General features: G+C 61.2%; 52 protein-coding genes and 3 pseudogenes (1 of these 55 only partly in view). 33 read left to right on the forward strand and 22 right to left on the reverse strand.

The genetic code is table 11. The annotated features are described in order from the left end of the window. Nucleotides 1–193: RpiB/LacA/LacB family sugar-phosphate isomerase (locus tag A9K66_RS04495; RefSeq protein ID WP_197507441.1), on the forward strand; the 193-nt coding region annotated here is incomplete at its 5' end. A 211-nt stretch (nucleotides 194–404) separates the two neighbouring features. Here the strand turns inward: A9K66_RS04495 and A9K66_RS30975 are convergent. Both A9K66_RS30975 and A9K66_RS30980 read right to left on the reverse strand, forming a co-directional pair. Further along, nucleotides 405–605 carry a pyruvate kinase alpha/beta domain-containing protein gene (locus A9K66_RS30975; RefSeq protein ID WP_067320199.1) on the reverse strand — a complete coding sequence of 67 codons (201 nt, stop codon included), beginning with the start codon at nucleotides 603–605 and terminating at the stop codon, nucleotides 405–407. 53 nt (nucleotides 606–658) lie between these two features. Beyond that, nucleotides 659–877, reverse strand: a pseudogene (locus A9K66_RS30980) (pyruvate kinase); the annotation flags it as partial. A gap of 563 nt (nucleotides 878–1440) precedes the next feature. Here A9K66_RS30980 and A9K66_RS30985 point away from each other — a divergent pair. The 10 genes and pseudogenes from A9K66_RS30985 to A9K66_RS04545 all read left to right on the forward strand — a co-directional run. Continuing rightward, nucleotides 1441–1632 (forward strand): annotated as a pseudogene (locus tag A9K66_RS30985) (hypothetical protein); the annotation flags it as partial. A gap of 340 nt (nucleotides 1633–1972) precedes the next feature. Further along, entirely contained in the window at nucleotides 1973–3085 is a 1113-nt protein-coding gene (locus A9K66_RS04505) for a GNAT family N-acetyltransferase (protein ID WP_245307387.1), read from the forward strand. Between the two features lie 71 nt (nucleotides 3086–3156). Continuing rightward, a complete protein-coding gene (locus A9K66_RS04510; protein ID WP_082953693.1) occupies nucleotides 3157–3984 on the forward strand; it encodes a MurR/RpiR family transcriptional regulator in 828 nt (275 codons plus the stop codon). Then, nucleotides 3968–4879 (forward strand): N-acetylmannosamine kinase, encoded by a 912-nt coding sequence (locus tag A9K66_RS04515; protein ID WP_082953694.1) that lies wholly within the window; start codon nucleotides 3968–3970, stop codon nucleotides 4877–4879. The genes A9K66_RS04510 and A9K66_RS04515 overlap by 17 nt, the downstream gene beginning before the upstream one ends. 65 nt (nucleotides 4880–4944) lie before the next feature. After that, complete coding sequence (locus A9K66_RS04520; RefSeq protein WP_067320209.1) at nucleotides 4945–5661, forward strand: N-acetylmannosamine-6-phosphate 2-epimerase; 717 nt, start codon at nucleotides 4945–4947, stop codon at nucleotides 5659–5661. Next, nucleotides 5658–6674 (forward strand): Gfo/Idh/MocA family oxidoreductase, encoded by a 1017-nt coding sequence (locus A9K66_RS04525; RefSeq protein ID WP_067320212.1) that lies wholly within the window; start codon nucleotides 5658–5660, stop codon nucleotides 6672–6674. Before A9K66_RS04520 ends, A9K66_RS04525 begins: the two co-directional genes overlap by 4 nt. 63 nt (nucleotides 6675–6737) lie before the next feature. Further along, nucleotides 6738–8030 (forward strand): sugar ABC transporter substrate-binding protein, encoded by a 1293-nt coding sequence (locus tag A9K66_RS04530; protein ID WP_082953726.1) that lies wholly within the window; start codon nucleotides 6738–6740, stop codon nucleotides 8028–8030. Between the two features lie 69 nt (nucleotides 8031–8099). Continuing rightward, a complete protein-coding gene (locus tag A9K66_RS04535; protein WP_067320215.1) occupies nucleotides 8100–8981 on the forward strand; it encodes a sugar ABC transporter permease in 882 nt (293 codons plus the stop codon). Next, a complete protein-coding gene (locus A9K66_RS04540; protein WP_067320218.1) occupies nucleotides 8981–9793 on the forward strand; it encodes a carbohydrate ABC transporter permease in 813 nt (270 codons plus the stop codon). The genes A9K66_RS04535 and A9K66_RS04540 overlap by 1 nt, the downstream gene beginning before the upstream one ends. 7 nt (nucleotides 9794–9800) lie before the next feature. Beyond that, the gene (locus A9K66_RS04545; protein WP_067320222.1) at nucleotides 9801–10862 is read left to right on the forward strand and encodes an ABC transporter ATP-binding protein; all 1062 of its coding nucleotides are present in this window, start codon (nucleotides 9801–9803) and stop codon (nucleotides 10860–10862) included. Between the two features lie 235 nt (nucleotides 10863–11097). Here the strand turns inward: A9K66_RS04545 and A9K66_RS04550 are convergent, their stop codons facing one another. From A9K66_RS04550 to A9K66_RS04575, 6 genes are all read right to left on the reverse strand, one after another. Then, the gene (locus A9K66_RS04550; RefSeq protein WP_156751005.1) at nucleotides 11098–13212 is read right to left on the reverse strand and encodes a N,N-dimethylformamidase beta subunit family domain-containing protein; all 2115 of its coding nucleotides are present in this window, start codon (nucleotides 13210–13212) and stop codon (nucleotides 11098–11100) included. 44 nt (nucleotides 13213–13256) lie between these two features. Beyond that, nucleotides 13257–14468 (reverse strand): ABC transporter permease, encoded by a 1212-nt coding sequence (locus A9K66_RS04555; RefSeq protein ID WP_197507442.1) that lies wholly within the window; start codon nucleotides 14466–14468, stop codon nucleotides 13257–13259. Nucleotides 14469–14481: 13 nt separating this feature from the next. After that, nucleotides 14482–15231, reverse strand: a complete 750-nt coding sequence (locus A9K66_RS04560) for an ATP-binding cassette domain-containing protein (protein WP_067320677.1) — start codon at nucleotides 15229–15231, stop codon at nucleotides 14482–14484. A 32-nt stretch (nucleotides 15232–15263) separates the two neighbouring features. Beyond that, a complete protein-coding gene (locus tag A9K66_RS04565) occupies nucleotides 15264–16340 on the reverse strand; it encodes a sugar ABC transporter substrate-binding protein (protein ID WP_067320232.1) in 1077 nt (358 codons plus the stop codon). A gap of 405 nt (nucleotides 16341–16745) precedes the next feature. Then, nucleotides 16746–17525 carry an alpha/beta fold hydrolase gene (locus A9K66_RS04570; protein ID WP_067320233.1) on the reverse strand — a complete coding sequence of 260 codons (780 nt, stop codon included), beginning with the start codon at nucleotides 17523–17525 and terminating at the stop codon, nucleotides 16746–16748. Nucleotides 17526–17553: 28 nt separating this feature from the next. Continuing rightward, nucleotides 17554–18030: an RbsD/FucU domain-containing protein gene (locus A9K66_RS04575; RefSeq protein ID WP_280944305.1), complete on the reverse strand. Its 477-nt coding sequence runs from the start codon at nucleotides 18028–18030 to the stop codon at nucleotides 17554–17556. 275 nt (nucleotides 18031–18305) lie between these two features. Here A9K66_RS04575 and A9K66_RS04580 point away from each other — a divergent pair, with 275 nt between their 5' ends. From A9K66_RS04580 to A9K66_RS04605, 6 genes are all read left to right on the forward strand, one after another. Beyond that, the gene (locus tag A9K66_RS04580; RefSeq protein WP_067320234.1) at nucleotides 18306–18983 is read left to right on the forward strand and encodes a GntR family transcriptional regulator; all 678 of its coding nucleotides are present in this window, start codon (nucleotides 18306–18308) and stop codon (nucleotides 18981–18983) included. A 206-nt stretch (nucleotides 18984–19189) separates the two neighbouring features. Next, nucleotides 19190–19660, forward strand: coding sequence for an RbsD/FucU domain-containing protein (locus A9K66_RS04585; RefSeq protein ID WP_067320235.1), 471 nt, complete (start codon nucleotides 19190–19192; stop codon nucleotides 19658–19660). Nucleotides 19661–19744: 84 nt separating this feature from the next. After that, complete coding sequence (locus A9K66_RS04590) at nucleotides 19745–20512, forward strand: alpha/beta fold hydrolase (RefSeq protein ID WP_067320237.1); 768 nt, start codon at nucleotides 19745–19747, stop codon at nucleotides 20510–20512. A gap of 131 nt (nucleotides 20513–20643) precedes the next feature. Further along, complete coding sequence (locus tag A9K66_RS04595; protein ID WP_197507444.1) at nucleotides 20644–21585, forward strand: ABC transporter substrate-binding protein; 942 nt, start codon at nucleotides 20644–20646, stop codon at nucleotides 21583–21585. Nucleotides 21586–21701: 116 nt separating this feature from the next. Then, nucleotides 21702–22415 carry an ABC transporter permease gene (locus A9K66_RS04600; protein ID WP_067320244.1) on the forward strand — a complete coding sequence of 238 codons (714 nt, stop codon included), beginning with the start codon at nucleotides 21702–21704 and terminating at the stop codon, nucleotides 22413–22415. A gap of 85 nt (nucleotides 22416–22500) precedes the next feature. Beyond that, the gene (locus A9K66_RS04605) at nucleotides 22501–23223 is read left to right on the forward strand and encodes an ABC transporter ATP-binding protein (RefSeq protein ID WP_197507445.1); all 723 of its coding nucleotides are present in this window, start codon (nucleotides 22501–22503) and stop codon (nucleotides 23221–23223) included. A 482-nt stretch (nucleotides 23224–23705) separates the two neighbouring features. On the opposite strand, the gene A9K66_RS04610 is transcribed toward A9K66_RS04605, so the two are convergent. After that, complete coding sequence (locus tag A9K66_RS04610; protein ID WP_067320684.1) at nucleotides 23706–24374, reverse strand: HAD hydrolase-like protein; 669 nt, start codon at nucleotides 24372–24374, stop codon at nucleotides 23706–23708. 67 nt (nucleotides 24375–24441) lie between these two features. Beyond that, on the reverse strand, nucleotides 24442–25512 hold the full coding sequence (locus A9K66_RS04615; RefSeq protein WP_067320687.1) for a LacI family DNA-binding transcriptional regulator: 1071 nt from the start codon (nucleotides 25510–25512) through the stop codon (nucleotides 24442–24444). A 261-nt stretch (nucleotides 25513–25773) separates the two neighbouring features. Between A9K66_RS04615 and A9K66_RS04620 the strand changes: the two genes are divergently transcribed. The 11 genes from A9K66_RS04620 to A9K66_RS04670 all read left to right on the forward strand — a co-directional run bounded on the left by A9K66_RS04620 (nucleotide 25774) and on the right by A9K66_RS04670 (nucleotide 40861). After that, nucleotides 25774–27075: an ABC transporter substrate-binding protein gene (locus A9K66_RS04620; protein WP_197507446.1), complete on the forward strand. Its 1302-nt coding sequence runs from the start codon at nucleotides 25774–25776 to the stop codon at nucleotides 27073–27075. Between the two features lie 61 nt (nucleotides 27076–27136). Then, on the forward strand, nucleotides 27137–28102 hold the full coding sequence (locus A9K66_RS04625) for a sugar ABC transporter permease (RefSeq protein ID WP_156751007.1): 966 nt from the start codon (nucleotides 27137–27139) through the stop codon (nucleotides 28100–28102). Beyond that, nucleotides 28102–28944, forward strand: a complete 843-nt coding sequence (locus A9K66_RS04630; RefSeq protein WP_067320258.1) for a carbohydrate ABC transporter permease — start codon at nucleotides 28102–28104, stop codon at nucleotides 28942–28944. The genes A9K66_RS04625 and A9K66_RS04630 overlap by 1 nt, the downstream gene beginning before the upstream one ends. 12 nt (nucleotides 28945–28956) lie before the next feature. Then, the gene (locus A9K66_RS04635; protein WP_067320261.1) at nucleotides 28957–30024 is read left to right on the forward strand and encodes an ABC transporter ATP-binding protein; all 1068 of its coding nucleotides are present in this window, start codon (nucleotides 28957–28959) and stop codon (nucleotides 30022–30024) included. Between the two features lie 17 nt (nucleotides 30025–30041). Beyond that, complete coding sequence (locus tag A9K66_RS04640; protein WP_067320264.1) at nucleotides 30042–31541, forward strand: aldehyde dehydrogenase family protein; 1500 nt, start codon at nucleotides 30042–30044, stop codon at nucleotides 31539–31541. A gap of 14 nt (nucleotides 31542–31555) precedes the next feature. After that, nucleotides 31556–33190 (forward strand): choline dehydrogenase, encoded by a 1635-nt coding sequence (locus A9K66_RS04645; protein WP_067320267.1) that lies wholly within the window; start codon nucleotides 31556–31558, stop codon nucleotides 33188–33190. Nucleotides 33191–33323: 133 nt separating this feature from the next. Further along, nucleotides 33324–34274 (forward strand): dihydrodipicolinate synthase family protein, encoded by a 951-nt coding sequence (locus A9K66_RS04650; RefSeq protein WP_197507447.1) that lies wholly within the window; start codon nucleotides 33324–33326, stop codon nucleotides 34272–34274. 148 nt (nucleotides 34275–34422) lie between these two features. Beyond that, nucleotides 34423–35454 (forward strand): proline racemase family protein, encoded by a 1032-nt coding sequence (locus A9K66_RS04655; protein WP_067320275.1) that lies wholly within the window; start codon nucleotides 34423–34425, stop codon nucleotides 35452–35454. 35 nt (nucleotides 35455–35489) lie between these two features. After that, on the forward strand, nucleotides 35490–36983 hold the full coding sequence (locus A9K66_RS04660) for an aldehyde dehydrogenase (RefSeq protein WP_067320279.1): 1494 nt from the start codon (nucleotides 35490–35492) through the stop codon (nucleotides 36981–36983). Nucleotides 36984–37085: 102 nt separating this feature from the next. Then, the gene (locus A9K66_RS04665; protein WP_067320282.1) at nucleotides 37086–40034 is read left to right on the forward strand and encodes an NAD(P)-dependent oxidoreductase; all 2949 of its coding nucleotides are present in this window, start codon (nucleotides 37086–37088) and stop codon (nucleotides 40032–40034) included. Further along, nucleotides 40034–40861, forward strand: a complete 828-nt coding sequence (locus A9K66_RS04670) for an inositol monophosphatase family protein (RefSeq protein WP_067320285.1) — start codon at nucleotides 40034–40036, stop codon at nucleotides 40859–40861. The genes A9K66_RS04665 and A9K66_RS04670 overlap by 1 nt, the downstream gene beginning before the upstream one ends. A 186-nt stretch (nucleotides 40862–41047) precedes the next feature. Here A9K66_RS04670 and A9K66_RS04675 read toward each other — a convergent pair whose 3' ends face one another. The 4 genes from A9K66_RS04675 to A9K66_RS04690 form a co-directional block, all read right to left on the reverse strand. Further along, complete coding sequence (locus tag A9K66_RS04675; protein WP_067320690.1) at nucleotides 41048–42076, reverse strand: Ldh family oxidoreductase; 1029 nt, start codon at nucleotides 42074–42076, stop codon at nucleotides 41048–41050. A 141-nt stretch (nucleotides 42077–42217) separates the two neighbouring features. Next, the gene (alr, locus tag A9K66_RS04680) at nucleotides 42218–43366 is read right to left on the reverse strand and encodes an alanine racemase (RefSeq protein ID WP_082953701.1); all 1149 of its coding nucleotides are present in this window, start codon (nucleotides 43364–43366) and stop codon (nucleotides 42218–42220) included. A gap of 167 nt (nucleotides 43367–43533) precedes the next feature. Further along, entirely contained in the window at nucleotides 43534–44772 is a 1239-nt protein-coding gene (locus tag A9K66_RS04685) for a glucoamylase family protein (protein ID WP_067320696.1), read from the reverse strand. A gap of 201 nt (nucleotides 44773–44973) precedes the next feature. After that, nucleotides 44974–45171, reverse strand: coding sequence for a hypothetical protein (locus tag A9K66_RS04690; protein WP_067320287.1), 198 nt, complete (start codon nucleotides 45169–45171; stop codon nucleotides 44974–44976). Between the two features lie 248 nt (nucleotides 45172–45419). On the opposite strand from A9K66_RS04690, the pseudogene A9K66_RS30995 reads away from it, so the two are divergent. After that, nucleotides 45420–45596, forward strand: a pseudogene (locus tag A9K66_RS30995) (ROK family protein); the annotation flags it as partial. A 258-nt stretch (nucleotides 45597–45854) separates the two neighbouring features. Next, on the forward strand, nucleotides 45855–46430 hold the full coding sequence (locus A9K66_RS04700; protein ID WP_067320296.1) for an ROK family protein: 576 nt from the start codon (nucleotides 45855–45857) through the stop codon (nucleotides 46428–46430). A gap of 21 nt (nucleotides 46431–46451) precedes the next feature. On the opposite strand, the gene A9K66_RS04705 is transcribed toward A9K66_RS04700, so the two are convergent. The 7 genes from A9K66_RS04705 to A9K66_RS04735 all read right to left on the reverse strand — a co-directional run bounded on the left by A9K66_RS04705 (nucleotide 46452) and on the right by A9K66_RS04735 (nucleotide 53595). Then, entirely contained in the window at nucleotides 46452–47474 is a 1023-nt protein-coding gene (locus A9K66_RS04705) for a transketolase family protein (protein WP_197507448.1), read from the reverse strand. Beyond that, entirely contained in the window at nucleotides 47471–48310 is an 840-nt protein-coding gene (locus A9K66_RS04710; protein WP_156751011.1) for a transketolase, read from the reverse strand. The genes A9K66_RS04705 and A9K66_RS04710 overlap by 4 nt, the downstream gene beginning before the upstream one ends. Before the next feature lie 19 nt (nucleotides 48311–48329). Beyond that, nucleotides 48330–49082 (reverse strand): SDR family NAD(P)-dependent oxidoreductase, encoded by a 753-nt coding sequence (locus tag A9K66_RS04715; protein WP_067320302.1) that lies wholly within the window; start codon nucleotides 49080–49082, stop codon nucleotides 48330–48332. A 40-nt stretch (nucleotides 49083–49122) separates the two neighbouring features. Further along, nucleotides 49123–50016: an amidohydrolase gene (locus A9K66_RS04720; RefSeq protein WP_067320305.1), complete on the reverse strand. Its 894-nt coding sequence runs from the start codon at nucleotides 50014–50016 to the stop codon at nucleotides 49123–49125. Between the two features lie 66 nt (nucleotides 50017–50082). After that, nucleotides 50083–51045 (reverse strand): substrate-binding domain-containing protein, encoded by a 963-nt coding sequence (locus A9K66_RS04725; RefSeq protein ID WP_067320308.1) that lies wholly within the window; start codon nucleotides 51043–51045, stop codon nucleotides 50083–50085. 22 nt (nucleotides 51046–51067) lie between these two features. Beyond that, on the reverse strand, nucleotides 51068–52072 hold the full coding sequence (locus tag A9K66_RS04730) for an ABC transporter permease (protein WP_067320311.1): 1005 nt from the start codon (nucleotides 52070–52072) through the stop codon (nucleotides 51068–51070). Continuing rightward, a complete protein-coding gene (locus A9K66_RS04735) occupies nucleotides 52069–53595 on the reverse strand; it encodes a sugar ABC transporter ATP-binding protein (RefSeq protein ID WP_082953703.1) in 1527 nt (508 codons plus the stop codon). The genes A9K66_RS04730 and A9K66_RS04735 overlap by 4 nt, the downstream gene beginning before the upstream one ends. A 104-nt stretch (nucleotides 53596–53699) precedes the next feature. Between A9K66_RS04735 and A9K66_RS04740 the strand changes: the two genes are divergently transcribed. From A9K66_RS04740 to A9K66_RS04750, 3 genes are all read left to right on the forward strand, one after another. Beyond that, entirely contained in the window at nucleotides 53700–54695 is a 996-nt protein-coding gene (locus tag A9K66_RS04740) for a LysR substrate-binding domain-containing protein (protein WP_067320314.1), read from the forward strand. Nucleotides 54696–55031: 336 nt separating this feature from the next. Beyond that, nucleotides 55032–55616: a flavin reductase family protein gene (locus tag A9K66_RS04745; RefSeq protein WP_067320316.1), complete on the forward strand. Its 585-nt coding sequence runs from the start codon at nucleotides 55032–55034 to the stop codon at nucleotides 55614–55616. Between the two features lie 123 nt (nucleotides 55617–55739). Further along, entirely contained in the window at nucleotides 55740–56420 is a 681-nt protein-coding gene (locus A9K66_RS04750) for a GntR family transcriptional regulator (RefSeq protein WP_245307398.1), read from the forward strand. Nucleotides 56421–56484: 64 nt separating this feature from the next. Here the strand turns inward: A9K66_RS04750 and A9K66_RS04755 are convergent, their stop codons facing one another. Beyond that, a protein-coding gene (locus A9K66_RS04755; protein ID WP_067320331.1) for a Gfo/Idh/MocA family oxidoreductase crosses the window boundary here: on the reverse strand, nucleotides 56485–56904 show its 3' end. Its footprint extends 717 nt past the window's final position; the window shows 420 of its 1137 coding nt (coding positions 718–1137); its start codon lies beyond the right edge, outside the window; the stop codon is at nucleotides 56485–56487.

Below are 56904 nucleotides of genomic sequence, written 5' to 3' on the forward strand. Positions count from 1 at the left end.
CTACTCGGCCGAGCGGGCCGCGCTGTCGAACAACGCCCAGATCATCACCATGGGCGCGCGGGTAATCGGGCCCGAGCTGGCGAAGTCGATCGCGGATGCCTTTCTGAAGGAGACGTTCGATCCAAAGGGGCGGTCGGCCGGCAATGTCGCCGCCATCGATCAGGTCGACGCCAAGTACAACGCGCGACGCTGATTCAGAGGAGGGCGGTGCAGCCCAGGCCGAATGGCTATGGCATTTGGGGGGCCGGACGCTGTCATTCTGCAGTTGGCCCCATTCCGGCCGCTTGAAAGACGACTTAGCCCGCCTTCAATCTTGACTCCTGCCAGCACAGATAGCTGCTGTTGCCGCCCGAGCACATCGCCAGCACGCGCATGCCGCTCTCATTCCTCTGATCGCGAAACCTCTAGCGAGTGCCGATTTGCGCAACGCGGAGATTGTTGGTGCTACCCGGTTGGGCGAAGGGGAAGCCGACGACGATGTACTCACATCGTCTCGCCAGTCCCGCATCGAGCGCGGCCTGCTCCGCCCGCTCGATCGAGTTCTCGCAATCAGCGATGTCCTCGGATCGCAGGCTGACGACACCCCAATAGAGCTGAGCTGACATGCGAGAATCGGTACGGGAGGGCGCGCCCGCGAGATTCTTGATGCCGTCGTCCCGCTGGCGGTATATGCGACAATCGCTGGCGCCTTGAGTGCGGCTGCTACTCCAGCTGTGGCGGAAGGAACCGCATGAGGAGGGCTCTGTGCGACTTCCAGCTCGGTCGCCTCCACTATCAGCCTGTAATGCTTGTGCCTCTCCGTCTTCTCGATGATGCGGCTCATCATTTCGACAGTTTCCACCGGATAAGCTCCGGTTGCAGACTCTGCCGATAGCATCACCACATCCGCACCGTCATAGATCGCTCCGTAAATGGCCGGCAGCTTAGTCTTCAGATCAATCACGCGCGTTCGTGCTTCGTTCGATCTTATCGTGTTTGCGGGAACAATTCTTGTTCCGACCCCCTAATGGCAAACCCGTGTTCCGGAAGACTGGAGCACAGCACTTCGAACGTACAGAGGAATACCGGTTCAGCGGCGTCGTCGCCTGCACCTGGCTGTCGGGTGGGGCTGCCTCGGACGAGTTTCGCTAGATTGATGTTGCCTTGGAAGTCCGATTGGCGACTTCTGCAGGGCGGATTGGAAGCAAGTCGCTAGGCGTCACTCGCAAGGCTCTCATCGGTGAAGCGAACACGCATGCCTGGGGGAGCGGGGCGTTGCTTCGAGCAGAACGCCACTTGCCGACGCGGTAGGTTACGGCCGCCAAAAGCTTCCTCGATCCAGCGTAGTGAGCACACCGGAGCGGTCTCATCGATGGGTGTTTCTGGGCTGAAGGGCGGCGTTCGCCTCGATCGTCGGTGGCGCAATGGCAGCTCACGACTTTCTTCCCCTGACGGCACGTCGCCCTCATCCCGATAATCGAGAAGGCCGGGGAACGGTCACCGGCTGGGACGGGGGACCCCGCGGAGCGCGGTGGTTGCATCGTCGCAGCAGCCAATGCGGCTCTTCACGGCAAAGTCCTTGATATTTTGCATGGAGCTGATCGTGACTGGATCACAAGAGGCGTCGTCAACCTGATGACCCTCAGCGAATAACAAAATCGTTGTTAGTCAATTGGTTACGAAGCAGTTCGCCAAAGTTGATTCAACGAGCTGATGCGGTCCTCTCGACGACTGCATTTATCTTCTCCGAATAGCTGCTTTGCGTCTCATGCCGGTCGCGGCCCCCAATCATGATGCGTCCTAAGAGCGGAGACGACCAAGCCAAAATCGAGCGACTGAAATAACTACCTCAACGCCTTGCAGCCCATCGCTAAAGCGGTGCCGACGCAAAATTTGTCGAGGTTGAGCAGCCCCCATTGCGTGTCCTCATTTTCCCGCTATGATGAAAAGCGTCATAGCTGGATGAGATATGAAAAAAAACTTCACACTCGACATGGCGACCACCAAGGATGTCGTCGACATCGCCAGCTTGCTAAGTTGGGCCTTCGGTTTCAGCACGGCACGTTCGCACGAATACATCTCCAACATCGGGCTCGAAACGCTGCGGCTCATTCGCGGCGGGGACGGCCGTCCGGTGGTGTGCGCGGGGCTGCTTCAGACGGCGCATGTCTTCCATGGAAAGTCCGTGCAGGCGGCCAACATCGTTCATGTGGCGATTGCGCCGGAACGACGTGGACAGGGACTCGCCGTGCCTTTTGTGGATGCACTGTGCGACGAGGCGAAGAGCAACGGCGCCGTGATCGCCACGCTCTTTGCCTCGACGCGGCCGGTCTACCGTAAGGCCGGATTCGAGCTTGCCGGCCATGAGATCGTTTACGAGGCGGCCACGGCGGCCCTGCCATCGGCAAGCCGGCTTGCCTTCGATCGCGTCGAGCTCGACGATCCGCGCCTAGCCGTAGCCTATGTTGCAAAGACGCTTGCCGAATCCGGGTTGCTTGATCGCGGCGCCGCGCACTGGAACGAGTTGCGGCGCGCGCCGACCGACGCTCTCGCGGCCTATCTTGCCGAAGGCGAGGCCGCCTATCTGATACTCGACATGGGCGACAAAACCTGTCTGAAGGTGCGGGACTGGTTTGCCGCTTCGCCCGATGCGGTGCAGGGGTTGCTTTCCTTTCTTGCCCGCTTCCGCTCGGTGTACCCGGCTGTACGCTGGCATGGCGCCCCGCAGGACGATTTGGTGGCGGCGATGCCGGATAAGGGCTGGCGGCTGGCTCATCAGGAGGAGTGGTTGCTGCGCGCGCTCGATCCAGCAGCGGCCTTGCGCCAGCGCGGCTACCATGTCGACCAGGCAAAGCTCGCGCTGCGGATCGGCGATAAGTCACTCGCAATCGATGTTCGCGAAGGCGCCGCCGAGGTGGGCGAGGGGGCTGTAGCGTCCGACCCGGTCGTGTGCGTGCATGCGCCGGCCTTTGTCCAGCTCTTCACGGGCTTTCGCAGCGCCTCGAAACTCGCGCGGTATGGCCTCGTGGCCGGCGACTCGGCTGGCATACGCCGCTGTGACCAGCTGTTTGCGGGACCGCCGCCGTGGGTAGCGGAGCATTTTTGAGCATGATCCCAAGAGTGAGGACGATTTTTGGATAAGATCATGCTCGGACCGAGAACCTTTGAGGGGACTTCATGACACATGCGCTGATAGCCTCGCTGAGAGCGGCGGCGGGCGATATGACGCCGGCGCTGGCGCGCGTCGCCGAGACGGTGCTGGCGCAGCCCGACGCCACCTTGCGCCAGAGCATAACCGAGCTTGCCGAAGCATCCGGATCGTCGGAGGCGAGCGTTATGCGCTTCTGCCGCGATCAGGGCTTTTCCGGTTTCCAGGACTTCAAGCTGGCGCTGGCGAAGGAGCTCGCGACCGACGAGCGGTCGAGGGACAATGGCCTGCCTTCCGACGAGATCCAGCGGCTGGTGGAAACCGCGATCACCTCGCTTCGCGAAACCGAGCAGCTGATCGTCCGGGAAGATATCGGCACCGCCTCGCGCAAGCTGCTGGGCGCGACCACGGTCGAGTGTTTCGGCATCGCCGCTTCCGCAGTCACGGCGCAATATCTTGCCTACAAGATGACCCGCATCGGCAAGTTCAGCCGCGCGCTGGGCGACGCGCATCTGGCGGTCATGGCGGCGGGAACGGCGCAGCCTGGAACGGTGCAGGTGGTGATCTCGAGCTCCGGCTCGACGATCGATGCCGTGCGCGTGGCCGAACTCGCCCGCTCCAAAGGCGCCTTCGTCATCGGCATCTCCAACCGCTCGAAGAGCCCGTTGATCGCCGCCTGCGACCTGGCGCTGATCGCCTCCTGGCCGGAGACGCCGCTCACCGGCGGCGCCTTCCCCTCGAAGATCAGCCAGCTGCTCATCGTCGATGCGCTGGTGACCGAGATGACCAGGCAGGATCCGAAGCGGCTGGTCGAGCTCAGCCGCACGGCGGAGGTCGTGAGTGACCGCAGCTTCTGATTTGCCGGTGCTCGCCATCGATATCGGCGGGACCAAGATAGCGACAGCCGAACTGAGCGGCGACAGGATCGCCAATCGCCGGCAGGCGGCGACGCCGCGCACCGGCATGGGCGACGACTTAGTAGCAGCCATCGCCGAGCTTGCGCCGAAAAGCGGTTTTGGCGCCGTCGCCGTCGCTACCACCGGCATCGTTCGCAACGGCGCGTTGACGGCGCTGAACCCCGAAACCCTGCCAATCGAGGACGGCTATCCGATTGCCTCGGCGATTGAGCGCGCCTTCGGCACGCCGCCACTGGTCGTCAACGACGCCCAGGCCGCAGCCTGGGCCGAATTCACGATTGGCGCCGGCAAGGGTTTTCGCAACTTCGCCTTCTTCACCGTCTCCACCGGCATCGGCTGCGGATTGGTAATAGGCGGTCGGCTGGAAAGCGGCGCCACCGGGCTTGCCGGCCATGTCGGGCATACGCGCTCCGAACCCGGCGGCATCCTGTGCGGCTGCGGCCGGCGTGGTTGCCTGGAAACGGTCGCCTCAGGTACGGCCCTGGCGCGGGCGGGCAGCGCGCGTCTTGGCCGCAAGGTTGCGACGCCAGAGTTGTTCGCAGCGGCGGAACAAGGCGACGGCATTGCCGCGGAAATCATCGCCGGCGCGGTCGTCGCGCTGGTCCACGCATTTGCCGACCTGACGGCCTCGGTCGATGTCGACTGCGTTGCCGTCGGCGGCGGCGTCGGCCTCGCCAACGGCTTCATCGAGGCGCTTCAGGCGCGCTCGCTCGACCTGCCGCGCGTCTACCGGCGTCCCATTGTCGCCGCGCGTGCGGGCGCCGATGCCGGCCTGCTTGGCGCGGCGATGCTGGCGCGTTCGAAGAGCGATGACGGAAATTTTCATCGAACATAACTTATTGACAAAAACTTTTATCTGCGCTTGGTTGGAGGGGTAGTGCTCTTCCAGGAGATGCCCCGGTGCAGGCCAAGCAGGGCGATTTACTCGCCACACTCGATGGAACGCTGGTCGTGTCGTGCCAAGCCGAGTCCGGCCTGCCGCTCGACGCTGCCGACCACATCGCCGCGATGGCGCGCTCCGTCGTGTTGGGCGGCGCCACTGGCGTGCGCATCGAAGGCGCGGCCAACATCGACGCCGTCCGCGCCGCGGTCGAGGTGCCGCTGATCGGCCTCATCAAGGTCAGGCGTGACGACACCGAGGTCTACATCACGCCGACGCTCGACGACGTCGCCGCCGTCATCGAGGCCGGCGCCGATATCGTCGCGATCGACGCCACCAGCCGGCCGCGTCCGGCCGCGTCGAAGGCGATGTTCGCCAGCATCGCGGCGAGGGGGCGGCTCTCCATGGGCGATGTCGCCACGCTCGATGAAGGCAAGCGCGCGCTCGACGCCGGCGCTGACCTCATCAGCACCACCATGGCCGGCTACACCGACTATTCCAGCGACCAGCGCGGCCCCGCCTTCGCGCTGATGGAGGAATTTGCTCGCGCTGGCCTGCCTTTCGTCGCCGAGGGCCGCATCTGGACGCCAGACGAGGCCGTCCGCTGTTTCGAGCTCGGCGCCCGCTTCATCGTCGTCGGCGGCGCCATCACGCGGCCCGACGCCATCACTCGCCGCTTCGCCGACGAGGTCGCCGCCCGGAGCGCCCGTCCGCAACTGAAAAGGAACCCGACATGATCAAGCGTCGCCGCGTCGCCGTCATCGGCGCAGGCTTCATGGGCTCCATGCATGCCGGCATCTTCGCCGGCATGTTGGGAGCGGAACTCGCGGCCATCGTCGACCCCAACCGCACGCTGGCCGAGGCCGTGGCGGCGAAGGCGACGGGCTGCAAGGTCTATGATAGTCACCAGTCGCTGCTGTCGGGCGAACGCGATCTCGACCTTGTCTCGATCTGCACGCCCGACAACCTGCATCTGGCGCCGGCAGTCGCGGTCGCCGAGGCCGGCATCAACGTCTTCGTCGAGAAGCCGATCTCCTCCAGGGTCGAGGACGCCAAGGCGATCATCGCCGCCTGCGAGGCGGCCAAGGTCAAGCTCGGCGTCGGCTACTTGCTGCGCTTCGACCCGCGCTACGCCGCCGCCAAGGAGCTGATGACCATGGGCCGGCTCGGCGAGCCGATCCACATTTATGCCCGCCGCAACAGCGCTCGCACCGAAGGCCCGAAGCGCTATGGCGGCAAGCTGCCGCTGGCGCTGCATGTCACCGTCCACGACGTCGACATGGTGCTATGGATGCTGGAAGGCCAGCAGCCGGTGTCGGTCTATGCGCAGCAGACCGACAAGCTGCTCGGCGCCTCGGGCACGCAGGACAGCCTCGCGGCAATCGTGCGCTTTTCCGGCGGCACGGTCGTCAATTTCGAGAGCGCCTGGTCGCTACCGTCCGGCGCGCGCCACATGATCGACGCGCGCATGGAGCTCATCGGCACCGACGGATCCTTCGAAGTCCAGTGCGGCGACAGCGGGCTCTATTTCGCCAGCAATGAGGGGTCGCGCGAGATCGACACCCAGCACTGGCCCCTCATCAACGGCCGCTTCGACGGCGACCTCGCGCGCCAGCTCAACGGCCTCATCGCCTGGCTGGACGGCGCGGCGATGCCGATCGCCACCGGACGGGAAGCCCTTCGTTCGCTCGAGCTCACCCTTGCCATGATGCAGTCGGCGCAGAGCGGCGAAATCGTGCGCCTCGGTTGAGCTCAATAAACCGACGGCGCTGTTGCAACGAGGCCAGACGGCCCAAGAATGGGAGACGAAAACATGCTGAACAGACGCAATCTACTGATGCTCGGCGCGGCCGCCGCCGCGCTCGCCATGGCCGCGCCGGCCTCGGCCGACGACAAGCCTTTCAATGGCGTGCAGATCTCGGTGCTGCTCGAAGGCCACCCGACCACCGACGCCATCCAGAAGATGTTGCCGGAGTTCAAGGAGAAGACCGGCATCGATGTCGCGATCGAAGTGGTACCCGAGGCCGATATTACCGCCAAGGAGCTGCTGGAATTCTCGTCCAAGTCCGGCCGCTACGACGTCGTCCAGAACAACATTATCTACCTGCCGGGTTTCGTGAAGTCCGGCTACATCGTGCCGCTCGACGATTTCCTGGCCAAGCACAAGGAGAATTTCGACAAGGCCGATTTCGTGCCGGGCTATTTCAACACCAACGTTCTCGACGGCAAGGTCTACGGCTTGCCGGTCTATGGCGAGAGCACTTTCGTCATGTATCGCAAGGACCTGTTCGAGCAATATGGATTGGCGGCGCCCAAGACCTTCGAGGACATCGAGAACGCGGCGAAAACCATCTCGGAAAAGACCAACAAGCAGGTCGCCGGCATCACCATGCGCGGCCAGCAGGGCATCCAGGGCGTCTATGTCTGGGCGGCCTATCTGTGGGGCTTCGGCGGGTCGTTCCTTGGCGCGGACGGCAAGTCGGCTCTGGCCACACCCGAAGGCGTCGCCGCGCTCGTCGCCTTCACCAAGGTTCTAAAGGATTACGGCCCGGTCGGCGTCGCCAATTTCGGTTGGGAGGAAAACCGGCTGCTCTTCCAGCAGGGCAAGGCGGCGATCACGCTCGATGCCACCGTCAACGGCGCCTATAATGAAGATCCTGCCGTCTCGACGGTCGTCGGCAAGGTCGGCTACGTGCCGGTGCCGATGAAGTCGGCCTCGCCCAAGGGGGGCTCGTCCTCGCTCGCCGTGCATTCCATGTATGTCTCGGCCGAGTCGAAGAACCAGGAGGCCGCTGCCCTTTTCGCTGCCTGGGCGACCGCCAAGGAGCAGCAGCTGAAGTCGATCGAGACCGATCCCAATTCCGGCGTGACCTCGCTCTCGGCCCTCAACAGCGACAGCTTCGGCAAGCGTTACGGCGCCTTCAAGGAAGGCATGATCGCCGCCATCAACGCCGGCAATCCGCAGTATCTGCCGACGGTCGAGCAGGCGAATGAGATCATCAACAACACCGGCATTGCCGTCTCCAAGGCGCTCGCCGGGACCGCAAGTGCGGCCGACGCCTTAAAGGAAGCCGACGACGCCAACAACGCCGCGCTCACCCGCTAAGGGTCGGGTGGCGTGCCCTGCCGCGTGCGCTCCCTGTGCGCGGCAGGGTGAAATTCTCAGGTTGATCCGATGAGACCCGTGGCCGCAGCGTCCGATCCCACAAAGCACTTCTTCCAGCCGATCATGGTCTGCCTGACGGTGGCCTCAGTGGCGCTGACGCTGTTCGTCATCTGGATATCGCTGCACGATCTTTCGCTGATGCGGGCAGGGCGGGAAAAATTTGTCGGGCTCGACAACTATGTCCGCTTTCTCGGCGACCCACGCGCCATGGCCGCGCTCTGGCGCACGGTGCTATTCACCGTGCTGGCGACGGTGATCGAGATCGCACTTGGTCTTGCGGCGGTGCTCTTCCTCGACCGCGACTTCGCGATGAAGCGGCTGGTGCGCACGCTGCTGCTTGTGCCGATCATCATGACCCCGGTTGTCGTCGGGCTCACCTGGCGCTTCCTGTTCGACCCTGCCACCGGTATGGCGAATTATCTTCTGTCGCTGGCCGGCATTTCCCAGGTCGACTGGCTTGGCAGTCCGCGGATTGCGCTGTTTTCGGTGCTGATCGCCGACATCTGGCAGTGGACGCCCTTCGTCATCCTCTTGGTGATGGCGGCGCTTGAATCGGCGCCCACCGATCCTCTCAATGCCGCCCGCGTCGACGGCGCGCGCGAATGGCAGGTCACCTGGTATGTGCTTCTTCCCATGTTGCGCCGCGCACTCGCCATCGTCGCCCTGATCAGGGCGATCGACAGCATCAAGGCCTTCGATCTCTTCTACATCATGACGCGCGGCGGCCCGGCGCTGTCGACCGAGACGCTGAACTACTACGGCTATATCGTCGCCTTCACCAATTTCGACATCTCCTATGCCCTGGCCATCGCCATCATCCTGACCGTGTTCACCAATGTCGCGCTGCTGACCATGTACAGCGTGCTCTTCCCGAAGACGGGGGACAGCTGATGGGCAGGCGCGCGCTGTTTTATCTCGGGTTGGTCCTGCTTCTGATCGCGGTGCTCTTCCCGCTCTACTGGGTCGTAGTCACCTCCTTCAAGACGACGCGCGATGCTTTCGCCATTCCGCCGGTCTGGCTGTTCAGCCCGACGCTCGACAACTACCGAACGGTGTTCGCCAATCGCGCCTTCCTGAGCGCCTTCGCCAATTCCTTCCTCGTCTCGATCCTGTCCAGCGCGCTTGCCGTCGCCATCGGGTCGGTCGCCGCCTACGGGCTGGCGCAGCAGCCACCGGAACTGCGGCGGTCGCGCGAAAGATTCATCTTGAGCCTGCGCATCGCACCGGCGCTGCTCTTCGTCGTCCCGATGTATTATCTGGCGACCCGCATCGGCGCGCTGAACAAGCACTGGCTGCTCGTCGCCGCCTATGCCTTCGTCAACGTGCCCTTCGCCATCTCGCTGCTCATCACCTTCTTCGACGACATTCCGAAGGAGTTGCGCGACGCCGCGCGCGTCGATGGCGCGCGCGAGTTTTCGATCTTCTGGCATGTCTACCTGCCGGCCGCGCGCGGCGGCATCGTAGCCACGCTGATCCTGTGCGTGCTGTTCACCTGGAACGAGTTCTTCGTGGCGCTTGTGCTCACCGGCCGCGACACCCAGACGCTGCCGGTGTCGATCACCTCGTTCCTGACATTCCAAGGCATCCAATGGGGCGCGCTCACCGCCGCCGCCACCCTCATCATGCTGCCGATGATCGTGCTCGGCATGCTGGTGCAGGGGCAGGTGGTGCGCGGCATGACGCTCGGCAGCGTGAAGGGCTGAAGATCAGATGGCGCAACTCTCGATCAGGTCGGTCTCGAAATCCTACGGCGCGGTCCAGGTGCTGGACGACGTCTCGGTCGAGGTGGAGAAAGGGTCGTTCGTCGTGCTGCTCGGCCCGTCCGGCTGCGGAAAGTCGACGCTGCTCCATGCGGTCGCCGGCCTCAACCCGATCGATTCCGGCACCATCGTCATCGGCGACCGCAACGTCACCGATCTGCCGGCGCGTGACCGCGATGTCGCCATGGTGTTCCAGTCCTACGCGCTTTATCCGACCATGACGGTGGCGCAGAACATCGCCTTTCCGCTGAAGATGCGCGGGCTCGACCGCAGGACGTCGGACGAGAAGGTCGCGGGCGTCGCGCGTCTCCTGCAGATCGAGCCGCTGCTGGCGCGGCTGCCGCGCGAGCTCTCCGGCGGCCAGCGCCAGCGTGTCGCCATCGGCCGGGCGCTGGTGCGCGACCCGCGGCTTTTCCTCTTCGACGAGCCGCTCTCCAATCTCGATGCCGCCTTGCGGACCGAGCTCCGCGCCGAGATTAAGCGTCTGCATCAGTCGATCCGCCGCACCATGCTCTATGTCACGCATGACCAGACCGAGGCGCTTACGCTTGCCGACAAGATCGTGGTGCTGAAGGCCGGCCGCATCGAGCAGACCGGCACGCCGCTCTCGCTCTATGACGATCCGGACAATGCCTTCGTCGCCGGCTTCATCGGCACGCCGCGCATGAACTTCCTCAAGGCGACGGTGGTCGACGATGGCAAGGCACTGACGGCCGGCGAGGCGAGGGTGGACATCTCGCATCTCGAGGCAAGACTGGAGAGTGGCCGCACGGTTGCGCTCGGCATCCGGCCGGAACATCTTGACGAGAAGGACGGCGTTGCGCTTCCTCTCGCCGTCGACGTGACCGAGCGGTTGGGCTCCACCTCTTACGTACACGGCGCGCTGCCGAGCGGCGAGACGGTGGTTGCAGAGCGCCGCGAAGATCAGCCGCGCTTCGGCGAGACGATCACGCTGCGCTTCCAACCGACGCGCGCCCGCGTTTTTGACACAGAGGGCAACCGCATTCGCTGACGGAAGGACACCGTCTGGCAGGCTGCCGTCTTCCTGACCTGACCGGCGGCAAGTCCTATTTGCGATGCGGGCCCGATAATTGTTGTAGGTCTTAACTGGGCTGCGAATACTTATCTCTGCTTCTACACGGCAGCGTGTCGATGTCCGACCCGAGCCTTTTAGCAAGTTGCGATCGGCGACAGACTTCACGGTGAAGGACATAGCCCCGCATGCCGGACAGATTTCGGAGTCGCGCTCACTCTGCCAAGAACTTGCGCAGCACGTTGGTGGTCAATCTCGCGATGTCGTTGTCATAGCTATTTGTCCCCAGGCTGCCTGCCCAGCAGATAGAGCCCGTAGAGAATACCTTGCCCCCTCCGGGATGTTCGACAAGAACCACGTCGGCGCGCACATGCGGGTTTTTGGAACCCTGCTGATTTGGTGCGACTTCTGTGACGCTGTCGAGGCTGGGGAAGAAGAGATCGTTATGTCTGGACGACATCAACACGACCGTGCTGTCGGGCGTCCCGCGCGCTGGATCTGCGTGATCGAGCTCATCGCCGGCGGCGCCACCCAACAAATAGCCATGCTCGCCTATCGTTTCGCTCGCAATACCCTCGAAGACCCACGCCACCGCTTCGGCATAGCTTTCCGGCGTTCGCGTGAAGCCCGAGGCGGGGCCCCATCCGGCGGCGGCCATGCCAACCCCAAGGAACGGATTTTGGTCACGGCCGCGGTGCCTGTAGGCGCCGCCCATCTCGCCGGTCGAACTGTGATAAAGCTCAGCCGCATGGGAGGTCCAGTTGCGCTGGGCCGCATAGCCCCGCCGCACCTCGATGGCGGTGCGCAGCTTGTTGACGTAACTCGTGACCCAGAAAAATCCGTTAGCCCCGAGATACATCAGCTTGCCGCCGCCCTTGACGTAATCTTCGAAAGCGTCGAATTCGGCCACAGTGGGGTATTCCGGGTGGCTCCCGGTGAGGACCACGTCGTAGGCGTCGAGCAGGCTTTTGCCCAAAATGTCGACGTCCTCATCGGTCGCCACGTCGAATTCGATGCCGATGCTGTCCAGCCAACCGGTGATGAAGAAGTCGCCGGAGAAATGTCTTGGACCGCCGGCCAGCCAGTTGATGTAGTTCGGCTGCATGTTGGTCAGCGGGCGCAGCCGCGAAGCATAGATCACCCCGCTATCGTCCGAATGTCGATCGTACAGCGATCTGCCGAGGGAAGGCATCTGCTGAAGAAGGGTTTCCGCCTTGTCCAGTACGATCGGAAAGCTCATCATCTTCTGGTGGGCAATTCCGCGCTCGCCCTCCCAAAGATGCTCGTTGCCATAGGCGAGGTAAGTGTTCGTTGGAGCGACGAACAGGACTCGTTTCCTGACCGCGCCCGGGCGAACATAGAAGGGGATGTAGTAGCTGGTTTCACCCTGGTTCAGGCGAACGGCATATATCCCGCTTTCGGCGGGAGCTTCGATCTCGAAGTCCGTGCTCCATTGCACGTCATCGAGATCGTCATCGTGCAGGTGCAATGCATCCCACTGCGCCGGGTCGTCGGTCCAGCGGATGGTCTTCTTGTCCCATGCAGGACCAAGAACCGCTCGAGACGGCCGGTTGACAAGCCGTCCGTGCCGCCCGGCCCCAGAAATGTCCACCGCGATGTCACTGTCCATTTGCCTGGAAAAGTCCCATTGCAGGATAGGCTGCTTCGGCGACGCTCCAAAAACACTGACATCGGATACGCATCCGTTGAAGCAGTCCGTCGCGCGGCCGTCTTCGGCATGCGCTGCGCCGACGCGAAAGCGTGCGGCTGATCCTTCCGCTACGACGACCGGCGTGGACCAAAAGTGCGTGCCGGTCTGTTCCTCGGCGGTCAGGCGCAGGTCCGCTTCGCCGGGGTAGTAGACGGCCTTCAAGAACACCCAACGCCCCTTCGGCAGCGGATCGGGTGAGGACACCGTCGTGACCGCGCCGTTCGACGATCGCAGATACAGCGCCGGCCGGCCGGCCCGATCGAGTTCGAGGATCATGCGAGTGACAGAGCTATCGTCCGAGAGGCTGAACAGCGTCTGGCAAAGATGACCTGGCGCGGTCGGTTTCGCCCACAGGCCGACCCCGACCCCCTTGGCGAAATCGATCTTCGGCAAGGCAACATCGACGAACGATCCCGGATGAAGTGCCTGCACCCGGCCGGTGTGCTGACCATTGCTGTTGGATGGCGCCGGTTCTTCGGCAACCGTGAGACCGGCAGCACCTTCTGTCATTCCTCGCAGGCGCACCAATTGCGACCTGAAGGCGCCTTCAGCGCTGACTTTGATTTCGACATGGTCGCCAGCATCGACGGAAAGTTTATCGGCATAGCCGATCAACATCTTGATGATCTCCAACGTGGTTACAGCAGGCGGGCGGCCAAGTCTTAGCGCGACGACGAAGACCCGCTCCTGGCAATGAGCGCGTCCGCTATGACCGCGGCTACGAGCACGCCGCCCTGAACCAGCAAGCGCAACTGGGTGCTGGCGTTGATGAGGAACATGCCGTTTGCGATCGAACCGATGACGAGGGCGCCAAGAATAGCTGCCCAGACGCTGCCGCGGCCGCCAAAAAGGCTCGTTCCGCCGATGACCGCCGCCGCAATTGCCTCCAGCAAGAGACTCTGGTCAGCGGACGCCGGGGAGACGCCCAGCACCCGGGCCGCAGCCACGACTCCGCCGAGCGCCGTCAACATGCCAAGAATTGAAAATGCCGCCATCTTCATCAAGTTCACGGGGATGCCGGCGCGGCGTGCCGCCTCGCGGTTGCCGCCGATGGCGTAGAGCCAAACGCCGAATGGAGTCTGGGTGGTGGCGTAGGACAAGATAGCGATCAGGCCCGCAAGCACGGCAACGGTCAGAGGCACGCCTCGATAAGCATTAAAAATGGCGACAACCGCCAGACTGGCCACAATGATGGCGACGCCAATGGCCACGGAGCGCATCAGGTTCGATGACAAACCATAGGCCACTCTTTGGCGGTGATCGTTCCATCGCATGGCCAGGCCTATCAGCCCGACCGCCGTGGGCAAGGCATAGCTGACGGTCGTTGGCAGGCGATACGCGGCCAGGAACTGCAAATCGGTCCCGGCGAGGGGAACAAGGCCGCTTTCCGCCGGAAGCAGAATCAGCAGGACACCTTGCAGCATGAGAGAGAAGCCGAGCGTGACGATGAAGGCCGGTGCGCCGCTATAGACGATCATCGAACCCTGCAGCAAACCGTAGAGGCCGCCGATGGCAATCGCGATGATCAGCGCGATCGACAAGCCGACGTCCATGTTGACGACGAGCACGCCGACAATGCCAGCGCACACGGCCGCGAGACCGGCAACCGAAAGATCGATCTCGGCAACGACCAGTACCAGGACGAGCCCGAGCGCCACGATGCTTGTGGTCGCGATCTGATCGGCGAGGTTGGTCAGGTTGCGCGCCGACAGAAACACTGGAGATTGCGAGGCGAAGATCGCCCAGATGAGAGCCAGCGACAACAGCACCGGGACGACACGCCATTTTGTCGACAGTGCCTCAAGCAGGTTCTGCCTGAAACTGATTTTCGCAGGCACCGATGCGGCGGAAACGTTTTGTTTGGTGGGGTTCATAGCCTGCATCCCTTCAATGGTCCGTGCCGGTTATGGCTGCGACCAGGCTGCTCCTTGTCCATTCCGCGACCGGCCGCTCGGCGGCTTTGCGCCCCAGGCGCAGGACCACGATCCTGTCGGCAATGTCCAGCACGTCGCCCAGATCGTGAGAGACGAGGATCACGCCCAGACCCTGCTCGCGAAGACGCGCGATCAGTGCCATCACCTCCGCCCGCTGGGCCACGCCAAGTGCGGCAGTTGGCTCGTCGAGCAGGATCACTCGCGGTTTCGACAGAACCGCGCGCGCGATGGCCACAGACTGGCGCTGGCCGCCAGAAAGCCGTCCCACGGACACACTGTAGTCCCTGATCTTCACGTTGAGACTGGACAACGCCGTATGAGCACGAGATTCCATCAGCGGTCGCGAGAGCTTTGCACCCCGAAGCAGCCCTGAATGCAGTTCCCTTCCCAGGAAAAGGTTCTGAACGGTATCAAGATTGTCGCAAAGCGCGAGGTCCTGATAGACCGTCTGAATGCCCAGATCCGCCGCATCCTGCGGCTTCCTCAGCGACACCTCTTGCCCGTTGAACAGTATCCTGCCCTCGTCGGCGGAAACGATCCCGCTGATGATCTTGACAAGGGTCGACTTTCCAGCGCCGTTGTCTCCGGCCAGCGCCACGACCTCCCCCTCTCGGACGTTGAAATCGACCCCCGAAAGGGCGGTGATGCCGCCATAATGCTTGCCAATTCCCGCCAGAGACAGGATTGGAGCGTCGTCGTTCATGGCGGCCATCTTGTTGTTACCGCTTCTTTGCATCAGCCGCGACAGAAGGCGGAGTCGGCCGCCACGCCTTTGGCGCAGATCTGCTCCTTGGTATAAAGACCCGTATCGACCACCGATTTCTGGATGTTATCCTTGGTGATGACACTATTTGGCGCGTCCACCTCGGGAATGCCTCCCTTGTAGCCGTTGTCGAACGTCGTCGCGACGAGGTTAGCGGGTATCTTTTCCCCCTTCATCGCGTGCACCGCCAACTGAACAGCCAGCTTGTTCATGGCGACGTAGTCCACCGTCATGTCCATCTCCTGCAAGCCCGCAGCAACGCGCTGCACTCCGGCAAGAGTGGCATCATACCCGCCAAACAGCTTGATCCCCTTGAGCCCGGCGGCTTCCACCGCAGCCAGCGCCGCACCGCCGGTGTCGTCATTCATGGAGAAGATCGCATCGACGCCATTGTGGGTCTTGGTCAAGCACTGATCCATCGCAGTCTGAGCATTGGCCGGGAGCCAAAGCAGGGCATCCGCCTGACAAACGACCTCCAATTTGCCGGCCTTGATCAACGGATCGAGATATTCGCCAATGCCCTTCACCTGGTCGCCGTAGAAGGGAAACTTGGGGTCGCCGTATATCTTGGCTAGCCGGACAGGCTTGCCGGTCTTGGCGTTCATGTCCTCGATTACCTTGGCCGCCGCCTGCGCCTGCTTCTGGCCGATTTCAACGAACGGGGCGGTCAGGTAGGCGTAGGCAGGCCCGCCGGTGCAAGCGTGAATGGTGCAGATAAGCGGGATCCCGGCTTGCTCGGCCAGAGCCAAGGTGCCCGCCGTCTGCATTGGATCGACGGCAACCATGACGATTGCTTTGGCATCGTTGGCGATAGCGGCCTGAACCTGCGAGGTCTGTTGCTGCACGTTGTTTTCTGAGTTGAGAATCTCGACTGTCATGTTCGGCACCAGTTCGTTGGCGGCCTTCAAGAAGGCCGGCTTGTCGAACTGCTCGAAGCGGACTGTCGTGAAGTCCGGCATGATAAAGTAGATCTTGCCGGTAAGATCTTCTGCCGCGGCGGGAGGCGTGAGCGCCATGCATGCCGCGAACCCGCACATCAGCGCTGACATGCGAATTTTCCCAACGAATTTCCTAAGCATTACGAGATCCTTCCATTTTCGCTGTTCTCTCTCTGGTCCGCCGCATCATCCGAGTTTCGGAACAGGGCTTGCAGCATGGCTTCGGCCGTGCTCCGTCATTTTGGGAGATTGCTATTTTGAAAGTTCCGGCCTCCGCCCTTGGACGCGCTCCCATCGCCTTACGCATCAATATCGGGCCGTTTCTGCGACGGTCTTCCGTGGATGCGTGTAAACGTTTTCAAAATGGCGCGCTAGGACGACGGTGTCAAGCGCAAAGAGGTTGGTGTGTTTCAGGCTATGGGGGCCTCGTCCGTGGCGCGACATGGCGGTCGACGAACAACCATCGCACGTGTGCTGCGGCACCGACCGGCGTATCAGCGCGCGGCGTCCGGCGGATCAGCCGGCTTGCGTACCACTCGTCCATCCGATCACGGCTTGTGCAACAACGTCCGCAACGTCGGCATGGCTCGTGTCGTTGATGAGATCGTGATGGGTATTGGCGAACAGGTGATGCCTTGCGCCTGGAATGCGTGACGCCCAGCGCCGCGCGAGATCAGGAGGGCAAAAGATGTCATTGTCCCCGCTGATCATGAGCACGGGAAGGCTGAGTTCAAGCAATCCGGCCTGTATATGCTCACAGACCGGCGCCGACAGGACGCTTCTTAGATGGACAAAAGCCATCGTTGCATCGAACTTTAGCGGGTCGAATTCCAGTTCGTCGAGATAGAAAGGATCAAGCGACATCATGCCTTGTTCAGCCTGGCGCTCTTGCTCTTGGCTGATCCCCTCGACAGGCATGCCGCCGAGCACCACCCCGCGGAAGGGACCAGCGCCGGCAATGACCATCGCAGCCGCCGTCATAGCGCCCATCGAATGTCCAACCAGTACCGTTGGAAGCCCGGGGTCTTCCCGTTGCGCTATCTCTGTGAGGTGCTCGGCATTCCTTCTCAGATCGGCCATGGAGCCGGGATTGCCCCGCTCGCCATCCGAGAGCCCGTGTCCGATCGCATCAAGCGCCCATACGCCGAGTCCCCGGGCATTTAAGGAGTTGGCGAAGCGGTGGTAGAGGCCGCTATGTTCGCCATATCCATGCAGAAAGACGATCTGCGCAGTGGGCTTCGGCGGAGCCCAGTGGCGGTAGTAGACCTTTCCAAAAGCGCCCTCAAACCTCGGCATCGACCATCTTTTCTCGGGTTACTTCGTTTTAGGGGGCGAGCCCGTTGAGGATCATGTCCATCGGAATGTCGGCACTCGGATAGCCTCCGACGAGGATCACATTGGCATGAACGCGATAGTCCCCTGTCTGGACGAACAGCTTGCAGCGGTCGCGAAGGTCGTAATAATCCGGGATATAGGGCACTTCGTAGATGTGCTTCTCGTCGAAAAGCCTGGACAGCATAGCGAAGCCGTCGGGATTCGCGCTGCGCATGTCCTTGGTGACAATGCAGGCCTCTATATCGCCGACGTCGCAGATAACGGGAATGAGATCGTCGATCGATGGGACGCCAGTGACGACCTCCAGGTCGAGGATCTCCACATCAGGTGCCAACGAACGCAGCGCCTTGGCTGACGTGCCGCTGCCTGCATCGGCAATGAATATCAACTCGCCATGACGCAAGTCAGCCAATGCCGCTGCCAACCTTTGGTTCAGTATTCTCGGCCTCAGAAGCTTGGTGGTCATCGTGCGCTCTTTCGGGGTTGATCGTAGCGGCGGCTGAAATCGTTTACACAAAAATTCGGTTTTGTCGATATCCTTGGCAGGTACTCTTCTCACTTGCAGGCGGAGATCTGGCGCGTGGCAGGCTTGAACTAGGCAGCGGGAGCATGCCTTTCCAGGCGCGATTGCGATCCAATCGATCTTGCGGGCAAGATGCCGTCGATTCTGGCGATCTTGCCGGCTCAACGCTATGAAATGGTCATGGTGTGTCGCATCGCTCGCAACTCTGATGGACTGTCATGAGAACTGAAAAAAGCGAAGATCTCACGCAAGCAGGCGGCCGCGGCGGCCAATGGCAGGCCGTCTATGAGGGCCTTCAAAAGGGCATTATCTCCGGAAGGTATCGTTCCGGCGTGCGCCTCATCGAAGATGACATCATTGAAGCCACCGGGGCAACTCGCCATGCAGTCCGCAAGGCATTCGACGAACTCGTTCGCCTCGGTCTCGCCGTTCGCTATCCGAACCGCGGCGTGCAGGTGCGGAGTTTCACGGCATCCGAGATATGGCAAATCTATGAAGTCCGTGAGTGCCTCGAGTTGAAGGCGATAAGCTATTATACCGAGCCAGCGGCAAAGGAACTCGTGCGAAAGTTGAAGGCCATCGTCTCGGATCACGAGAGGGCGATCGCAAACAACGATCTTGCTGAAATGTATTTACAGAACAATCTTCTCCACGAGACGATATACCAACGATGTGAGAATCAGTTCCTACTCGAAGCAATAACTCATCACTCGCTTCTGTCTCATCTAATCCACACAAATTCTGTGCAGAGCAAAGATCTACGTTCCAAAGGCGCCAAGGATCACTTGACAATGATTCAAGCGATAGAGAAGGGCGACCAGAAAACTCTTGTTAAAACCCTTCGCAATCACATCCGAGCCTTCCGGGATTACTATCTTCAGCACCTTACATCCTAAAGCGCGTCGCGCTGAAACGAACCCCGGCGACCCGCTTCAAGTCCTCATGTCCCTCGCCAAGAATGGCCGCGCAATTCCAGGCGAGATGCATTCGCCGCGCCAGAAATAGCATGCCGGCTGTCCGGCCCTTGCGACAGCATTGACATTATCGATAAAAGTGACGAATAATATTATCGATAAAGTAGCTCGCCGGAGGGGAATGCGAAATGCAATATGGCGCGGACAACCGCATCATCAACGGCACGATCGCAGCGGCTCTGGCCACGCTTCGCCATGGTGAGGTGATCTTCATTGCCGACGCGGGCGGCATCATCGCTTCCTCCGTGCAGGTGCCGATCGTGGACCTTGGGATTGCCCCAGGTCTGGTCTCAATCGAGCAACTGCTGCCGCTGCTGCGCGACAATGGTGACATCGAGCGGGCTATCGTTGCCGAGCCGATGGAGGCGCAGAGTCCCCACAAGTACAAATTCGTCGTCGACACTTTCGGGAAGGAGCGGGTCACTTCCGTGCCCTACCGGCCGTCGATGTACGCGATCCGCAACGCCAGCAAGTTAATCATCCGTACAGGAGATTACAGCGTCCACGGCAATATCGCTCTGGTCGGAGGCTATGCCAGTGCCGACGTCAAGTTCATTCGGAACACGGAAGTCGGGGACATCCGGATCCTGCCGGATTGATATGACACACGGCCGATGCTCTCGAGCGTCGGCCTCTCCAGCTGAGTGACCCGTTCGGGTCAAATTTGCCGAAGGGCTGTCCAGATGCCGTTCTTCGAAACCGCGCATGGAAAAAGCTACTACCGTCGATGGGATGCGCAGAAGCCAGTCGGCGGTATCGTGTTTCTCCATGGTTTTGGCGAGCACAGCGGCCACTATCATCGCCTTGCGGGCGCGTTCAACGCCAGTGGCCTTGCCATGTGGGCGCTTGACCAGCAGGGACACGGCCTTTCCTATGGCGAACGTGGCGCGGTGGCGTCGATGGATTCGTTAGTCGACAATGCCGAACGTCTGATCTCCATAGCCGCCAGGGACGCTCCCGGCCTGCCGCTGGTTCTCGTCGGCCATTCTCTCGGCGGCATTGCCGCTGCGCTATTGATCGCTCGCGGCGAGCGCCGGTGCCTGGGGCTGGCCGTCACGGGCACGTTGATCCAGCCGGAGACCGTTGCCATACCGGGGGCGCCGGAAGTCACCCGCGACCCATTCTATTTAGACATGCTGGCGACCGATCCATTCGGCTTCAGCGTAACGGCGGAAAGAACGGCGGCGCGGCGGGCGGCCATGCACAGGGCGCGCGAAGAGCTTATCGCGAACCTCCCCGAGATCGACCTTCCCGTGCTGCTGATCAATGGCGACCAGGATGTGATTGCTCCGGCCAGGCATGCGCGCGCGGTCCGCTCGAAACTCAAGAACGCCACGGCGCTCATCGTGAAAGACGGGTTTCACGACATCATCAACGATGTGCCCCACTTCGCCGTCGAGAGGCGCCTGATAGCCTTCGCGAAGGCAGCGATCAAAGAGCGAGGCCGGTAGAAGGAAGGATCTGTCTTTCAAGGTTTGGTAAGGCGCGGCTCGCAGGCCGCCAGTAAAAAAGGGAGCAGCAAATGGGTGGATTTCGAAACAGACTTAAATTGCATTCGCTCGCCGCCTTGGTTGCAGCCTTGATGGCTGTGCCGATACAGACCGGAACCGCGCAGGCCGCAGATACCGTCACGATTGCCACGTCGATCGAAACGCTCGACGCGTTCGTGCCACAGTTCGGCTCCCAGGTCGGCATCTTCGCCAAGCACGGCCTCGATATCAACTACGTCAAGGGCGCCAACGGATCGGCTATGGTGGCAGCGGTGGTTGGAGGCTCGGCCGACATCACGCATGTCGGCGCGGCCCTGATCTTTCCGGCCATCCAGAAGGGTGCGGCGCTGACGGTCCTGTTGGGCAATTATGACATCGACTATACCTTCATCGCGCGCAAGGATGCCGGGGTCGACATCAAGAAGGGCTACCCGGCTTTCCTGAACGATCTTAAGGGCAAGCTGATTGGCGTTGCCGGTCGCGGAGGCGCAACCGAGCTCTACGTGCGCAAGATGTTCACGGACGCGGGCATGAATCCCGACAAGGACATCACCTTCATCGCGATCGGCACGGGCTATGGCGCGGCGGGCGCTTTCACCAACCGCCAGGTTGATGCGATGGCCAGCATTCCGCCGAGCTCGACCCTGATCGGTACGGACAATCTCGATGTGCTGGTCGATCTCAAAGCAACGCGCAACAAGGTGTTCGATCCCGAGTATCTGTTCACGGTTTTCACCGCCAATTCGGATTTTGTCCAAAACCGCCCCCAGGTTGCACAGAACTTCTGCAAGGCGGTCATCGAGACGATCAGCTACATGAAAGACCCGGCGAACGAACAAAAACTGGTCGATTTCACCGCAAAGACGCTCAAGCTCGATGTGGGCAAGGCCAAGGAGTTGATCGACGTCTACAAATCGGGCTTCAATGCCAAGCTCACCAAGGAGCGCTGGGAAGGCATGAAGAAATATGCCGCTTTTGTTCCAGATTGGACAACGAATGCGTATCAGCCCTGCGCGAGGCTGACTTCAGGTTGAGAGCGCCTCAGTTGGTCGCCGGGACAGGTTCATCGGGCTCAAAAGGGAAGGCCGGTGCGCCTTTTCATCGGCATGTCGCGCGGCTCAAGCGAATTGCGGGACAGATCGGCGTCGGCATGGCCTTTTTGGCGCTCTGGCAACTCGTCTATATGTCCGGCGTCGTCAAGCCGCTGATTGCGCGAAGTCCCGGCCAGGTGTTCTGGTTTTTTATCCAGATCGCCACCGACGGCACGTTGGTGCCAGCGCTCTATTCCACGGTCGAGGCAACAGTGGTCGCTTTCGTGCTGGCCTCATTTGTTGGGGTTGTCGTCGGCATCGGCCTTGGTCTGTTTCCCAGGGTGGAGGAACTTCTCGACCCCTATGTCAGTGCGTTCAACGCCATGCCGCGCATCGCCTTCGCTCCAGTCTTCATACTGCTTTTCGGCGTCAGCCAAGCAGCCAAGATCGCACTTGCCTTCAGCGTCGTGGTTTTCATCCTGATGGTCAACGCGCGCGCCGGCATTCGCACCGTCGACCGCGATATCAGGCTGATGGTGACGGTCATGAATATTTCCAAGCGTGACATGTTCATGAAAATCCTGCTGCCCAGCGCCGTGCCCTCTATTTTCGCCGGGCTGCGCCTTGGCATCATCTATTCGCTTCTCGGCGTCGTGACCTCCGAGATATTGGCATCGCGGGTCGGGCTCGGCCAGCTTATCGCGGGATATGCCGGCACTTTTCAGCTCGAAGGGGTCTACGCCGTTTGCATCGTGCTGGCGGTGATCGCTTCGTTGCTCAACGCCGGGATGGCTCTGCTCGAACGCTATCTGCTCGGTGCGCGAGCGCTCTAAACCGCGAGGACAAAAGACGATGGCACCAAGCATATCGCCTGCCGCGGGAAACGACCGCGTCGCCGCCAGGATTTCCGACCTCGTCATGGACTTCCAGACCCCGTCGGGACCAGTGCGGGGGCTGGACGATATGTCACTGGAACTGCGAGAGGGGGAGTTCCTGGTTCTGGTCGGACGCAGCGGCTCCGGCAAGACCACTGCGCTCAATATCCTGGCCGGGCTCCACACTGCAACGAGCGGCGAGGTGAGCGTGCTTGGCCAACCGCCTGTCGCCGCGCGTCCACAGCTCGGCTACATGTTCGCGCGCGACGCTTTGCTGCCGTGGCGAACCGCAATCAAGAACGTGGAGTTCGGGTTGGAAGTGCGCGGTTTCGGAAAAAGCGAAAGACGGGCCTTGGCTCGAGACTATCTAGACCTTGTCAGTTTGAAGCGCTTTGCTGATAATTATCCGAGTCAGCTCTCGCAGGGCCAGCGGCAGCGTGTGGCGCTCGCACGCACCTGGGCGCCTTCGCCGAAGATCCTATTGATGGACGAGCCTTTTTCGGCGCTCGACGCACAGACGCGTCAATCGCTTCACGAGGAGTTCGTGCGCATGTGGGCTGCTGACAAGAAAAGCGTTGTCTTCGTCACTCACGATCTGAACGAAGCGATCACCCTGGCCGATCGTATCCTGGTCTTCAAAGACGGCAAGATCGCCAGGGAGTTCTCGATCCCTTTCGCTCGACCTCGGGACCTCGTCGATATCACGGCGGACCGAACGGCACGCGACATCTATCAGGAGATCAGGCAACTGCTTTACCAGCATTAGCCAGCGGATAGCCGCCCGCGGGCTGGCGGCTTGGAACTGGCCAGAAACTCAATTCTTTGGGCGGCCGCTAAAGGCGCGAAGAGCGGTCTGAACACGGATTACCGAAGATCTGCTCCGGCGGCCCATTCTCGGCGATCACGCCATTATCGAAAGAAGCGACCTGATCGGCGACCTCGCGGGCGAACTGCATCTCGTGCGTGCCAGCGTGCCAGCTGCAAACACGGCGATCGGCGCGCCGGCGATCGCAAAGCCGGAATATAGCAGCATGGGCTAAACCAGCAGCGGCACTGAGCGCATCACATCTGTGATGCTGTCTATGACATTGCGGATTCAGGCTTAGGCCTTCGGCTTTCCCTCGCGAGCCCGATCAATGTATACGTTTTCACGTGAATGTGCAAACTGGCAGTAAAGACGCACTTTTGCGACGGGGCAGGAGTTCTTCCGAGCTAACGGGGGGAGCAGCGAGTTGGTCGGCTACCTGTTTAGGACACGTCAAAGCCAAGCAGTTTTTTGGCGTCTACTAGGTCAGGCAGAGTCACGATGTTGTCCGGAAAGGCGGTGGGGCAGGGGCCGCCCCGGATCCCGAGGAATGGGATGCCCAGCTCCCTTGCCGCATGACACTCCGTCGACGAATCGCCGACTGCCAGCATGGTTTCGCGCGGTGGGCCCTTTGACAGGATCAGGCTGAAGGCCTCAAGTTTCGTCGTTGGTGCGCCTATGACGGCCTCGAAATAGGTGTCCAATGCACGCTGGCGAACGATTTCGACCAATTCATCCTGCGGCGTTCCAGATACGACAAAAAGCCTGGAGTGGCCCGATGCCGCTTCAAGCAACTCACGGGCGCCAGGAATTAAAGCCGCGACAAGGATTTTCTCCAGGACGATGCTGCTGAATTGCGTCGACAAGAAAGCCAGCCGTTCCTCCGTCGGGGCGCGGCCAAAGATCTCCTGGTCGAAATATCTGAACTTTTCCCGACGTGAAATCCCGCCATGCTCGCGCTGATAGTCGAGGATGGCCTCTGTCCATTGCTCTCCATGATCGGAATAGATCTCAGCGAACGCCTGAGCTTTGATCTCGGCCGAGTCGAGGATGACGCCGTCAAAGTCGAATATTATGACCGACGGACGAGCAGGAAGCTGTATCCGGGCCATATCCTCACCTCTCATTTGCATTTGGCTACCGCCTGCGTGGCAGAGACCGGGCCAGAGAGCTGACCGCTCACATTGCGGCTGCAACACGGATCTGCTTCATCGCCCGTGGCGGACAAGCCGATCTTCTCACGATCAGATGTGAATCCAGCCTGACAAAGCGCGGTGGCTCACCAGTCGCCAGTGAAGACTGGAGCATTTCGGCGGCCACAAGCCCCATTTCTTCAGCAGGAACCGCGATCGTTGTCAGCGGCGGGTCGAGTTGAGCGGCATATTCGGCGTCGTCGAATCCGACTATCGAGATATCCTGGGGAATTCGGATTCCCAGCCTGCGGCTTTCGCTAAGGGCGCCAAAGGCCATTACATCGGTATTGCAAACCACTGCGGTGGTGTCGGGATACTTCTCCAGGACTGCGCGTATCGCTTCCGCGCCATCGCGGATGGTAAAGTTTCGAATGATCACATTCGCCGCGCCTGTCAATTTTCTTTGAGTAATAAAATCGTTGTAGGCAGAAATGCGGGACCGCTGGCGATCGCTACCTCTGGGGTTGCCAGCGATCATGGCAAAATTTCTGTGCCCAAGATCGGCAAGATATTCCATCGCACTCTGCGTGGCGGCGTAATTGTCGAATCCGATGCACGGGACTATTTCTTCAGGAATATACGAGTATGTCGTTACAACAGGGATATGCGGTTTTCTCAAATAGTGCACCAATGCCGGATCCTCGATTGCTCCCACCAGCAAAAGCGCCTCCGCTCCCCGATCAACCAGGGTTTTGACCTTTTCGAAAACGTTGGCGTGTTCGAAACCCGTCGTCGCCACAATCGTCATGTAGCCGTGCTGCGCGAACGCGTCCTGGAAGTGATTTATCATCTTGGCAAAGATGGCGTAGTCCAAGGTCGGGATAGCGGCGCCGACGATATGCGACTTGCGTGAGCGCAGCGCCTTGGCGGCGGGGTTGGCCGCGTAGCCGAGCTTTTGTGCGATCGCAAGAACCCGAAGACGAACGTCGTCGCTTACCAGATCGGGCAAATTGAAGGCCCGCGACACCGTTGCGACCGAAACGCCAGCCTCTCGCGCGACATCGAACACACCCGCTCGCTTGTCGGATTTAGCCTGTTTCGTTTTCTTGCTGGGCATGATTCGCCACCATCGTCGCTGCTCTTTTGAAGCGGTTAGCTTTTGTCCCTGACTTATTCCGTCTTGACAAGCCATAAAAAGCATCGAAATGAAATCGTTTACAAGTACCAATCGACCTGAATGGGCGAGCGTCCTAGAAGCGAGAGATTCGCACTTGACAAACGGGCATCGGCCTAGGAAAATGAAAACGTTTACATGAACTGGGAACGCCGAGGCAGGTTCCAAAGTCGTGCCGCCTCGCGCAAATCGGAGGATCGAGAGTTGACCACTTCGTTCGGACTGCCTGTATCGCGTCGTAGCTTCTTGAAAGCCTCCGCTGGCCTTGCCGCGACGATGGCCGCCTATCGCGCCTCTTCGGCTTACGCGGAGGAAGTGACCCTCAACATTCTCAACAGCAACTCTGTGTGGGCCGGTGCGCTGACCGATCAGGTGGCCAAGGCCTACACCGCCGCGAAGATCACCGGGGAATCCAACCCCTATGAATCCCACTACGAGAAGATGTTGATCGAGCTGTCGCAAGGCTCGGAGACCTTCGACATCATCACCACCGACAGCCTGTGGGTGCGTCAGCCGCAGCGCAACAAATGGGCGCCGACGATGGAGGACATCAAGGCGGCCAATCCCGACCTTCCGGACATCAAGTATGACAACGTCACCGCAGGCTCGCTGCAGTATTCGATCTATAACGGCAAGCACTATGGTTTGCCGCTCGCGATGACCATTCCGGTCTTCATCTATCGCAAGGATTTGTTCGAGAAAGCAGGCATCGACAAAGTGCCGGTGACCTGGGACGAATATGTCGCGGCCGCGAAGAAGCTGCACAGTTCCGAAATTGCCGGCAACACGCTCTGTCTCGGTGGCCAGGACGCTCATATGTCTGGCGACTGGATGACCCGCGTCATGGGTATGACCAAGCTCGCGTCGACCGATGACGGCTGCTTCAATGACCAGAACGAGCCCATCTTCAACTCGGAGGGCCAGGGCGAGCGCGCCATTGAGAGGCTGAAGGAGGTCCTGCCGTACTGTCCGCAGGGCGTTTCCGGCTTCGACTATCCGGAAGGCCAGTCGGCTATCGGGCAGGGCACGGCCGCCATGATCATCTCGTGGTCGGATGCTCTTTCCGGCATCGAGGGTGGGCCGCATGCCGGCAAGTTCGGCTACGCGGTTGCGCCGACGGAGAAATTCCAACAATCGATGATTGGCGGCTGGACGGTAGTGCTGAACGCGGCGAGCAAGAAGCAGGCCGACGGTTACAAGTTCCTGGCCTGGTTAGCCGACGGCGGCTACAAGTATTTTTCGGAGGCTGGCGAAACATCGATTTGTTACAAACCAGACTTGGAAAATCCCGAAATGATCAAGAAGATCCCCGGACTTCACGTCTTCGAGGATTTCAAGACGCGCGGCACGCAACCTATTGCCATCCCGCCCTATCGTCTCACCAACGCGGTGGAAGTGCAGCGCGCCATCTATGAGGAGGTGCTTGCCGGCGTGACCGGACGCAAGACGCCGAAGACCGCGATGGTCGATGCCGTGGATCGCGTTGCCAAGCTCGTGAAGGGCTAAGCCCGCATAGGACCGGGCGAGCCCGGTCCTTCTTCCAAGAGGATGCGATGCGCCACTGCCGTTGGCGCACGCTTGGGATTACGGGAAAATGACAGCAAGCACGCACAGTTTGCCTATCGCCCCTGACCGCGCGCAACGCGCCGGTGAACGCTACACCGGCCTGATACTCCTCGCGCCGACCATGATCATCATGACGGTCGTCGGTATCTTTCCACTGCTGCACTCGCTCTACATGAGCGTCACCGGCTACCGCCCTTCAGATCCGGACAAGTTCCAGGGATTTGTCGGCCTGGGCAATTACGCGGACGCTCTGACGGATGCCCAGTTCCTGCATTCGATCTTGTTGACGCTTATCTTCACCGTCCTGTCGGTGGGGTTGTCGCTGGTCCTGGCGGTGCTGCTTGCGCTGTTGTTTAATCTCAGACTTCCCGGGTTCACGCTCCTCAGAACGATCATCATCGTACCGATGCTGATCACGCCGATCGCCGTTGGCATCACCTGGCGCATCATGATGATGCCCGACCTCGGCGTCCTCAATTACGTGCTCAGCCTCGTGGGCATTCCGCCCCAGCCTTGGGCTGGTGAGAAGGCCAGCGCCATGGCTTCGATGCTGTTGGTCGATGTCTGGCAGTGGACGCCTTTCATGTTCCTCATCATCTTCGCCGGCCTCTCGGCTCTGCCCAAAAGCCCGTTCGAGGCGGCGGCGATCGACGGCGCCTCCCCGATCCAGACCTTCTTCATGGTCACGCTGCCGATGCTGAAGCCGGTGATTGTCATCGCCAGCCTGCTGCGGATCGTCGACGCTATCCGGACCTACGATACGGTCTACATCATCACCCGCGGCGGACCCGACTTTGCCACCGATTTGCTCAGCGTTTATCTCGCGCGGGTGAACTTTCGTTTCTTCAGTCTTGGATATGGTGCCGCGCTGTCCTGGCTGACGCTGCTCATCGTTCTCGCCGTGGTGCTGATCTTCGTGAAGTACACCGGTTTCATGCGCATGGTAAACGAGAAGGAAGCGCGTTGATGTCGAACTCGGCTGCCCCACGCGGAACCATCGTCAGCGGCATCGGCTATTACGCTCTGGCCCTGATCGCGACCGCATTTTTTGCCTTCCCGATCGTCTGGATGACGCTCTCGTCGCTGAAATCCGAGGTCGACATATCAGCCTATCCGCCGAAATGGATCTTTGCGCCGACGCTGGAGAGCTACCACAAGCTCTTCACCGAGCTTAACGCCATGGACGCGCTGATCAACAGTGCCTTCATCGTGTGCGCCGCCACGCTGTTTGCGATGATAGCGGGCACGCTCGCGGCCTATGCATTGGCGCGCTTCGACGTCAAGAATAAAAACTTCATCGCCTTCGAGGTTCTCTCGATCCGCATGCTGCCGCCGATGGTCAGCGTCATACCGCTATTCATCATCGCCAAGCAGTTGGGAATCTTCGACACGCCCTGGCTGCTGATTGCAGTCTACACGTTGAACGGCCTGCCGTTCGTGGTCTGGGTGATGCGCGTCTTCATCCAGGAGATTCCGCAGTCGATCGAAGAGGCTGCCTTGATAGACGGATGCAGCCGCTTCGAATGCTTCTGGCGCGTGACCTTGCCGCTGCTTTTGCCGGGCCTCGCGGCGACGATGGTGATCATATTCATGTTCGCCTGGAACGAGTTCCTGCTGGCCAGCATCCTCACCTCTTCCGCGGCGCGCACGCTGCCGGTGATCGCGGCGAGCTCGATCAAGGCCAAGGCGATCTCGTGGGGATTGGGCTCGGCCGCCGGCGTGCTGATGTCGTTGCCGGTCGTCGTGCTCGTCCTGTTGATGCAAAAATATCTGGTCAGGGGTCTGACGCTTGGCGCCGTGAAGGGATGAGGAACGAAGACGATGGGTATTGAAGTCAGATCAGTCTATAAGCGCTTTGGCGCCTTCACCGCCGTGAATGGCGTGTCGGTCGACATCAAGGATGGCGAATTCTTCGTCATGCTCGGCCCCTCCGGCTGCGGCAAGACCACGACATTGCGCATGATTGCCGGATTGGAGCTTCCCAGCGACGGCCAGATCAAGATCAACGGCCGCGACGTGACATATGAGGAGCCCCGCCACCGCGATATCGCGATGGCGTTCCAGGACTACGGTCTTTATCCGCACCTTTCCGTATTCCAGAACATCGAGTTCCCTCTCAAGGTGCGCAAGATTGCCGAGGGCGAGCGCAAAAAGAAGGTGCATGCGACCGCTGAGAAGCTCGGAATTGCCGAGTATCTGGATCGCAAACCCGGGCAGATTTCAGGCGGGCAACGGCAGCGCGTTTCCCTGGCGCGGGCTTTGGTGCGCAATCCCCGCGTCTTCCTGATGGACGAGCCGCTTTCGAACCTCGATGCGAAGCTGCGCGCCACAATGCGCACCGAGATCAAGAAGCTGGTCACCAGCCTCGGCATCACCACGGTCTACGTGACCCACGACCAGATCGAAGCAATGTCGATGGCCGACCGGATCGCCGTCATGCGTAAGGGCGACATGGTCCAGGTGGCAACGCCGCTGGAGATCTACGACAGGCCAAGAACCGAGTTCGTGGCCGACTTCATCGGTTCTCCGCCCATGAATCTGTTCCCCGCCCATTTTGATCGCAAGAAGGGAATTGCCGCCTCCGTCCAGCCCTTTGCCGACAGTCTGTCAGGGGAGGTCGCCGACAAGGCAAGCAGCTTTGCCGACGCCCAGGGACAATTCTTCGTCGGGGTCCGCCCCGAGCATCTCTTGATCGTTGGTGACGGCGTGGAAGGCGCCGCGTCCGCGAGCGTCGATTTCGTCGAGCCGCTTGGGCAAACCACCAATGTCTATGTCGACTGCGGCGGTCACAAGTTCATCGTCGTCACCGATCGAACCGAGGCGAGGGTGGGCGACGTGGTCGGCGTGCTCGTTGCGCCAGGCAAGAGCCGGCTCGTCGCGCCAAACTGACCGAGGAAAATAGATCGATGGACGTCCGCGAATACGACAATTGGATCGACGGCGGTTGGGCAGGCGCCGATCGGAAGGTGGAACGCAAATCGCCTGCGCACGGGAGGCTGCTTGCCCGGTTCGCGCAAAGCGACGAGCACGCGGTGAAGGCTGCTGTCAGGGCCGCCCGCAAAGCCTTCGACACGAGATCTGTCTGGTCATCCCTGCCTGGCGCCGACAGAGCCAAGGCACTTGGGCGCTGGGTCGATTTGATGGCCCGTGACCTGGATAGGTTGGCCGAGATTGAGGCAGAAGAGGTTGGCAAACCGATCCGCTTCGCCAGGGCGGAGATCGAGTGGTCCATTGAGCTGGCGCGCTATGCGGCAGCGCTTGCCTGGCAACTCCCAGGGGACCTGGTCTCGAACATCGGTGACGCAAATCTGGGTCTTGTCACCCGTGAACCGCGCGGGGTGATCGCTATGATCACGCCATGGAATTTCCCTATGGTCACCCTGTTCCAGAAGCTGCCCTTTGCGCTCGCGGTCGGCTGTACGGTTGTGGTCAAGCCATCGGAGATGACCTCTGGTTCGACGCTGGAAGTCGCCAAGCTGGCAACAGAGGCCGGCATCCCAAATGGCGTCATCAATGTGGTAACCGGCTCGGGCCGCACCGTCGGCGAGATCCTGACCGGGCATCGAAATGTTGACATGATCTCGTTTACCGGGTCGACCGCGGTCGGGATCAGGATCGCGCAGCGCGCGGCCGAGCAAGTCAAGCGCGTTGGCCTCGAGCTAGGCGGAAAGGCGGCAAATATCGTCTTTGCCGATGCCGACATCGATGCGGCGCTGGATGGCATCTTGCTCGGCTATATCCTTAACCAAGGGGAAGAATGCGTCCAGGGCACCAGGCTTCTTGTTGAGGATAGCATTGCGGAGAGTTTCCTGGAGAAGCTGGTCGAGCGCTCCAAGAAGATCCGCCTCGGCTTGCCGACGGATGAGGACGCTGACGTCGGAGCGCTGATCCACGAGAAGCACATGGAGCAGGTGCTGTCATACATCGAGTCTGGTTTAGAGGAGGGCGCGACTCTCCTGCTCGGTGGTAAACGCGTAACCGAAAACGGACTTGGCATGGGCTATTATGTTGCCCCTACCATCTTTTCTGATGTCACCCCCAACATGACCATCTTTCGCGAAGAAATCTTCGGACCAGTACTTGCGGTCACCCGTTTCAACACAGTGGAGGAAGCAATCGCACTGGCCAATGACACGAACTATGGCCTGGGCAACGGGCTATGGACGAAGGATATCGACAAGGCGATACGCGTTTCCCGCGAGCTCCGCAGCGGAACAGTCTACGTCAACACATTCCTCGAGACAGCGGTCCAGATGCCATTTGGCGGCTTCAAGGAGAGTGGGATCGGTCGCGAAAACGGCATGGATGGGTTGCTCGAGTTCACCGAGGTGAAGTCGACCTTCATCAAACTTGGGAAACGTCCCCACGCCCTGCCGCACACTGTGGCGACCTTAGCAAGACCGTAAGGAGTGACCCCGAGGTGGCAGACAAAAAGACGTTCGACTACATCATCATAGGCTCTGGCTCAGCAGGTTCGGTAATCGCGTCCCGCCTCGCCGAGGACCCCTCAAGCACGGTTCTTCTCCTGGAAGCGGGACCCTCGGATCAGCACATCTATATCCGAATGCCGGCGGCGCTTGGCTTCCCGTTGATGAACGATCGCTTCAACTGGTTCTACAATTCGGAGCCGGAGCCGCACTTGCAAGGGCGCATCGTTCATGAGGCGAGAGGCCGCGTGCTGGGCGGCTCGTCTTCCATCAATGGCATGAATTGGGTCCGCGGCAACCCTTGGGACTATGACAATTGGGCAGGCATGGGAGCCGACGGATGGTCCTATGCGCAATGCCTGCCCTATTTCAAGAAAGCCGAGACATTCGACAAGGGAGGTAACGCTTATCGCGGCGGCTCCGGGCCAATGCGGATCGAGACCTGCAAGGCGGAAAATCCGCTCTACCACGCCTTCCTGAGGGCGGGGGTGGAGAGCGGGCTGAAGCATGTTGCTGACCACAACGCATACCAGCAGGAAGGCGTTCACATAACCCAGCGCAACGTCCATGACGGTATTCGCTGGAGCACCTCGCAGGCCTATATCCACGCCCAGCCCCGCAAGCCGAACCTCACCGTGCTGACCGGTGCGAGGGTCACAGGCATTGAGACCAGCAACAAGCGCGTCGTTCGCGTTGCTGTGACCACAAAAGCCGGCGCCCAACAGTTTGAGCCGGAGCGAGAAACGATCCTGTGTGGCGGAGCGCTGAATTCCCCGCAACTGCTGCTGCTATCCGGCATTGGCCCTGCTGATGACCTTAGAAACGCCGGGATCGCGCTGAAACACCACCTGCCTGGTGTTGGACGAGGGTTGAAGGATCATGTCGCGGCCCCTGTCATGTATCGCGCGACCAAGGACGTATCGGCTGCCAAGGAACTCTCAACCTTCGGTAAGGCGAAGCTCGGGCTTCAGTGGCTCCTCTTCAAGAAGGGGCTTGGCGCTACCAATTTCTTCGAAGTCGGTACCTTCATGCGCACGAGGGAAGAAGAAAGCATACCGAACGTGCAGTTCGAGTTTGTGCCGATGCTGGGTGAATTCCAGCACGGCAATGTCAAGCTCGAGAACGGCTTCCAGTATTTCCTGAGCCTGATGAGGCCAAAGAGCGAGGGTCGTGTCTGGGTGGAATCGGCCAATCCAATGGTGGCGCCGAAATTCGTGTTCAACTATCTCGAGCACCCCGACGACGTGCTGCAGGCGGTTCAGGCCGTGAAGGCAATCCGCAACGTAGTCCGTCAGAAGGCATGGGACGAGTTTCGCGGTGTGGAAGAAATGCCTGGCCCTTCGATCGCCACCGACGACGATATCGCCAATTGGTTGCGCGGTATTGCCGGCACCAACTACCATCCATGCTGCACCTGCAGAATGGGCGAGGGGGATGACGCGGTCGTCGATCGGGAAGCAAAGGTGCATGGCATTGAGGGCCTGAGGGTCGTCGATGCCTCGATCATGCCTGAGATCGTCAGTGGCAACCTCAACGCCCCCGTCATCATGATGGCTGAAAAAGTCGCCGACGCCATTCGCGGGGTAGCGCCGTTGCCCGCCGACCCGCAGCCTTACCACACCGCCTGAGGCGGCGCACATCAAATGCAGCAAGCGCTTGATCCAAGGTATGAAAACGATTACAACTGAGAAAATCCTTGAATGGCAATGTGGTCATGGATCGCTGATGGCTAACAGGAAGTAGACGTGGGAGTCTATAGCTTTGGGCGTCAAGTCATTCCATGGGGGATGGGGCGCGCTGCAAGTTCAACGGTCAATTCAGTCGCGCAAAAGGAGCAAAGACGTGAGTGAACTAAAAGGTATCTGCGTGCCGATCTGCACGCCATTCAAGGACAATGGCGCTGCGCTCGACGAGGGCGCATTGGCGGCAAACATCGACTCGCTGATCGATGCGGGAATTCACATCATCGCCGTGAATGGCGGGACCGGAGAGTTTCCTTTCCTCACCGAGACCGAGAAGCGGCGCATCGCCGAGATCGCGGGCAAGCGGATCAATGGCCGGGCCAAGCTTATCGTGCAGACGTCTGCCTTGCGCACCGAGGACGCGATCGACAACTCGAAGCACGCGCGGGACGCTGGCGCGGACGCATTGCTCATCCTGCCGCCCTTCTTCGAGGGGCCAGGCGAACCGGGAGTGCGCTACCACTACGAGCAGATTTCCAAGGCCGTCGCGACCCCCATCATGGTCTACAACATTCCCCAGTACACCGGCTTTGACATCACGCCAGACGTCTTCAAGCGCTTCAGCGAGATCGACAACGTCAAGTACATCAAGGACAGCACGTCGAACATGATGCGCATCGATCAGCTCTCGGCCCAGGGCGCCAAGGTGTTCAATGGTTGCGACTATCTGAACTTCTACAGCCTTGTCAGCGGTGCGCCCGGCGTCTTCACCGGGTCCGGCAATGCCGTCCCGAAGCAACTGGTCAAGCTCTATGATCTTGTTCAAGCCAAGAACCTCGCCGAGGCGGCTGCTCTTTGGCTCAAGCTGCGCCCGCTGTCGCTGCTGCTTTGGACGTCTCCGTTCAACCCCGTCGCCAAGGCAGCCAGCACCAAGACGGGTCGCCCCGTCGGCGAGTGCCGGCTTCCTGTCCTGCCACTGACCGAGGCGGAGGTGAAGCTGGTCGACGAAGCCCTCGCGGCCGCCGCTTAAGGCGAGCGCCCTTGTCCCGGGGACACCGTCTCCCCGGGGCAGGGCTGGATGCCGCCGGCCCGCTGCGGCATGCTTGGCAATTCACCGGTCGTCATTCGGCCGCATCCCTCGGAACGCCTCGCAAGCGAGTGAACAAGGAGGACGACACATGCGGTTATCGCGGATGATCAACGTTGTCGGCGCCCATGCCGAGGGCGAGCCCAACGATGTCATCACCGGCGGCGTCATCGACGTCCCTGGCAAGACGATGTTCGAAAAGGCGCGCTGGCTGGAGACGAAGGGCGACGACCTTCGAGCGTTCCTTCTCCACGAGCCGCGCGGCAAAGTCACACTGTGCACCAACCTCGTCCTGCCCTCGTCCCACCCCGACGCCCAGATGGGGTACGTGATCATCGAGCCGGCATCCTATCCGCCGATGTCGGGGACCAACACGATCTGCACGGTCACCGTGTTGCTTGAGACGGGCGTCATCGCGATGCAGGAGCCCGTCACCAGATTGACGCTCGAGGCGCCGGCGGGATTGATCGAGGTCGAGGCGCAATGCCGCAACGGAAAATGCGAAAGAGTGAAGTTCCGCAACCAGCCGTCCTTCGTCATGCATCGCAACCGGATGATCGAGGTCGCTGGCATTGGATCTCTTCGCGTCGACGTCTCATATGGCGGGATGATCTATGTGATCGTCGATGCCCGCGACTGTGGCTTCGCGATTGAGCCGTCAGAGGCGCGCGACCTCTCCGACGTCGGAGAAAAGATCAAGCGCGCGGCGGCCGAGCAACTGCCTTCGATCCATCCTGAAAACCCGGCAATTCACACCATAAACCAGACACTTTTCGCCGGTCCGCTCACGGTCAGCGACGGGCTAAAGTCATCGCGCAACGGCGTGATCGTCTCGCCTGGCCGCCTCGACCGCTCGCCCTGCGGCACCGGGACTTGCGCGCGGCTGGCGCTCCTCCATGCCCGCGGCGAGATCGCGCCCGGCGAAAAATTCATCCACGAATCGATCATCGGAACAAAGTTCGAGGGCGAGATATTCGAGACTTCCAAGGTCGGCGACTTCGATGCCGTCTCCGTCGCGATCAGCGGGCGGGCCTGGATCACCGGCTTTCACCAGTTTGTGCTCGATCCGAGCGATCCGTTCCCTACCGGATACACGCTTTCCGACACCTGGCCCAGCGCCTGATCAACACCCTTCAATGCGATCCCCAGGAGTTTAACATGAATGTTCACACGGACTTCCACGCCCAAGCCCAGACGCTGAAATTCGAGACCAGGGCCTTCATTGATGGCGCCTATGTCGCGGCCCAATCGGGCGAGACCTTCGAGACGGTGAATCCGGCAACAGGCAAGTTGCTGGCCAACGTGGCTGCCGGCGGCGCGGCGGACGTCGATGTCGCGGTCAAGGCGGCGCGCCGCAGCTTCGAAGCCGGCACCTGGTCGGGCTTGCCGCCGCGAGAACGGAAGAAAGTCCTGCTGCGCTTTGCGGATCTGATCGACAAACACAGTGCCGAACTGGCCCTTATCGAGACGCTCGACTGCGGCAAGCCTATCAACGATTCCATCAATGTCGACTTGCCCGACTCAATCGAGACATTGCGCTGGCATGCGGAGGCAACCGACAAGATCTACGACCAGGTGTCTCCGGCGCCGCGCGACGTCGTGTCGATGATCGTGCGCGAGCCAATCGGCGTTGTCGGCGGCGTGATCCCCTGGAACTTCCCGCTGTTCGTCGCCATGTGGAAGCTGGCGCCCGCCTTGGCTGGGGGCAACTCCCTCGTTCTGAAGCCGGCCGAGCAGACATCCCTGTCATTGATCAGGCTGGCGGCGCTCGCGTCCGAGGCGGGCATACCTGATGGGGTGTTCAACGTCGTTCCTGGCCTGGGGCCGACTGCCGGTCAGGCCATTGGCCTCCACAAAGACATCGATTGCGTAAGCTTCACGGGATCGGGAGAGGTGGGCCGGCTATTCCTCAAATATTCCGCAGACTCAAACATGAAGCGCATCATTCTCGAATGCGGCGGCAAGAGCCCGGCCATTGTGATGGGCGACGTCAGGAATTTCGCTCCGATAGTCGAGAATGTCGCGACCGGTATTCTTTTCTGCCAGGGCGAGAACTGCTCGGCTGGCTCGCGCCTCATCGTCCATGAGAGCATCAAGGACCGACTGCTCGATGAATTGAAGCCAGTCTTCGAATCATGGACTGTTGGCGACCCGCTCGAACGAACGACGCGCATTGGAGCCATGATCGAGCAGGAGCATCTTGCCAAGGTGCTCTCCTACATCGAAACCGGACGCAAGGAAGGCGCCAGGATCGCCCTGGGCGGTAGCCAGATATTGGCCGGAACGGGCGGCAGTTTCGTCGAGCCGACCATCTTCGATGGTGTTTCGAACAACATGAAGATTGCCCGTGAGGAAATCTTCGGCCCGGTGCTGTCGGTGATCACTTTCAAGGATGAGGCTGATGCAGTCCGCCTGGCAAACGACACCAACTACGGCCTCGCCGCGTCCCTATACACCGACGATCTCAACACCGCTCACCGCGTCGCCAAGCAGATCCGCGCAGGAACTGTTTCGGTGAACTGCTATTCGGAAGGCGACTTTGCCGTGCCGTTTGGCGGTTACAAGGAGTCCGGCTTCGGCGGCAAGGACAAGGGCCTGGCCGCGCACGACCAATACACGGAGACGAAAGCCGTGTGGATCCAGCTGCGCTGATAACACCGCTGGCCGGCGTCTGAGCTGGCCAGCCCACTCCAAGTCGGGAACGGAAGTCGCCTGCGGTTCGCAGGTGCTGCCGCATTGCGTCGAGGTAGGCTGATGACATCCATCGAAACACTAAGGGCAGAGCGGCTTGCCGCGTCGCGCCTGACGGCCGCCGGGCGCCCAAAGCGGACCGCCAATCCATTTTTTGGCGTCGGCCCCATCACCGACCTCACCGCCGACGAAGTCGATGCGCGGCTCCTGCGCTTCGAGTTCGATGCCTGGCTGGAACGCAACTACAGGAAGTTCGACGACAGGGGCAACGATATCGGCCCCTTCACCACCGCGGAGATCGGTCGAGGCATGCATCGCGGTTATCCCGCCGACAAGATCCTGCTCGACATGATGCGCGAGATCCATCGCTACTTCGGCTTCCCCAAGTCGAACCACATGGCGGTCGGACTTGGGGGAGGACATAGCGGCTTCACCGCTGGCGTCATGCACCTGATGAACGCAAACGACGACAAGCAAAGGGTCTATGTCGACACGCCAGCGCCGGAATCGGCAGCGGCAGGCTCCGGCGGCTTCTTCCGCCAGTCTTGGGGTGCCCAGCTTGTCGAACTGCATCGCTATTCAAAGCGAGGCGACGAACGGCGCGTGCACTTCTCGCCAACAGAAGGGATCATTCCGTCCGCCGACTATCTGCGCGGCTTGGGGATCGAACTCTTCGTTGGCGTCGGCCATGAAACGACTGGCGCCACCACCTATGCGTCGCAGGATATCTCCAACCTCCTGGAATGGCTGCGCAGCGACCCTGACAACCATCACGCCGTTTTGGACGCGACATCGCTGCTTGGAGCAATGCCCTGGGGTGACCACGTCGTGCAGGAACTGCTGGCAAGAACCTGCATGTTCATGCCGTTCCAGAAGGCGATCGGCGGCGTCTCTGGCTACTTTGTCGCGACATTCACGCCGCAGGCGCTGCGGCTTGTCGAGCGCAACCAGCGGGATCCTTCCTGGGCAATTCCCCGCCAGCTCAAGATCGCTGTGCCGGCAGATCCCAAACGGCCCCTGAGCGGCGAGCGCTCCGTCGCTGTCGGACCGCTTTATGATCCGCAAGGCGACAAGATGCTGGGCGGCGTTATCAATACTTACTCCGCGCTCGCCTTCGCAGAGACGACTTTCGGCCTGCTGCGGTCCGAGAGGCGGCTCGGCCCAGTGGAGAATCTCAATCGACGCTCGACAGCCAACCGGGATGCGATCAACGACTGGGTGTCGCGCAGTGCGGTGCTTCGGCTCAGCGTCACCGACCCTGAACGGCGCGGCGCCGCGGTGACGCTGTTGAAGGTTGTGGACCCAGCCTTGGAGAGCTCGGGTCTGCACGCGCGCATCATTGCGCGCTCCAAGCAACTGCTTGGCTATGAAGGGATCACCCATCCTGACGGAAATCACGAGCCGGGACTGGACGTCGCCCGTTATGTCAACGCGTTCCCGGGCACGCCGGGCGACTATCGTGCCTGGATCGGCGGGGTGCGCGCCCCAGACGACGTCGTCGCGCTCCTGGACAATCTTCAATACGCCTATCTCAGGGCAAAGGTGGCCGTCATCGAGGAGGAAATCGCCAAGCTCGGAGAGCGGTTTCCTCAGTCGCCGAACACAACGGAGAGCGGCCGCAAAGGCGATGCCAGCCGAGCCTATACCGTGCTTGTCGCTGATCCGGTCGGATTGCGATTTGGGCCGGACGGCACGCCGGACCATAGCGAGGTGCGCGCTCACATCGAAGCAAGGGGAGGCGTGTTCCACCTTGGGCCTCTCTGCCGTGAAGCGCTTGAGCCGGGCCGCGTCCATTTCTTCTATCAGCCGGACCTGAGCACCGCCGAAGAGATCCTGCGGCAGACCGACAAAGGTCAGTACGACGCCGTCATTGCGGCAGCTACGGCAATCCCGGAAGGAGCGGTCTTTACGGAGGGCGGCGTGCGCATCGGTGCGGGCACCGGCAACATGCAGTCCAGGTCCTGGGGAGGGCCGAACGGCGGCGGCCCTGCGCCTTTGATGAACACACCAAGCTTCAACAGCCGGGCCACGGCGCAGATGGCGTTCAAGGCGATGCTGAAGGTGGTTCCCGATCTGCCGGTCGATGAATTGCATCAAAGGGTGGTCGACGGGCATTTCGACACCGCGAGGAACCTTCGCGATTTCCCCACCGAAAAGATCGAAGGCAAGAAGATCGCCATTATTGGATACGGCAATATCGGCCGTGAGCTGGCCAAGCTTTGCAAGGCGCTACGCATGCGTGTCTGTGTGCATGCCCGCGCAATTCACCGCGAATGGATAGAAGCCGAGGGCCTCAAATATGCACCGACGCTTCAGGACGCCGCGCGTGGCGCCGACTTCATCAGCCCCCACACTGGTCTCGGCGCCTTTGACCAAGCCCGCGGACGCTTCGCAAATGCGGGACTGATCGACGGTGAGATACTCTCGCTTCTCAACGACGGTGCGGTGGTCATAAATTACGACCGCGGCGAGATCATCGATGCTTCGGCGCTGGCAGCCGCCCTGGATTGCGGGAAAGTCCGCCATGTCGCAGTCGATGCCGACATCTTCTTCGACGGCCAGACATCCTCGTTCGTCGGCCCGCTGGTCCCGTATCGCCAGCTTGCTCTCAAGTTTCCAGGCAGGCTCGAGCTTCTGCCGCACGCGGCCGCCGACACCGATCACCCCTCTCGAGTGGCCGGCGCGAGACAGGCCGTCGACCAAATTCTTGACGCAATTCTCAACCGTCGGATCGTCAATCGCGAGGGCGAACTGCCCGCAAACTATGTGGACGGTGGAACCCGCACGGTACCCGGCATCGGAAAGCCTTCGCGCGATCACCTTGCCGCGCTCATTGCCGATCGGCCCTCGCTGGAGGAAAGCAGGGCTCTGAGCGAGAGGCTTGCTGCTATCTTCGGTGCCTTGTCATGTGCCGGGACAGAGACCCAGCAATTGCTTCTTACGCAATATGGCAATCAGCTGGTGGAAGCCGGGGCGCGCCTCAACAGCCTGTTTGAGGAGAGGGGGCTCTGATGCAGGGGCGCTTCTCGCTTGGCGTCGCCCGTCGAGGGTACGACGAGGCGCTGCCGGACTTCGAATTCTTCCGCAGGCTGGCCGATGCAGCCGCCGCCGAGACGCTGCCGAGACTTCGCATCAGAGGGTCGGCGAATGCCAAGAACATGACCGGCGTCATAGACGATCCTGTGAGCGAGGCGGCTCGCGCGGCCGAAAGAGCCATTCGCGGGATCATAGCCGCCGACTATCCCGTGGACGCGATGCTGGGCGACCAATTCGGGCCGTCAGGATCAGGGCCGATACAGTGGGTCATCGACCCGATCAATGGTGCAAAAGCTTTCCTGTGTGGGCTTCCGGTATGGGGGACCCTGATCGGTCTCACAATAAATGGCCGCGCCACGATGGGCATGATGAGCCAGCCCGATACCGGGGAATGCTTCTGGTCTGACGGCATGAGATCGGTGTGTCGCTCCGCCCTTGGCGAGACTGTGTTGAAAACGAGTGGGACCCAGCTCCTTTCTGAGTCCATTTGCCACACGAATTCTCCTGAACCCTTCGCACGCCGTCCGGGCAGGGGCTTTGCTCGGCTCGCGTCGTCAGTCAAATTCACGAGGTACGGCGGCGACTGTTACGCATTCGCCATGCTGGCGGCCGGCCAGATCGACCTTTGCGTGGAACTTTCCATGCAAGCCTGCAACATCGCAGCCCTGATCCCGGTTATCGAGGCCGCCGGCGGTGTCGTCACCCGCTTCGACGGGGGCCGCGCGGAGCGAGGTGGAAACATCCTGGCATCGGCAAACGCCATCTTGCACGAGGCAGCGTTGCAGGTGCTCAATGACATCTGAAGGGCGGCGACCAGATTTGGGGACGCGCGGCAAGGACGAAGTCCCAGGAAAAAGCGATGACAACGCTACCGAGGGACGATCCCGGCTGTGGGACTGGTTCTGGGTGGCTGTCGCGACATCGGCCATGTATCTCCTGGTCTGGGTAACTCGGTAGCCGGAATGGCCATCAGGCAATCGGCCGCACGCTCATAGGGCCATCAACTGCCTCCACGTTGCGGCTGCAATTGCGATGCCGCGCTCGGCTGCCAACCTGCGGGCGGCAAATCGGCGTTCGCCCGGCAGGCGCGTCTGTCCGGCGCGAACCATCGCTGTGATCAGATTCTCGATCCGCTGCGTGAAAATCCTCAGTGAGCCGTTCCCCCTGGTCGGATCGATCAGGACAATCGTCTCTCCGGTATGGGCCGATTCCGCGCCGGGATGGGCCGACCAGTCGACCTGATGGGAAAAGTTGCTGCCGGTCAATGCTCCGGCAAGAATGTCGATCATCATGGCGATGGATGAGCCCTTGTGACCGCCGAAGGGCAGTAGCGCTCCCCCCTCCAGTATCGCCTTTGGGCTGCGGGTAGGCAGCCCTGAAGCGTCGAGGCCAATCCCCTCCGGAAGGAGCTTGTTTTCGCGCGCCGCGACCGCCACCTCGCCATGAGCCATGGCTGCTGTCGCCTGGTCGAAAAGCAGCACTTGGCCATCCAGGCGCGGCACGGCAAAGGCCATCGGATTTGTGCCATAGAGCCGCTCGCGGCCGCCATGGGGGATAACATAAGTGACGCTGTTGACGACGCCGAGCGCGACCAGTCCGGCTTCGGCGAATGGCTCGACATCAAGCCAAAGTGGCCCGTTATGATGGGCATTGCCGATCGCTAGCACGCACGCGCCAGCCGATCGGGCCTTGTCGATGGCTCGCGGCATGGCCGACTCCAGCGCCGGTCTGGCATAGCCATTGCCGGCGTCGACGTGGAGAAAGGCACTCCCCGCGTCGCGGATGTGCGGGACGGCGCGGCCGTCGACAAAGCCGCTCCTGAGATTCTTCACATAACCGGTCATCCTGAACAGGCCATGGCTTTCCGAGCCATCGCGCTCGGCGCTCGCACAGTTCGTGGCAAGCACGCGAGCGGCGTCATCCGACGTTCCGTTGCGCAGGAGAATTGATTCTAGCGTGGCGACAAGATCGGGGAAGCTGCGGTAGATAGGGAGTTCGTCTGAGGACTGGCCTGTCATGATCGCGAGCTGGCAGCAACCCGTCCCGCTGCCTGTGATTTCGGGGCCGCCAACGAGCACGCCAGGTGCCCATTGGCGGCCGAGTGCCCGGCAAAGCCTGGGAGCGGGCCCATCCTCGGGCACCCAACATGATGGCGCGAGCTATTCATTGACGTAACGGCGTGCGCAACCATGGCCAAGCGAAATCAAGATCTCGTGCTCAATCGTCCCGCAGGCCTTCGCGAGATCGTGGTCGCGAACATTGGGGCCAAGAATTTCAACTGGGCTCCCCGGCACCAGCGCCCAGTCTGGAACGGCCGAGACATCCACTGTCAGAAGATCCATCGAGACGCGCCCGACAACGTGGGCTGCGAAACCTTGAACAAAGACCGTGGCGCGGCTTGAACCGGCTCGGGAGTAGCCGTTGGCATAGCCGATCGCGACAGTCGCGATCTTGGCCTCTTCGACCAGCCGATATGTCGAGCTGTAACCGACGGGCGAACCGCGCTCCATCGTCTTGACCTGGATAATCGGGGCTATCACGCTGGCCGGTTGCAACATTGGGTTTTTACGGCCGGTCAGCGGATTGATCCCGAACGTCGCCTTGCCGGGTCGCACCATGCCGAACAGATAATCTTCTCCCAAATAGACCCCAGCTGAATTGGCCAGCGACAGCTTCGCGGCAGGCAGCCCACTAACTGCTTTCAGGAAAGCCCTGCGCTGGAATTCGCACCGGTCGAAATCGAGATCGTCGGCAGCCGAGAGGTGCGACATATAAAGGAGGGGTGGAATTCGCGAGAGCAGCGGCAAGTTCTCGCCAAGCCATGCGACGTCGTCAGCAAGCAGTCCGAGCCGGTTCATGCCGGTGTCGAAATGGATGATCGAGTCGAGGGGGCGCCCAAGCCGACGCGCGGCCTTGTGCCATCCTTCGATCTGGTGGCGGCTGTTAAGGACGGGAAGCAGGTTCGAACCTACAAGCGCCTCCGTTTCCTCAGGCAGGAAACCGCCCAGCACACAGATCGTTGCCTCCTCGAGGACACTCCTAAGGGCGACGCCATCATTGGCGGTGGCGACAAAAAAGGTCCTGGCGCCAGCTTGCCGCAGCGCGAGGGCGCACGCGATCATGCCATGCCCATAGGCGTCGCCCTTCACGACAGCCGCGCACTCGGCCCCTCCAGCGATGGCGCGCAAGCGCCTGTAGTTCTCTCGTATTGCTTCGAGATCGACGACCATCTCGGCCTGGTTGATCAGGCCGTGGTGTCCTAGCGCGGAGGGTGAGGGATGACTTCCATTCATGATCGTCGCGCCCATACAAGCATAGTGCTCTTGTAAACGTTTACATCCATTAACTCAACGGGAATTTTGATTTTTTAGCTTATCGTCCCAGCCTGTGTAGTGCTGCGAAAAGGTACTGCCGTGGCAAGCGCTTGAACCTTGCCGTTATGGTTCTTCGCCAGATATGTGGAGAGTCAGTCGGCCTAGATCTCGACGAAGCCCAACACGCTCAACCCTTCGCGCACCTCAGGTGCGCTCATGAAGAGTTCCCAGATCAGCCCGCTGCGGTGGTTCTCGATCATCGCTATGATCGGCCCCTGATTTATCGCCAGATAGGTTCGAGCGAACCAACTCAGGGTCTCGCTGAAGCTGTCGACAAATCCAAAATTTCCCCAGATGCGATGAAGCGGCTTTGTGAGGAAACATCTCAACGCCCGCATGGATTCCACGGGCGCGTAAGGAAGGCTGGACAAGGCTGCGCTTGGGGTAATAACGCCCCTGTCATGGTCTGGCGCGTGCGCAACGTAACCGTAGGGGCCGTGGCCTGAGGTTAGTCCCCAGCAATCGGTACCATAGCCGGAATGTCCGTGCGGGTTGCGAGCGCAATGTTCGTAGTTGATGCGCGTATGGGCCACATTCTGTTGCCAGTAATACGCGTATCGGTCCCTCATGCGCCGAGGGTCCAGCCCGCAAAACGAATACTGGGCCAGAAACAGGGGCCCTCCATAGTCCGGCCCAAGTGGGAGGACTGTGCCGTAGAAACTCTTCCCGTTGCGCATCCGGCCATCGCGGGCGAACCCCCTATGGTAGGCGCTGGCCCTGATCGGATGGGTGGCAGAGCCAGCTGCCAGCACATAAGGCAGCAGTCCTTCGTTCCATCCTGACACGGGGCAATTCAGCGCCCATCCGCAGCCGGGGCTCCAGTGCCAGTAGAGCATTTCCTGGTCCTGGCAGTACCAATCCCATTCAACCGATAGCCACAGTCGGTCGATCCGCTCTCGTAGGCGCGATTCGGGAGCTGATTTTCGGTTGAAGTACTGCCGCGAGCACAAGAGGCCCTGGAACAACAGGGCCGTTTCCACGCAATCACCGCCGTCGTCGTTGCGAGCGAAGCGGATGGTTTTCCCGCTCCGGCCATCGGCGAAGTGCGGAAACATCCCGTGATATCGACAGACCTTTTCGAGGAAACAGGTTATGCGGCTGAGATGCTCCACCGCGTCACCGCGCGCTATCCAGCCGCGTTCGACGGCCACGATGATGGCCATCACCCCGAAACCTGTACCGCCTGTCGCTACGAGATCGTTTTCGGACCGGGGTGCTAGACGCTGTCTGTCGCGCGCCATGCCGCTTGCAGGGTGGGCGCCTTCCCAGAAATATCTGAACGTCTGGCGCTGGACGACTTCGAGGAGCGCGTCGTCTGCTAGGTCCGTCAGGTATTTCATCTGCTGCAACGGGGAGGAATGTTAACACGGCGACGCGAAAGGAGGGCCGGACACCGTCGAGGATACGAGTCTGTTAAAATGAATGGTGCGAAGCCACCTGAACAAAGCTGGGCGATCTTTATCGCGCCGGTGCCAGTCGGCGGAAGGCCCGCCCTGGAAAACCTGCTGGCGCAAGTCTCGAAAATCAGGATCCCCGATGCGTTATTTATTCCTGTCGAGCAGAGTCGATAGATAGTGCTCAGCCGCTGAGGACTGCGCCTGAGCAATCATACCGCGTTCAGCGCTTTGTTCAGCGAGCATCGTCATAGCGGTTGGAAAGAGCTCTGCAAAGACGAGAAGAGCCACGAAAGGCAAGGTAAATTTTGCAATCCGCAACAAGAGAGTGGGCGGTTTGATCATGATTGTTCATGGCGCCTTTATGGATCTGTGACAAGCGGCTGGCTCGCGCTCTAACGCAAGGCGGTAACGCTCGACGGTCGAGATGGTAAACGTTTACACATATCTGTCAACGGCTCTCCATGATGCCCGGCCGCATCCAAGCCGAAAAATCGCCAGTCGCGATATAAGAGGTTTGTTTGCATCGAGGTCTACCGCCATACGACTGCGCAGCTCAGCGGCACGTCATCGAGAACGGCGTCTGTCGCCTGAGCCACCGGTTCAACTGGGCCGACGTGCCGTTCGCGGCCATGCTTGCCGAACTCGTGCATGTTCCCGTTTGGGCGGACGACGACACCAATGCTTTCGCGCTTGCACAGCAATTGTTCGGCCTTGGCAGGCATCACCGCACCGTCGGCGCGCTGGCCATCGGCGCGCCTGGTATCGCGATGCCGATGTCCCTCGCAGGATCCCACCGAGCCGCCGCGGACCAGTCCCTACCGTTTCGCCATCGTCATTGCCATTGGCGGTAAATTCAGGCGCGGCGGGAAGCGTTGAACTGCTCCAATTGCGAAAGGGCGACCTGCGCCCGACCTCTAGAGGAACTGTCGTGGTGAGCTCAGCCGAGCCGGCGTGAGCTCGCTCTTGGCTTCTGACGCCCACACGTTACCGGCCGGGTGGTAATCGGAGATGTTCAAATCCGCACTTTGAGAACCGACGCCGGGATCAGCTGCGCGGTCGTGATCGACGGCTCTGTCCATCACGGCGCGAATGGAGCCGCCGGCAAGATGGGTCACTCGACATACGATCCCGATGGTCCGCTGTGCGAATGCGGCCGACGCGGCTGCGTGCAAACCTTCTTCTCCGAGCCGGCCTTGGTGCGGCGATGGAAAGAGGCCCGTCGCCTGTCCGGGGAAGCCACACGCCACGACATGCTGAGCGCGGCTCAGGCCGGCGACAGCACAGCAATCGATCTGTTGCGGGAGGCAGGCCTAGGAATAGGAAGATTCCTTGGCGGCTTCTGTAACATCGTCGATCCGGAAGTGATTGTCGGCGGCGGCGAAGCCGTCACCTTCGGCGATTTTCTGTTCGAGCCGATGCGCGACGCACTGAAGCGTTATGCATTGTGGAGCCCCCCACCAATCACGCCAGACTGGGCAGACGATTCCTGGGCGCGCGGCGCGGCGGCGCTTGCGACCCAAAGGCTCTTCGACTTTGAAAGCAGCCCAGGCGAGGTCGGAGGCGTGGGACTGCAGATATCAGATGTCAAGGCTCGTTCCTGAGCGAAGAGGGCGATCTGGTACCTACTTAGTCCATTCACGAACACGGCGCGCGACCTCAGCTGTCGATATCCCGTAGCGATCGTGAAGCGTCGGCAGAGCCCCGGCATCGAGAAACTCGTCGGGGAGCGCGATTTGTCGGAAGACAGGGCTCACACCCTCGCGCATCAGCAGGGCAGCGACACCTTCGCCCAGCCCGCCGATCAAGGTGTGGTTTTCCGCAACCACTACCATTCGCCCGGTCCGGCGCGCTGCAGTAAGTATCGCTTCCGTATCGAGCGGCTTGATCGTCGGCACATGCAGCACAGCGCAGCCGATGCGGTCCGCTTCGAGAGCCGATGCCGCCGCAAGCACACGCATCGTCATCATGCCGCTCGAAATGAACAGCACGTCCGCGCCTTCACGCAGCAGCCGTGCTTTGCCGATCTCGAACCTGTAGTCGTACTCGTCGAGCACGACCGGCACCTTGCCGCGCAAGAGCCGCATATAGACCGGCCCCTTGTGGTCGGCGATGGCCTCGGTAGCCTGCTCGATGTCAAGCGCGTCGCACGGGTCGATGATTGTCAGGTTGGGCATGCCGCGGAAAATGGCGATGTCTTCAGTTGCCTGGTGGCTCGGGCCGTAGCCGGTGGTCAGTCCGGGCAGGGCGCAGACGATCTTCACGTCGAGATGCTCCTCGGCGATCGCCATGCAGATGAAATCATAGGCTCGTCGTGAGGCGAAGACGGCGTAGGTCGTTGCAAATGGGGTAAACCCTTCCCGCGCCATCCCGGCGGCCGCGCTCATCAGCACCTGCTCCGCCATGCCCATCTGGTAGAAGCGATGCGGATGTTCCTGCGCGAAGACATGAAGGTCGGTGTATTTGGCAAGATCGGCGGTGAGCCCGACGATCCCGCTCCGGTGATGTGCCAGCCTGGCGAGCGTGTGGCCGAAAGGGGCGCTGCGCGTCGGAACGCCGTCCGGGGCGATCGAGGCGATCATCGCCGAGGTGGTCTTGCGCTCGCCCACCTTGACCGCCTGCCGCGGTGCGAATTTTGACAGCCTCACTGCGGACGTCCCTTTTCCAGTGCCTCGAGCGCCAGCGTCCATTCGTGCGGCTCGACGCGGATGAAATGCGTGATGTCGCGGGCCTCCAGGAACGGCACGCCCTTGGCCATGCGGGTGTCGCAGACGATGATGCGCGGGCGCGGCTCCTTGAGACCCCGGGCGCTGTCGAACGCTGCGCGGACCGCCTCGATGTCATTGCCGTCGACACGCTGAGCGTGCCAGCCGAAGGCCTCGAACTTGTCCGTCACCGGCTCCGAAGACAGCGTCGAGGTCGATGGGCCGTCGGCCTGCTGGTTGTTGAAGTCGACGATTGCGATGAGGTTGTCGAGCTTGTGGTGGGCGGCCGACATCGCCGCTTCCCAGGTCGAGCCCTCGCCGAGCTCGCCGTCCGACAAGAGATTGTAGACGAAACTGTCGCTCTGCTTGCGTTTCAGCCCCAGGCACATGCCGACGGCGATGCCAAGCCCGTGACCAAGCGATCCGCCGGTGATCTCCATGCCAGGCGTATAGGCAGCCATGCCGGACATCGGCATGCGGCTATCGTCGGTGCCATAGGTCTCTAGCTCTTCCTCCGGCAGCACGCCTGCTTCGATCAATGCCGCGTAGAGCGCGATCGCATAATGCCCGATCGACAGAAGAAAGCGATCCCGCCCTTCCCATTGCGTGTCATCCGGCCGGTAGCGAAGCGCATGGAAATAGGCGACGGCAAGCACATCGGCAATGCCGAGCGCCTGCCCGACATAGCCCTGGCCCTGGACTTCGCCCATGCGCACGGCATGCCGCCGGATGCGATAGGCCCGTTCGGCAAGGCTGACATTGCTGCCCGCGCGTGGCATCTCCAATTCTGCCGGCCCGTCAGCCATGGATCAGCATCCCGCCATTGACGTCGATCACGGCTCCGGTGATGTAGCCGGCAAGGTCCGAGGCGAGGAAGAGATAGGCGCCGGCGACGTCGCGTGCCTCGCCGAGGCGGCTGAGCGGAATTCCCTTGATGATATCGGCGCGCATGGCGTCGGTCAGCTTGTCGCCGGTGATGTCGGTCTGGATCAGGCCGGGCGTGACGCAGTTGACGCGGATGCGATCGGGCCCAAATTCGCGCGCCATCGCCTTTGCAAGGCCGAGCACGCCCGCCTTGGCGGCGGAGTAATGCGGGCCGCCGAAGATGCCGCCGCCGCGTTGCGCGGAAACCGACGACATGCAGATGATCGAGCCGCCGCCATTTTCGCGCATATGAGGAATGAAGGCCTGGCTGAGATAAAGAACACCGCGCAGATTGACGTCGAGGATGCGGTCCCAGTCGGCCGGGCTGATGTCCAGTGTCTTGACCGGCTGCGTGATGCCGGCATTGTTGCAAAGCACATCGATTTTGCCCAAGGCCTCGGTGACTTGCGCGGCCGCCCTCCTGCAAGCTTCGCGGTCGGCGACGTTGCAGGCAAGGCCGATATGGTCGCCTCCGAGCGAAGCCGCGGCGTCACGCGCTTGCCCCTCATCGAGGTCAAGGATCGCGACGCGCGCCCCATGCTCGGCCATCAGCGTTGCCGTGGAGCGGCCTATCCCGCGCGGGCTCGCGGCGCCCGAAATGACCACGGCCTTGCCTTTCAGCAGCATGTTGAACTCTCCTGCTATTTCCATTCTCTTGGCGGGTGATCTAGAGCCGGTAGAACCGGGCGGCGTTGTCATGAAACAACGCAAGACGCTCTTCCTGCGGATAATGTCGCGTGATCTCCTTGAAGGCGTTCACGATGGCGTCGAAGCTCGAGAACAGCTTGTCGACCGGGAAGTTCGTCGCAAACATCGAGCGCTCGATGCCGAATACGGCGATCGCCTCCTCGACATAGCGACGGATCGACGCCGTGGTCCATGTCCAGTCGCCCATGCCGAGACCCGAGATCTTGCAGGCGACGTTCGGCGCTTGCGACAACCGGCGCATGCCCTTTTTCCAGGCGTCGAAATGCTCGGGGCCGTCGACCTGCATGCCGGTGTGGTTGAGGATGATCTGCACGTCGGGAAAATCGCGGGCGAGATCGAGGAACTCACCCATCTGCGGATAGTAGAGCTGCAGGTCGAAACTAAGCCCGCGCTTCGACAGCTCGCGGAATCCGCGCCGCCATTCGGGTGTCCGGCTGACCTCCGGTCGCGCCAGATAGGTCTTAGCGGGATCGGCGTGATAATTCATTGACTGCCGGATGCCGCGGAAGTTCGGATATTCCATGTGTCGGTCGAGAAGGTCGCCGACATCAGGCTTGGACAGGTCGGCATAGCCGACGATGCCATGGGGAAAGCCCCGCTTGTCCGCGATACTTTGCAGCCAGTGCGTCTCGCCGACCGGATCGGCGGGATTGAACCCGACGTCCAGATGCACCGACTTCACCAGGTTCTGGTTCCTGGCGTCCTCCAGATAGTCGTCGATCAGATAGCTCTTGCGGATCGCCTCATAGTCGCCGAAGGCCGCCGGCTTAACCCCGTCGGTCAGCCACGGATAGTAGTGGGTCTCCAGATCCCAAAGGTGATGATGCGGATCGATGAAAGGCAGCTCTGCCACGGTCGGAATCCCTCGCTTGGGGTCTGGAACCCGCCGGCCTCCGCCGGCGGGCCCGTTCGATGGCGATCAGTTGCTCGGGGGGAAAACGCGGGCGATGACCTTCTTGGCCTCCGCACTGTCGACCTTGTCGGCCGTGACCAGCGGCATCACCAGGGCCATATCCTGGGTCACCTTGCCTCCCGTCAGGGCATTGTAGACTTGCTGGGTACCGTCGATCCCCTGGCCGACCGCCTCCTGGAAGAAGATGCCCTGGATCGCTCCCTTCTTCAGCAGCGCTATGGTGGTAGGCGAGCCATCGGCGACAGTGATGCCGATCTTGCCGGTCAGGCCGCGCGTCTCGACCACCTTGGCCGCGCCACTGCCGGCTTCGTCATACATGCCGTAAATGGCCTTGATGTCGGGATGGGCGGTCAACAGATCATTGGCTTGGGTGACGGCCTCGGTGATCGTCAGGCCGCGCGTCTCCAACATCTGCACGAGATCGCAGCCGTTGGCGGCGAACGCCTCCTTGGCGCCCTTGAGATATTTCTGCGCATTTTCACGGTCTTGCGGCAAGGACAGCATGCCGACCTGGTTGCCGCCACGCTCCTTGGCGAGATCGCAGGTGAATTTGCCTTGCGCCTTGCCGGTCTCATAATTGTTGGCGGTGACCGAGGACGTATAGTTGGCGAGGCCCGGCTGCGGACCGATGCCGGCGAAGGCGATCGGTACCTTTTGCTTCTCCAGATAGTCGAGCAGCGGCGGCGTCGACGTCGAGCTGACCGGGCCGATCACGATCGCCGATACGCCCTTGGTCACGGCGGTCCTGGCATTGTCCATCTGTTTGGCGGGTGAGTTCTCAGAGGTGTACTCGACATAGTCCATGCCGAGTTCCTTGGCCTTCTCCTTCACGCCGTAGCCGACCCATTGCCAGTAGGAGATGTCAAGCGACGGCGCGATATAGGCGACGGTCTTCTTGTCCTCGGCGTATGACGCGCTGGACAAGGCGGTCGCCGCCAATGCTGCAATCAGGATGCTCTTCAACTTCATCTTGGTTCCTCCCGTTGATGATCTAGAGTCGGTTCTTGTTGCTGAAGCGGTCGATCAGGACCGCGAGCAGGATCGCGGCGCCAGTGACGGAGCCCTGCCAGAAGCTGTTGACGCCGATGAGGTTCACGCCGTTCTGGATGCAGGTGATCATCAGCGCGCCGAGCACCGCGCCGATCGCGCTGCCTGTCCCGCCAAAGAGGCTGGCGCCGCCGATGACGACCGCGGCGATCGCCTGCAGCATCAGGCTGGCGCCGGCCGTTGCCTCGGCATTGAGGATGTAGCTGACTGTCAGCAGCCCGGCGAACGAGGCGAGCAGGCCGGAAGTGATATAGGCCGCGAACTTGATGCGGAGCACCGGAATTCCGAGTAGGCGAGCGGCAGTCGCCGACGACCCGACGGCATAGAACCAGCGGCCCAGCACGACCTTGCGCAGCACATATTCCACCACGACCATCAGGACGATGCAGAACAGAAGATGATTGGGTATGCCGGGGACGATCTCGCCGGAATTCAGCAGCCAGAAATCCGGCGCACCGATCGGCATCGAGCGACCGTTGGTGACGATGAAGGCCAGGCTGCCCGCCACCGCGTAGGTGATGAGGGTGACGACGAAAGGAGCAAGCCTGACGACGGTGACGAGAAACCCGTTGATCGCTCCGAAAACCAGCCCCACGGCCAGGCCTGCCAGGCTCGCTGTCAGATCGTTCGCGCCATTGGCCATTGCCAGCGCCGTGACCATTCCGGTCAGCGAGAACACCGAGCCGACCGAAAGATCGATGCCGCCGGTGACCACCACCAGGAAGACGCCGAGCGACATGACGACCAGCGGCGCCGCGGCCTGGATGATGTTTTGGACGTTGCCCATGCTAAGCGCCGCGGGCACGAACATCCCGACCGCCAGCAAAAGGGCGACGATCGCGCCGGCGATCGCGGCCTCGGTGCGGTAGGACAGAAGGATCCCGGGGGAGCGGGTCCTGGCGTTCCGGGCCTTCTTGGCCGTCGCGGCGCCGTTGGTTGCGTCGGTCATGCTGCCATCCCCGTCAGCTCGGCGAGCCCGTCTTCGGTGAAGCGCTCGTCCGGGAGAAACCCCTTCGGGCGCCCGTCTGTGTCGAAGGCGAAAATGACGTCGCAAAGCTCGAGCAGCTCGACGTTCTCGGTCGACCACCAGACGATGATCGCTCCGGCGTCCGCCATCTCGCGTATCAGTGCATAGATGTCGTGCTTGGTGGCGATGTCGACGCCGCGCGTCGGCTCTTCCAGCACCACCATGCGCAGCGGCAATCCGAGCCAGCGCGCAACGATGAGCTTCTGCTGGTTGCCGCCGGACAGCGACACCGGAAGGTCCCAGATCGAACCCGCCTTCAACTTCAGCGCCGAAACCAGATCGGAGCATTCCTGCCGTTCGGCGGCGCCGACGATCCGCCGCTTGTCGCGTACCCTGCGCGCGGCAAGCACGTTGTCGACGATCGGAAGCTGCGAAAGGATGCCCTTCGCCGCACGGTCACCTGAGACGAAGCCGACACCCGCACGCGCTGCCGCGGCCGGGGAGGGGAAGCTTTCGCCAAAACCGTCGCCGGCGAGGCGCCAGCCGGCGCCCTTTCCGGCGCCCACGAGAGGATCTATCAGGCCTGTCGGACCGGCCGGCGCGCCGGCCAGCCCGAGGATGGTGCCAGGCCGGATTTCCATCCTGACGCTGTCCGGTCCGACCAATTCCACCGGCGTGCCCTCTGGGCTGCGTTGCCGCCGCTTGAGCTGTGGTCCGGAACGGTGGGTCGATTGGCCCATCTGCTGAACGATCTCGCCATCGCTCAGTGAGGCAAGCGGCGTGGCATTCGCGACGGTGACACCATCCCGCAGGACGGTGCAGACATCGCAGAGTTCGCGGATTTCCCGCATCCTGTGCGAGACGAAGACGATGCCGATTCCCTCGTCGCGCGCCAGTCGCTTCAGAACGGAGAAAAGCTTGGCCGTCTCGCCGGCGGTGAGGTTGGCGGTGGGCTCATCGAGAAGCAGCACTTCGGCGCCCGTTGAAAGCGCGCGGGCGATCTCCACGATCTGCCCTTCATGCAGGGACAATTTGCGCGCCGGCAGGTCCACGATCTCCTCGGCGATCGCCGCATCGATCAGGCGCAGGGCATTGAGCGCGATGTCGCGCATGCGGCGGCGGCTGCTTTGCGACAGGCCAGACTTCGCATGCACGATGCCGATGTTTTCCGCGACCGAGAGTTCGGGCAGCAGCGCCAGTTCCTGATGCACCACCGCTATGATCGGGTTGCTCCCGCCGGCCTTCGCCGATGCGAAGCCGATGTCGCCGGCGTCGCGGGGGGTGAGGTCTGTGATGATGCGGATCAGCGTGCTTTTGCCGGCGCCGTTGCCGCCCATCAGCGCGTGGATTTCGCCCGCCCGGACCTGAAAGCTCACACCGCGCAGGACGCGGGTTGCGCCGTAACTCTTCTCGACTTTGACAGCGTCGATCAGAGGCCTCCCGAGCGATATCTCCCCGGCCGCCGGCACAGTGCCGGCGCCGCCCACTTTCTGGGCCGTTTCCATCCTGCATCTCCTCCCGAGATCGCGGGAATGATGCGGCCGATTGACATCCGGCTCAATTCTCGTTTCTTAACATTCTGTGTAGCTGAACTTAACTGTCGCGAGCGATGTCAGACCTCAAGTTCAAGTCGATGGCGCATTTCGAAGCGGTCGCGCGTTTGGGCGGCGTAGCCAAGGCTGCCCAGGAATTGCAGGTTACGCCTTCGGCCGTCAGCCAACAGTTGCGCCTGCTGGAGCACCAGCTCGGCGTGCGGCTTTTCCAGCGCGAAAAGCGCCACCTGTCCCTGACGATCGACGGCGAGCGCCTCTACCAGACGACGACGCAAGCCTTCGAATCCATTCGCGAGGTTCGAAATGCCATCGTGCGGCAGCGTGAAAGCTTTCAGCTCAGCCTCCGGGTCAGCCCCTCCTTTGGCGAGAAATGGCTGGCTCCACGTTTGGCCGAATTCAGCAAGGACTACCCGACCTGGAATCTGCGCGTCGACGCGACACCCAATTTCTCGGATTTCGAAACCGAGGTCATCGATCTCGATTTGCGTTACGGCGACGGCGGCTGGGCCGGTCTTTATTCGCATTGCGTCGTAAACGACCTGATCCTGCCGATGTGCTCGCCTGCGTATCTCGCCGAACTGCGCAGGCTTTCATCCGATCCGCGCGAGCAGCTTCGCCAGGCCAGACTGATCGACAGCGTCAAGGCCTATTTCCGCTGGGATTACTGGCTGCCCCGTAATGGTGTCCAGGGCGCGCGCATGACCTACCCCCATCGATTCGACCGCTCCTCGATGTCGGTTCAGCTGGCGAAGGATGGAGCGGGCGTGGTTCTGGAAAGCACGTCGATCGCATTCGAAGACCTGGTGTCAGGCGCATTGGTGCCCGTGTCTACCGAATTCGACGTCATAGAGTTTCCCGGATATTGGCTTGTCTGCCCTTCGAGGCACATGAACCGGCGGGCGGTGCGCCTGTTTTCGGAATGGGTATCGCGGATCGGCAGGCGCGACACCGACCGCGCTCGACTTTTTTTGTCCGAGCTGGGCCTACGTTTATCGTTCGAACGACGGCCTCATTTTGGATTGCGGGATGACAAGCCGGCAGCCATGGCTTGATCGAGTCTGCATTCCTCTGGCTGCCGCGCGCCAATCAAGCTGGTTCGCAGATGGGCTAAAGTTACCTGGGCATGTGACCGATCCAGTTCCTGTGTCTCGGCTTGTCGCGAGTTGTCAGCGATTGCTGTGAAAGCTCCCGCCCGGCGGGGGCGGGCGAAGCCCTTGGGACCTGAAGCCTCCCGTTCTCCTGCCGCGGATTTGCCAAACGGTTGGCGGAGTTCCTCACAACGCAAGCAAGTCTCCCCAACACTACGCCTGTTGGCTGAGGATTGGGTTGCAAATCACAGTCATGCGCGATAGTGTATGCAGAATGCAGTGCGCAATCGAGGCCAGCACATGGGCATGACACCTCAGACTGTCTCCTCAAAAGACTCCCAGGAACCAGGAGACCGGGCAGGTGTTGACGCCGACACCTTTCGCGGCATATTCGGTGGCTTTCCCAGTGGCGTGACAATCGTTTCGGCGACCGACACCGGTGGAGCCCCGGTCGGATTGACCGTCAGCGCAGTAATGTCGCTGTCGCTCACCCCGCCGCAGCTGGTCATATGCCTGCAATCGTCAAAATACACGCTCCAGGTCATCCGGGCTCAGAAGCGTTTCGCGGTCAATTTCCTGGCCAGTGATCAATCGTGGATCTCGGATCAGTTCGCGTTCGGGCAAGGCGACAAGTTCGGCGGCATAGACTGGGGTTTTGGCGAAATCACGGGTGCTCCCGTGATCAAGGACGTTCGAGCATATGCGGAATGTCAGGTAGATTCGCTGATTGAATCTGGCGACCATACGATTGTCGTTGGACGCCTGGTCGCCGGCGGCACAGCCGATGCTTCTCCTTTGGTTTATCACGCTCGCAATTACGCTTTGCTTTCGGCTCATCCTGGAAGCTCTCGCAGGGCACCTTCAGACGGGCCTAACAACAAGTAGGCGCGCAATCGCCGCGTTGCATCGAAGCTAGGCACAGGCTGTGCCAACTATGAATTTGAGGGACCGTCGGCTTTCCGGGCGAATATGGCGCCGTTTTGGTCTAGGTAGGGAGCACAGTTGACCGTGCAGGATCTCAAAGAGAATGCAGCGCCTGGCGTCCAGGCTTACACGACGGTCAAGAAGCTGATCATCGAGAGCAATTTGCGACCGGGTGAACTGATCTCCGAAAGCGACCTTGCAAAGCGTCTGGATATCGGCGGAGCGCTAATCAGGGCGGCGTTAGACCGGTTGATTGAAGATGGTCTCATCAACCAGGTGGATGCGAAAGTTCTCCAGGTGGCGGCCCTCGACAGAAAATACATCGACGATGTCTATCAGATAAGCAAAGCGCTTGAGATACAAATCGCTTTACAGTCGGTAGATCACATACCGCCAGACGCGATCGAGGAATTCGCGATGGTGCTCGAAAACATCCGACCCGAGGTAGAAGCCGGCATGCCATATCGGGTTCGCGAGGCCTATGAGCATCTGCAGCAGATGTTCCTGACATACTGCGAAAACGATCTTATCTGCTTGATACTGGGACGGCTTCAAGATCATCTGACCCGCGTCAGGCTGGCCAGTCGCGCCACCGACGACCGACAATGGCTGCACATAGAATATTGGGTCATGAAGGATGAGCTCGATGCGCTTCGTGCCCGCGATGTTAGCAGACTGACCACAACGCTTTCCGCACATATGGACATGTTCCGGCGCTGGATACTGCAAAGCTGGATCTCGCCCCATCAAGCCGGAAAAAGCTGACGGTTCCGCACGGAAAAATCAGGCCCTGGTGGACACCCGGGTCCCGCCGGCTCTTGGTGAGCCCTCACAGCTCGAACGGGACGAACACGCTTCCCGCCTCTGCGGATCGCAGCGTAGTGAAAATGAAGCCAACCCCCCGTGCCCCTTCGTGAACGGTGGGGAAGTCTCCATTGTCGGGTGTGTTTCGACCTGCCGAAATCGCCCGCGCCACCGCTGAATAGATGTTGGCGAATGCCTCGAGATAACCTTCGGGATGGCCGGCGGGAGTTCTGGTAGCTGCTTTCGCTCCGGCACTGACGCCTGTGCCGCCGCGGGCAAAGACAACCGGCTGCCGTCCCGATGCCGTAAAGGTGAGTTGTTCGGGCTGCTCTTGGTGCCAGGTGATCGCGGCATCGGAGCCAAACACACGCAGCGCAAGCCCGTTTGGGCAGCCGTGAGCTATCGAGGTGGTCCAAAGCGCACCGCGCGCGCCACCTTCGAAGCG

The sequence above is a fragment of the Mesorhizobium sp. AA23 genome (assembly GCF_001672435.1).
Classification (GTDB): Bacteria; Pseudomonadota; Alphaproteobacteria; order Rhizobiales; family Rhizobiaceae; genus Mesorhizobium.

What these genes read in the sequence shown, in the direction of transcription:
- A9K66_RS30975 (WP_067320199.1), bottom strand. Translation starts at nt 605, where the DNA reads ATGTCAGCTCAGCTCTATTGGGGTGTCGTCAGCCTGCGATCCGAGGAC.
- A9K66_RS04505 (WP_245307387.1), top strand. Translation starts at nt 1,973, where the DNA reads ATGGCGACCACCAAGGATGTCGTCGACATCGCCAGCTTGCTAAGTTGG.
- A9K66_RS04510 (WP_082953693.1), top strand. Translation starts at nt 3,157, where the DNA reads ATGACACATGCGCTGATAGCCTCGCTGAGAGCGGCGGCGGGCGATATG.
- A9K66_RS04525 (WP_067320212.1), top strand. Translation starts at nt 5,658, where the DNA reads ATGATCAAGCGTCGCCGCGTCGCCGTCATCGGCGCAGGCTTCATGGGC.
- A9K66_RS04530 (WP_082953726.1), top strand. Translation starts at nt 6,738, where the DNA reads ATGCTGAACAGACGCAATCTACTGATGCTCGGCGCGGCCGCCGCCGCG.
- A9K66_RS04535 (WP_067320215.1), top strand. Translation starts at nt 8,100, where the DNA reads ATGAGACCCGTGGCCGCAGCGTCCGATCCCACAAAGCACTTCTTCCAG.
- A9K66_RS04540 (WP_067320218.1), top strand. Translation starts at nt 8,981, where the DNA reads ATGGGCAGGCGCGCGCTGTTTTATCTCGGGTTGGTCCTGCTTCTGATC.
- A9K66_RS04545 (WP_067320222.1), top strand. Translation starts at nt 9,801, where the DNA reads ATGGCGCAACTCTCGATCAGGTCGGTCTCGAAATCCTACGGCGCGGTC.
- A9K66_RS04550 (WP_156751005.1), bottom strand. Translation starts at nt 13,212, where the DNA reads ATGTTGATCGGCTATGCCGATAAACTTTCCGTCGATGCTGGCGACCAT.
- A9K66_RS04555 (WP_197507442.1), bottom strand. Translation starts at nt 14,468, where the DNA reads ATGAACCCCACCAAACAAAACGTTTCCGCCGCATCGGTGCCTGCGAAA.
- A9K66_RS04560 (WP_067320677.1), bottom strand. Translation starts at nt 15,231, where the DNA reads ATGAACGACGACGCTCCAATCCTGTCTCTGGCGGGAATTGGCAAGCAT.
- A9K66_RS04565 (WP_067320232.1), bottom strand. Translation starts at nt 16,340, where the DNA reads ATGTCAGCGCTGATGTGCGGGTTCGCGGCATGCATGGCGCTCACGCCT.
- A9K66_RS04570 (WP_067320233.1), bottom strand. Translation starts at nt 17,525, where the DNA reads ATGCCGAGGTTTGAGGGCGCTTTTGGAAAGGTCTACTACCGCCACTGG.
- A9K66_RS04575 (WP_280944305.1), bottom strand. Translation starts at nt 18,030, where the DNA reads ATGACCACCAAGCTTCTGAGGCCGAGAATACTGAACCAAAGGTTGGCA.
- A9K66_RS04580 (WP_067320234.1), top strand. Translation starts at nt 18,306, where the DNA reads ATGAGAACTGAAAAAAGCGAAGATCTCACGCAAGCAGGCGGCCGCGGC.
- A9K66_RS04585 (WP_067320235.1), top strand. Translation starts at nt 19,190, where the DNA reads ATGCAATATGGCGCGGACAACCGCATCATCAACGGCACGATCGCAGCG.
- A9K66_RS04590 (WP_067320237.1), top strand. Translation starts at nt 19,745, where the DNA reads ATGCCGTTCTTCGAAACCGCGCATGGAAAAAGCTACTACCGTCGATGG.
- A9K66_RS04595 (WP_197507444.1), top strand. Translation starts at nt 20,644, where the DNA reads ATGGCTGTGCCGATACAGACCGGAACCGCGCAGGCCGCAGATACCGTC.
- A9K66_RS04600 (WP_067320244.1), top strand. Translation starts at nt 21,702, where the DNA reads ATGGCCTTTTTGGCGCTCTGGCAACTCGTCTATATGTCCGGCGTCGTC.
- A9K66_RS04605 (WP_197507445.1), top strand. Translation starts at nt 22,501, where the DNA reads ATGGACTTCCAGACCCCGTCGGGACCAGTGCGGGGGCTGGACGATATG.
- A9K66_RS04610 (WP_067320684.1), bottom strand. Translation starts at nt 24,374, where the DNA reads ATGGCCCGGATACAGCTTCCTGCTCGTCCGTCGGTCATAATATTCGAC.
- A9K66_RS04615 (WP_067320687.1), bottom strand. Translation starts at nt 25,512, where the DNA reads ATGCCCAGCAAGAAAACGAAACAGGCTAAATCCGACAAGCGAGCGGGT.
- A9K66_RS04630 (WP_067320258.1), top strand. Translation starts at nt 28,102, where the DNA reads ATGTCGAACTCGGCTGCCCCACGCGGAACCATCGTCAGCGGCATCGGC.
- A9K66_RS04635 (WP_067320261.1), top strand. Translation starts at nt 28,957, where the DNA reads ATGGGTATTGAAGTCAGATCAGTCTATAAGCGCTTTGGCGCCTTCACC.
- A9K66_RS04640 (WP_067320264.1), top strand. Translation starts at nt 30,042, where the DNA reads ATGGACGTCCGCGAATACGACAATTGGATCGACGGCGGTTGGGCAGGC.
- A9K66_RS04655 (WP_067320275.1), top strand. Translation starts at nt 34,423, where the DNA reads ATGCGGTTATCGCGGATGATCAACGTTGTCGGCGCCCATGCCGAGGGC.
- A9K66_RS04660 (WP_067320279.1), top strand. Translation starts at nt 35,490, where the DNA reads ATGAATGTTCACACGGACTTCCACGCCCAAGCCCAGACGCTGAAATTC.
- A9K66_RS04665 (WP_067320282.1), top strand. Translation starts at nt 37,086, where the DNA reads ATGACATCCATCGAAACACTAAGGGCAGAGCGGCTTGCCGCGTCGCGC.
- A9K66_RS04670 (WP_067320285.1), top strand. Translation starts at nt 40,034, where the DNA reads ATGCAGGGGCGCTTCTCGCTTGGCGTCGCCCGTCGAGGGTACGACGAG.
- A9K66_RS04675 (WP_067320690.1), bottom strand. Translation starts at nt 42,076, where the DNA reads ATGACAGGCCAGTCCTCAGACGAACTCCCTATCTACCGCAGCTTCCCC.
- alr (WP_082953701.1), bottom strand. Translation starts at nt 43,366, where the DNA reads ATGGGCGCGACGATCATGAATGGAAGTCATCCCTCACCCTCCGCGCTA.
- A9K66_RS04685 (WP_067320696.1), bottom strand. Translation starts at nt 44,772, where the DNA reads ATGAAATACCTGACGGACCTAGCAGACGACGCGCTCCTCGAAGTCGTC.
- A9K66_RS04690 (WP_067320287.1), bottom strand. Translation starts at nt 45,171, where the DNA reads ATGATCAAACCGCCCACTCTCTTGTTGCGGATTGCAAAATTTACCTTG.
- A9K66_RS04710 (WP_156751011.1), bottom strand. Translation starts at nt 48,310, where the DNA reads ATGCCACGCGCGGGCAGCAATGTCAGCCTTGCCGAACGGGCCTATCGC.
- A9K66_RS04715 (WP_067320302.1), bottom strand. Translation starts at nt 49,082, where the DNA reads ATGCTGCTGAAAGGCAAGGCCGTGGTCATTTCGGGCGCCGCGAGCCCG.
- A9K66_RS04725 (WP_067320308.1), bottom strand. Translation starts at nt 51,045, where the DNA reads ATGAAGTTGAAGAGCATCCTGATTGCAGCATTGGCGGCGACCGCCTTG.
- A9K66_RS04730 (WP_067320311.1), bottom strand. Translation starts at nt 52,072, where the DNA reads ATGACCGACGCAACCAACGGCGCCGCGACGGCCAAGAAGGCCCGGAAC.
- A9K66_RS04735 (WP_082953703.1), bottom strand. Translation starts at nt 53,595, where the DNA reads ATGGAAACGGCCCAGAAAGTGGGCGGCGCCGGCACTGTGCCGGCGGCC.
- A9K66_RS04740 (WP_067320314.1), top strand. Translation starts at nt 53,700, where the DNA reads ATGTCAGACCTCAAGTTCAAGTCGATGGCGCATTTCGAAGCGGTCGCG.
- A9K66_RS04745 (WP_067320316.1), top strand. Translation starts at nt 55,032, where the DNA reads ATGGGCATGACACCTCAGACTGTCTCCTCAAAAGACTCCCAGGAACCA.